Annotated in this window: 58 protein-coding genes and 1 pseudogene (1 of these 59 cut by a window edge); 33 read left to right on the top strand and 26 right to left on the bottom strand. The window is 73.9% G+C overall.

Annotation, left to right across the window (positions count from 1 at the left end):
* Window positions 1-239: 239 nt before the first annotated feature.
* Complete coding sequence (locus ACZ56L_RS12220) at window positions 240-731, bottom strand: FBP domain-containing protein (protein WP_345227410.1); 492 nt, start codon at window positions 729-731, stop codon at window positions 240-242.
* Between the two features lie 89 nt (window positions 732-820).
* Here ACZ56L_RS12220 and ACZ56L_RS12215 point away from each other — a divergent pair, with 89 nt between their 5' ends.
* The gene (locus ACZ56L_RS12215) at window positions 821-1,393 is read left to right on the top strand and encodes a TetR/AcrR family transcriptional regulator (protein ID WP_471063851.1); all 573 of its coding nucleotides are present in this window, start codon (window positions 821-823) and stop codon (window positions 1,391-1,393) included.
* 73 nt (window positions 1,394-1,466) lie between these two features.
* Here ACZ56L_RS12215 and ACZ56L_RS12210 read toward each other — a convergent pair whose 3' ends face one another.
* The 3 genes from ACZ56L_RS12210 to ACZ56L_RS12200 all read right to left on the bottom strand — a co-directional run bounded on the left by ACZ56L_RS12210 (window position 1,467) and on the right by ACZ56L_RS12200 (window position 4,985).
* Window positions 1,467-1,676, bottom strand: coding sequence for a DUF4287 domain-containing protein (locus tag ACZ56L_RS12210; protein ID WP_468689038.1), 210 nt, complete (start codon window positions 1,674-1,676; stop codon window positions 1,467-1,469).
* 34 nt (window positions 1,677-1,710) lie between these two features.
* The gene (locus ACZ56L_RS12205) at window positions 1,711-2,382 is read right to left on the bottom strand and encodes a DUF998 domain-containing protein (RefSeq protein WP_471063558.1); all 672 of its coding nucleotides are present in this window, start codon (window positions 2,380-2,382) and stop codon (window positions 1,711-1,713) included.
* 356 nt (window positions 2,383-2,738) lie between these two features.
* Window positions 2,739-4,985: a catalase gene (locus ACZ56L_RS12200; protein ID WP_471063556.1), complete on the bottom strand. Its 2,247-nt coding sequence runs from the start codon at window positions 4,983-4,985 to the stop codon at window positions 2,739-2,741.
* A 280-nt stretch (window positions 4,986-5,265) separates the two neighbouring features.
* On the opposite strand from ACZ56L_RS12200, the gene ACZ56L_RS12195 reads away from it, so the two are divergent.
* From ACZ56L_RS12195 to ACZ56L_RS12175, 5 genes are all read left to right on the top strand, one after another.
* Window positions 5,266-5,925, top strand: coding sequence for a DUF6328 family protein (locus ACZ56L_RS12195; protein WP_471063554.1), 660 nt, complete (start codon window positions 5,266-5,268; stop codon window positions 5,923-5,925).
* Window positions 5,922-6,491 carry a TspO/MBR family protein gene (locus ACZ56L_RS12190; protein ID WP_471063552.1) on the top strand — a complete coding sequence of 190 codons (570 nt, stop codon included), beginning with the start codon at window positions 5,922-5,924 and terminating at the stop codon, window positions 6,489-6,491. Before ACZ56L_RS12195 ends, ACZ56L_RS12190 begins: the two co-directional genes overlap by 4 nt.
* 56 nt (window positions 6,492-6,547) lie before the next feature.
* Window positions 6,548-7,546: an iron-containing redox enzyme family protein gene (locus ACZ56L_RS12185; protein WP_468687386.1), complete on the top strand. Its 999-nt coding sequence runs from the start codon at window positions 6,548-6,550 to the stop codon at window positions 7,544-7,546.
* A 98-nt stretch (window positions 7,547-7,644) separates the two neighbouring features.
* Window positions 7,645-8,298: a HemK2/MTQ2 family protein methyltransferase gene (locus tag ACZ56L_RS12180; protein WP_468687384.1), complete on the top strand. Its 654-nt coding sequence runs from the start codon at window positions 7,645-7,647 to the stop codon at window positions 8,296-8,298.
* A complete protein-coding gene (locus ACZ56L_RS12175; RefSeq protein WP_345227425.1) occupies window positions 8,279-8,512 on the top strand; it encodes a CDGSH iron-sulfur domain-containing protein in 234 nt (77 codons plus the stop codon). Before ACZ56L_RS12180 ends, ACZ56L_RS12175 begins: the two co-directional genes overlap by 20 nt.
* 22 nt (window positions 8,513-8,534) lie before the next feature.
* Here ACZ56L_RS12175 and gap read toward each other — a convergent pair whose 3' ends face one another.
* The gene (gap, locus tag ACZ56L_RS12170; RefSeq protein WP_471063549.1) at window positions 8,535-9,530 is read right to left on the bottom strand and encodes a type I glyceraldehyde-3-phosphate dehydrogenase; all 996 of its coding nucleotides are present in this window, start codon (window positions 9,528-9,530) and stop codon (window positions 8,535-8,537) included.
* 107 nt (window positions 9,531-9,637) lie between these two features.
* A complete protein-coding gene (locus ACZ56L_RS12165) occupies window positions 9,638-10,603 on the bottom strand; it encodes a GlxA family transcriptional regulator (RefSeq protein WP_401766150.1) in 966 nt (321 codons plus the stop codon).
* A 212-nt stretch (window positions 10,604-10,815) separates the two neighbouring features.
* Here ACZ56L_RS12165 and ACZ56L_RS12160 point away from each other — a divergent pair, with 212 nt between their 5' ends.
* Both ACZ56L_RS12160 and ACZ56L_RS12155 read left to right on the top strand, forming a co-directional pair.
* Window positions 10,816-11,277: an OsmC family protein gene (locus ACZ56L_RS12160; RefSeq protein WP_471063547.1), complete on the top strand. Its 462-nt coding sequence runs from the start codon at window positions 10,816-10,818 to the stop codon at window positions 11,275-11,277.
* A 340-nt stretch (window positions 11,278-11,617) separates the two neighbouring features.
* Window positions 11,618-12,712: a hypothetical protein gene (locus tag ACZ56L_RS12155; protein ID WP_471063545.1), complete on the top strand. Its 1,095-nt coding sequence runs from the start codon at window positions 11,618-11,620 to the stop codon at window positions 12,710-12,712.
* Window positions 12,713-12,864: 152 nt separating this feature from the next.
* Here ACZ56L_RS12155 and ACZ56L_RS12150 read toward each other — a convergent pair whose 3' ends face one another.
* The 3 genes from ACZ56L_RS12150 to ACZ56L_RS12140 form a co-directional block, all read right to left on the bottom strand.
* Entirely contained in the window at window positions 12,865-13,278 is a 414-nt protein-coding gene (locus ACZ56L_RS12150; protein WP_471063543.1) for a DUF4190 domain-containing protein, read from the bottom strand.
* A 187-nt stretch (window positions 13,279-13,465) separates the two neighbouring features.
* The gene (locus tag ACZ56L_RS12145; RefSeq protein ID WP_471063541.1) at window positions 13,466-14,365 is read right to left on the bottom strand and encodes an aminoglycoside phosphotransferase family protein; all 900 of its coding nucleotides are present in this window, start codon (window positions 14,363-14,365) and stop codon (window positions 13,466-13,468) included.
* A 142-nt stretch (window positions 14,366-14,507) separates the two neighbouring features.
* Window positions 14,508-14,681: a hypothetical protein gene (locus ACZ56L_RS12140; RefSeq protein WP_345227437.1), complete on the bottom strand. Its 174-nt coding sequence runs from the start codon at window positions 14,679-14,681 to the stop codon at window positions 14,508-14,510.
* A 190-nt stretch (window positions 14,682-14,871) separates the two neighbouring features.
* On the opposite strand from ACZ56L_RS12140, the gene ACZ56L_RS12135 reads away from it, so the two are divergent.
* Window positions 14,872-16,278, top strand: a complete 1,407-nt coding sequence (locus ACZ56L_RS12135; RefSeq protein WP_468687371.1) for a tetratricopeptide repeat protein — start codon at window positions 14,872-14,874, stop codon at window positions 16,276-16,278.
* On the top strand, window positions 16,272-17,324 hold the full coding sequence (locus tag ACZ56L_RS12130) for an aminoglycoside phosphotransferase family protein (RefSeq protein WP_471063539.1): 1,053 nt from the start codon (window positions 16,272-16,274) through the stop codon (window positions 17,322-17,324). Before ACZ56L_RS12135 ends, ACZ56L_RS12130 begins: the two co-directional genes overlap by 7 nt.
* A 44-nt stretch (window positions 17,325-17,368) precedes the next feature.
* Here the strand turns inward: ACZ56L_RS12130 and ACZ56L_RS12125 are convergent, their stop codons facing one another.
* Window positions 17,369-17,689, bottom strand: coding sequence for a hypothetical protein (locus ACZ56L_RS12125; protein ID WP_468687367.1), 321 nt, complete (start codon window positions 17,687-17,689; stop codon window positions 17,369-17,371).
* Window positions 17,690-17,846: 157 nt separating this feature from the next.
* Between ACZ56L_RS12125 and ACZ56L_RS12120 the strand changes: the two genes are divergently transcribed.
* The 7 genes from ACZ56L_RS12120 (at window position 17,847) to ACZ56L_RS12090 (ending at window position 24,174) form a co-directional block, all read left to right on the top strand.
* Entirely contained in the window at window positions 17,847-19,409 is a 1,563-nt protein-coding gene (locus ACZ56L_RS12120) for a N,N-dimethylformamidase beta subunit family domain-containing protein (RefSeq protein ID WP_471063537.1), read from the top strand.
* 80 nt (window positions 19,410-19,489) lie between these two features.
* Window positions 19,490-19,894 carry a gas vesicle protein GvpJ gene (gvpJ, locus tag ACZ56L_RS12115; protein WP_471063849.1) on the top strand — a complete coding sequence of 135 codons (405 nt, stop codon included), beginning with the start codon at window positions 19,490-19,492 and terminating at the stop codon, window positions 19,892-19,894.
* A 151-nt stretch (window positions 19,895-20,045) separates the two neighbouring features.
* Window positions 20,046-21,644, top strand: coding sequence for a hypothetical protein (locus ACZ56L_RS12110; RefSeq protein WP_471063535.1), 1,599 nt, complete (start codon window positions 20,046-20,048; stop codon window positions 21,642-21,644).
* Window positions 21,645-21,802: 158 nt separating this feature from the next.
* On the top strand, window positions 21,803-22,204 hold the full coding sequence (locus tag ACZ56L_RS12105) for a RidA family protein (protein WP_471063533.1): 402 nt from the start codon (window positions 21,803-21,805) through the stop codon (window positions 22,202-22,204).
* A 232-nt stretch (window positions 22,205-22,436) separates the two neighbouring features.
* A complete protein-coding gene (locus tag ACZ56L_RS12100) occupies window positions 22,437-23,210 on the top strand; it encodes a polysaccharide deacetylase family protein (RefSeq protein ID WP_471063531.1) in 774 nt (257 codons plus the stop codon).
* Window positions 23,211-23,254: 44 nt separating this feature from the next.
* On the top strand, window positions 23,255-23,782 hold the full coding sequence (locus tag ACZ56L_RS12095) for a GNAT family N-acetyltransferase (protein WP_471063529.1): 528 nt from the start codon (window positions 23,255-23,257) through the stop codon (window positions 23,780-23,782).
* Window positions 23,783-23,865: 83 nt separating this feature from the next.
* Window positions 23,866-24,174, top strand: a complete 309-nt coding sequence (locus tag ACZ56L_RS12090; RefSeq protein ID WP_471063527.1) for a hypothetical protein — start codon at window positions 23,866-23,868, stop codon at window positions 24,172-24,174.
* A 20-nt stretch (window positions 24,175-24,194) separates the two neighbouring features.
* Here the strand turns inward: ACZ56L_RS12090 and ACZ56L_RS12085 are convergent, their stop codons facing one another.
* The 3 genes from ACZ56L_RS12085 to ACZ56L_RS12075 all read right to left on the bottom strand — a co-directional run bounded on the left by ACZ56L_RS12085 (window position 24,195) and on the right by ACZ56L_RS12075 (window position 26,057).
* Complete coding sequence (locus tag ACZ56L_RS12085; RefSeq protein ID WP_471063525.1) at window positions 24,195-25,298, bottom strand: winged helix DNA-binding domain-containing protein; 1,104 nt, start codon at window positions 25,296-25,298, stop codon at window positions 24,195-24,197.
* A gap of 78 nt (window positions 25,299-25,376) precedes the next feature.
* Window positions 25,377-25,646, bottom strand: coding sequence for a hypothetical protein (locus tag ACZ56L_RS12080; RefSeq protein ID WP_380836853.1), 270 nt, complete (start codon window positions 25,644-25,646; stop codon window positions 25,377-25,379).
* Between the two features lie 102 nt (window positions 25,647-25,748).
* Window positions 25,749-26,057 (bottom strand): SCO0607 family lipoprotein, encoded by a 309-nt coding sequence (locus ACZ56L_RS12075; RefSeq protein WP_468687355.1) that lies wholly within the window; start codon window positions 26,055-26,057, stop codon window positions 25,749-25,751.
* Window positions 26,058-26,257: 200 nt separating this feature from the next.
* On the opposite strand from ACZ56L_RS12075, the gene ACZ56L_RS12070 reads away from it, so the two are divergent.
* Entirely contained in the window at window positions 26,258-26,755 is a 498-nt protein-coding gene (locus ACZ56L_RS12070) for an NUDIX hydrolase (RefSeq protein WP_345227469.1), read from the top strand.
* A gap of 19 nt (window positions 26,756-26,774) precedes the next feature.
* Window positions 26,775-27,335 carry a GNAT family N-acetyltransferase gene (locus ACZ56L_RS12065; protein WP_471063522.1) on the top strand — a complete coding sequence of 187 codons (561 nt, stop codon included), beginning with the start codon at window positions 26,775-26,777 and terminating at the stop codon, window positions 27,333-27,335.
* A gap of 32 nt (window positions 27,336-27,367) precedes the next feature.
* Here ACZ56L_RS12065 and ACZ56L_RS12060 read toward each other — a convergent pair whose 3' ends face one another.
* A complete protein-coding gene (locus tag ACZ56L_RS12060; protein WP_471063847.1) occupies window positions 27,368-27,940 on the bottom strand; it encodes a helix-turn-helix domain-containing protein in 573 nt (190 codons plus the stop codon).
* 225 nt (window positions 27,941-28,165) lie between these two features.
* Between ACZ56L_RS12060 and ACZ56L_RS12055 the strand changes: the two genes are divergently transcribed.
* Window positions 28,166-29,320 (top strand): aryl-sulfate sulfotransferase, encoded by a 1,155-nt coding sequence (locus ACZ56L_RS12055; protein WP_345227476.1) that lies wholly within the window; start codon window positions 28,166-28,168, stop codon window positions 29,318-29,320.
* The gene (locus ACZ56L_RS12050; RefSeq protein ID WP_471063520.1) at window positions 29,317-30,690 is read left to right on the top strand and encodes a uracil-xanthine permease family protein; all 1,374 of its coding nucleotides are present in this window, start codon (window positions 29,317-29,319) and stop codon (window positions 30,688-30,690) included. The genes ACZ56L_RS12055 and ACZ56L_RS12050 overlap by 4 nt, the downstream gene beginning before the upstream one ends.
* Before the next feature lie 115 nt (window positions 30,691-30,805).
* Here ACZ56L_RS12050 and ACZ56L_RS12045 read toward each other — a convergent pair whose 3' ends face one another.
* Window positions 30,806-31,387, bottom strand: coding sequence for a DoxX family protein (locus ACZ56L_RS12045; RefSeq protein ID WP_471063518.1), 582 nt, complete (start codon window positions 31,385-31,387; stop codon window positions 30,806-30,808).
* Window positions 31,388-31,569: 182 nt separating this feature from the next.
* Here ACZ56L_RS12045 and ACZ56L_RS12040 point away from each other — a divergent pair, with 182 nt between their 5' ends.
* Together ACZ56L_RS12040 and rph are read left to right on the top strand one after the other, a co-directional pair.
* Window positions 31,570-32,562: an NAD-dependent epimerase/dehydratase family protein gene (locus ACZ56L_RS12040; protein ID WP_345227483.1), complete on the top strand. Its 993-nt coding sequence runs from the start codon at window positions 31,570-31,572 to the stop codon at window positions 32,560-32,562.
* Between the two features lie 162 nt (window positions 32,563-32,724).
* On the top strand, window positions 32,725-35,400 hold the full coding sequence (gene rph, locus ACZ56L_RS12035; protein ID WP_471063516.1) for a rifamycin-inactivating phosphotransferase: 2,676 nt from the start codon (window positions 32,725-32,727) through the stop codon (window positions 35,398-35,400).
* A gap of 46 nt (window positions 35,401-35,446) precedes the next feature.
* Here the strand turns inward: rph and ACZ56L_RS12030 are convergent, their stop codons facing one another.
* Together ACZ56L_RS12030 and ACZ56L_RS12025 are read right to left on the bottom strand one after the other, a co-directional pair.
* The gene (locus ACZ56L_RS12030) at window positions 35,447-35,965 is read right to left on the bottom strand and encodes a dihydrofolate reductase (RefSeq protein ID WP_471063514.1); all 519 of its coding nucleotides are present in this window, start codon (window positions 35,963-35,965) and stop codon (window positions 35,447-35,449) included.
* Entirely contained in the window at window positions 35,962-36,759 is a 798-nt protein-coding gene (locus ACZ56L_RS12025) for a thymidylate synthase (RefSeq protein WP_345227491.1), read from the bottom strand. The genes ACZ56L_RS12030 and ACZ56L_RS12025 overlap by 4 nt, the downstream gene beginning before the upstream one ends.
* A gap of 277 nt (window positions 36,760-37,036) precedes the next feature.
* Between ACZ56L_RS12025 and ACZ56L_RS12020 the strand changes: the two genes are divergently transcribed.
* From ACZ56L_RS12020 to ACZ56L_RS12010, 3 genes are all read left to right on the top strand, one after another.
* Entirely contained in the window at window positions 37,037-38,086 is a 1,050-nt protein-coding gene (locus ACZ56L_RS12020) for an aldo/keto reductase (RefSeq protein ID WP_345227493.1), read from the top strand.
* A 101-nt stretch (window positions 38,087-38,187) separates the two neighbouring features.
* On the top strand, window positions 38,188-38,919 hold the full coding sequence (locus ACZ56L_RS12015) for a hypothetical protein (protein WP_468687336.1): 732 nt from the start codon (window positions 38,188-38,190) through the stop codon (window positions 38,917-38,919).
* Window positions 38,920-39,239: 320 nt separating this feature from the next.
* Window positions 39,240-39,926 (top strand): 2-phosphosulfolactate phosphatase, encoded by a 687-nt coding sequence (locus ACZ56L_RS12010; protein ID WP_471063511.1) that lies wholly within the window; start codon window positions 39,240-39,242, stop codon window positions 39,924-39,926.
* 12 nt (window positions 39,927-39,938) lie between these two features.
* Here the strand turns inward: ACZ56L_RS12010 and ACZ56L_RS12005 are convergent, their stop codons facing one another.
* Window positions 39,939-40,334, bottom strand: a complete 396-nt coding sequence (locus ACZ56L_RS12005) for an HAD-IA family hydrolase (RefSeq protein ID WP_471063509.1) — start codon at window positions 40,332-40,334, stop codon at window positions 39,939-39,941.
* A 6-nt stretch (window positions 40,335-40,340) separates the two neighbouring features.
* On the opposite strand from ACZ56L_RS12005, the gene ACZ56L_RS12000 reads away from it, so the two are divergent.
* On the top strand, window positions 40,341-40,658 hold the full coding sequence (locus ACZ56L_RS12000) for a hypothetical protein (protein WP_471063507.1): 318 nt from the start codon (window positions 40,341-40,343) through the stop codon (window positions 40,656-40,658).
* A 73-nt stretch (window positions 40,659-40,731) separates the two neighbouring features.
* Here the strand turns inward: ACZ56L_RS12000 and ACZ56L_RS11995 are convergent, their stop codons facing one another.
* Window positions 40,732-41,952: an MFS transporter gene (locus tag ACZ56L_RS11995; RefSeq protein WP_471063505.1), complete on the bottom strand. Its 1,221-nt coding sequence runs from the start codon at window positions 41,950-41,952 to the stop codon at window positions 40,732-40,734.
* 116 nt (window positions 41,953-42,068) lie between these two features.
* Here ACZ56L_RS11995 and ACZ56L_RS11990 point away from each other — a divergent pair, with 116 nt between their 5' ends.
* The gene (locus ACZ56L_RS11990; protein ID WP_471063503.1) at window positions 42,069-42,641 is read left to right on the top strand and encodes a MarR family winged helix-turn-helix transcriptional regulator; all 573 of its coding nucleotides are present in this window, start codon (window positions 42,069-42,071) and stop codon (window positions 42,639-42,641) included.
* Between the two features lie 39 nt (window positions 42,642-42,680).
* Here the strand turns inward: ACZ56L_RS11990 and ACZ56L_RS11985 are convergent.
* Together ACZ56L_RS11985 and ACZ56L_RS11980 are read right to left on the bottom strand one after the other, a co-directional pair.
* Window positions 42,681-42,773 (bottom strand): annotated as a pseudogene (locus tag ACZ56L_RS11985) (transcriptional regulator); the annotation flags it as partial.
* A gap of 345 nt (window positions 42,774-43,118) precedes the next feature.
* Window positions 43,119-43,832: a TetR/AcrR family transcriptional regulator gene (locus ACZ56L_RS11980; RefSeq protein WP_471063501.1), complete on the bottom strand. Its 714-nt coding sequence runs from the start codon at window positions 43,830-43,832 to the stop codon at window positions 43,119-43,121.
* Between the two features lie 123 nt (window positions 43,833-43,955).
* Here ACZ56L_RS11980 and ACZ56L_RS11975 point away from each other — a divergent pair, with 123 nt between their 5' ends.
* From ACZ56L_RS11975 to ACZ56L_RS11965, 3 genes are all read left to right on the top strand, one after another.
* On the top strand, window positions 43,956-44,945 hold the full coding sequence (locus ACZ56L_RS11975) for an alpha/beta fold hydrolase (RefSeq protein ID WP_471063499.1): 990 nt from the start codon (window positions 43,956-43,958) through the stop codon (window positions 44,943-44,945).
* A 57-nt stretch (window positions 44,946-45,002) separates the two neighbouring features.
* Window positions 45,003-46,100 carry an amidinotransferase gene (locus tag ACZ56L_RS11970; RefSeq protein WP_471063497.1) on the top strand — a complete coding sequence of 366 codons (1,098 nt, stop codon included), beginning with the start codon at window positions 45,003-45,005 and terminating at the stop codon, window positions 46,098-46,100.
* 90 nt (window positions 46,101-46,190) lie between these two features.
* On the top strand, window positions 46,191-47,183 hold the full coding sequence (locus tag ACZ56L_RS11965; RefSeq protein ID WP_471063495.1) for a DUF72 domain-containing protein: 993 nt from the start codon (window positions 46,191-46,193) through the stop codon (window positions 47,181-47,183).
* 142 nt (window positions 47,184-47,325) lie between these two features.
* On the opposite strand, the gene ACZ56L_RS11960 is transcribed toward ACZ56L_RS11965, so the two are convergent.
* Window positions 47,326-48,588 (bottom strand): FUSC family protein, encoded by a 1,263-nt coding sequence (locus tag ACZ56L_RS11960; RefSeq protein WP_471063492.1) that lies wholly within the window; start codon window positions 48,586-48,588, stop codon window positions 47,326-47,328.
* Window positions 48,589-48,847: 259 nt separating this feature from the next.
* Window positions 48,848-49,747 (bottom strand): LysR family transcriptional regulator, encoded by a 900-nt coding sequence (locus tag ACZ56L_RS11955; RefSeq protein WP_471063490.1) that lies wholly within the window; start codon window positions 49,745-49,747, stop codon window positions 48,848-48,850.
* A gap of 138 nt (window positions 49,748-49,885) precedes the next feature.
* On the opposite strand from ACZ56L_RS11955, the gene ACZ56L_RS11950 reads away from it, so the two are divergent.
* A complete protein-coding gene (locus ACZ56L_RS11950) occupies window positions 49,886-50,278 on the top strand; it encodes a VOC family protein (RefSeq protein ID WP_401766229.1) in 393 nt (130 codons plus the stop codon).
* A 6-nt stretch (window positions 50,279-50,284) separates the two neighbouring features.
* Here ACZ56L_RS11950 and ACZ56L_RS11945 read toward each other — a convergent pair whose 3' ends face one another.
* The 3 genes from ACZ56L_RS11945 to ACZ56L_RS11935 form a co-directional block, all read right to left on the bottom strand.
* On the bottom strand, window positions 50,285-50,836 hold the full coding sequence (locus ACZ56L_RS11945; protein ID WP_401766232.1) for a hemerythrin domain-containing protein: 552 nt from the start codon (window positions 50,834-50,836) through the stop codon (window positions 50,285-50,287).
* A 241-nt stretch (window positions 50,837-51,077) separates the two neighbouring features.
* Window positions 51,078-51,539 carry a peptidylprolyl isomerase gene (locus tag ACZ56L_RS11940; protein ID WP_345227987.1) on the bottom strand — a complete coding sequence of 154 codons (462 nt, stop codon included), beginning with the start codon at window positions 51,537-51,539 and terminating at the stop codon, window positions 51,078-51,080.
* Between the two features lie 980 nt (window positions 51,540-52,519).
* On the bottom strand, window positions 52,520-52,858 hold the full coding sequence (locus ACZ56L_RS11935; protein WP_401766234.1) for a hypothetical protein: 339 nt from the start codon (window positions 52,856-52,858) through the stop codon (window positions 52,520-52,522).
* Window positions 52,859-53,030: 172 nt separating this feature from the next.
* Between ACZ56L_RS11935 and ACZ56L_RS11930 the strand changes: the two genes are divergently transcribed.
* Window positions 53,031-53,663: the 5' portion of an agmatine deiminase family protein gene (locus ACZ56L_RS11930; protein ID WP_471063845.1), read on the top strand. It continues 444 nt past the right edge of the window; the window shows 633 of its 1,077 coding nt (coding positions 1-633); the start codon lies at window positions 53,031-53,033; the stop codon falls past the right edge of the window.

The following is a 53,663-nucleotide window of genomic DNA, read 5'->3' as shown; positions in this document are numbered from 1 at the left end:
CCACAGGGCAACAAAAAAGGCCCGGGTCGCGCACGCGGCGCGTCCCAGGCCTTGCCTCCCCTCAAGCGGTGAGCCACCGTCGCATCGCGCGGGGCGATGAACGGTCACGTCCTCGGGGAGTAACAATCCTGCGATCGAGATCGATCAGGGCGACTGTAGCACCTGCTCCGGGGTGCCCCCGCACCCTCCGCCCCGCCCGGCCGTGAACGGCCTCCCCGCCCCGGCCGCGGTGGACCGCGTCAGGAGGTCACCGTGGCGACGAACGCCGCGAGGTTGGCCATGGTGCGCTGGACCTTCTCCTCCAGGGTGAGGGACTCGTGCAGCCGGGAGCCGACGCCCGCGTCCTTCAGGCCGCGCAGGTAGAGGGAGCACGCGAGGTCGCTGCAGAGGTAGATGCCGGTGGAGTTGCCCTGCTGCCCGGCCTTGCCCGCCTTCGGCGCGACCATCAGCGAGACGCCGCCGGTGCGGCCGGTCATGCAGACGTGGCACATGCTGGGCCGGTTCTGCCAGGAACCCGCGCCGGGGGTGCGGAGCTGGACGCCGACCAGGCGGCCGTCGAGTTCGGCGACGAGGTAGGCCCGGTCCATGGCCTGGGGATCGCGCCAGCCGAAGTAGTCCAGCTTGTCCCAGGGGCGGTCCGCCAGGTCGTGGGGTACGTGCATCCGCTTGGCCTCGCCCTTCGTGCAGTTCACGAAGGCGGTGCGGATCTCTCGTTCGGTCAACTGCTTCATAACGGCAACGCTAATTTGCCTAATGACATTAGGCAAATGAATAATCGTCTCCGCAGGGACACGGTGTGGACGACGAGGCGGAGGTGGGCATGGCCCGGGCAGGACTGACCACGGAACGCCTGGTGCGGGCGGGCGCCGAGCTGGCGGACGAGATCGGCTTCGAGCGGACGACCCCGGCGGAGCTGGCCCGCAGGTTCGGGGTGAAGACGGCGAGCCTGTACTCGCACGTGCGGAACGCCCACGACCTCAAGACCCGCATCGCCCTGCTCGCCCTAGAGGAACTCGCCGACCGGGCGGCCCTCGCGGTGGCCGGACGGGCGGGCGAGGACGCCCTGACCGCCTTCGCCGACGCCTACCGCGACTACGCCCTGGCCCACCCGGGCCGCTTCACCGCCGCCCGCTACCCCCTCGACGACGAGACCGCCGCCGGCGGCGCGGGTGTGCGGCACGCGCAGATGTCGCGGGCGGTGCTGCGCGGGTACGGTCTGGCCGAACCGCACGAGACGCACGCGGTACGGCTGTTGGGGGCCGTCTTCAGCGGATACGTCACGCTGGAGTCGGCCGGGGGCTTCGCCCGGAGCGCGCCCGACGCGCAGGAGAGCTGGACGGAGATCGTCCGCGCCCTGGACACGTTGCTGCGCACCTGGCCGACGGCTCGCTGAGCCGGACCCGGCGGGCCGGTGCCGGCCCGCTCCAGGTCCTCCGCGCCTGTGGCCGCCCTTCGGGAAGCGGGTGCTACTTGGGCGTCTCGGCCAGGGTGTGGGCGACCAGGGCGTTGGCGTGACCGTGGCCCAGGCCGTGTTCGCTCTTGAGCCAGGAGACGAGTTCCATGTGCTTGGTGAGCGGGGAGGCCCGGATCAGGTCCTGCCACTCGGAGACGGGGCGGCCGTACTTCTTCTCGATCGAGGGGAAGTAGCTGGCCGGGCCCTTCACTGCGTCCGTCATGTCAAGTCCTCTGCTGTGGAGTGCGGTTGGTCGGTCAGTGCGGTACGGGGGTGGCGGTGAGCCGGAGCAGTACGGCGCTGAGCCACAGGAGTCCGAGCGCCGCACCCGCGGTGAAGGCCAGGACCGAGGCGGCCGAGGCCGCGAAGCCCGCGAGCACCACGGCCGGAACGACCCGCGACGCCGCGGCCCAGGTGCGGTGCCCCCGCTCGGCGAGCGGGCGGGCCAGTACAAAGAACGCGGCGCACAGCGCAAGGTAACCGATCATGCCCGCGGCCATGTGCGCGGCACCGGTACCGGTCATCGCGGTCGCCTCCGGCGCGCCCACGGGGAAGCCCGCGCCCGCGTCGGCGGGGAAGGCGGCGGCCGCCCAGAAGGACAGCCCGAAGACGGCGATCAGGACCGGGCCGCCTCTGCCCGCCGCTCGCGTCCGGCGCAGTCCGCTCGCGCCGACGAGCAACAGGGCTCCGGCGACGAGGAAGTTGAGGGTCTGGACCCAGCCCGCTCCGCCCAGCGCGAGCTGGCTCAGCGCGTTGCGGGTGAGGTCGAAGCCGTCCCGGGTGAGCGCCTGCGCCGCACCCGCTCCGAGAAAGAGCGGCCCCGCCGCGACGGCGCAGCGAAGGGCCCGACGGCCGCCGAGGCGGGAGGGGACCGCCGTGCGGGCGGGGGTGGCCGTGCGGGTGGCGGGGGAGGTGAGCGTAGGCGTCATGTCCGGTCCTTCTCCGTCGCTGCGGCGGTCTTGTCCATCGCCGTGTGGGTGATGGGTGGACCGGCGGCGGGGAAAGTCATCGCAGGTGGGGTGTGGGGCGGGTCACAACGCGGGGGTGCGCCGGGGCGGCGGCGCGGCTCGCGGCGGCGGTGTCCGCGACGGACGGCGGGCCGGACTCGCGACGGACGGCGGACTGGGCTCGCGGCGACGACACCCGCACCGGGCGACCGGGCCGGACTCGCGACAGTGACACCCGTACCGCACGGCCGGCCGGGCCCGTTCACGCGTACGGGTGTGGGCCGCCCCGGCAGCTGCCGGGGCGGCCCACACCCGTGTGGTTCAGAACCGCTTCGCGCTCAGACCTCCGTCGGGAAGCGCTCCCAGACGCGGTGCTTGGCCAGCAGTCCGGTGAGCTCGCCCAGCACCGCGGGACCCTCGTCGCCGAGCACCACACCCGGTGCCAGGTCCGGGACGCCGGCCGCCTCCAGGACGTGCAGGGCGCCGGACCAGCCGCCGATGGCTTTGCCGTGTCGGTAGGCCTCGGAGACCAGGAGCAGGACGCGGGGGTCGGTGACGTGGGCGCGGGATTCGTCGGCCTTGGCGTCGCGGGCGGCGTAGGCGTCCGCGCCTGCGGCGGGGGTTCCGGCCAGCAGGATCGCGTCGAACTCGATGGAGCGGGCGGTGGTGAAGGTGCGCTGGACGGTGACCGGCTCGCCCGTGCCGTCGTCGAGGGTGCCGCCGGTGGCCGCGACGACCAGCGGCACCATGCCCGCGTCCAGCACCGCCTGACGCACCTCGCGCAGACCGGTGAGGTCCTGGCCTGCGACGATTCCGATGATCCGCCCGTCGGCCGGCCATTCCCCGCCGACCTGCGAGAGCGCCGGGCTGGGATCGACGGATGCGTGCGGGACGGTCGCCTGGGGGGCGGGCAGGCCCAGCCCGGTGGCGACCTGGGCGCACAGGTCGGCATCGATGTTGGCGAGGACCTTCAGCGCCCGTTCCTTGATGCCCTGCTCGAAGCACTTGTTCAGCTCGAAGGTGTACGCGGCCACGATGTGCTCGCGCTCCACGGGGGTCATGCTCAGCCAGAACTGGCGCGGCTGGCTGAAGTGGTCGCTGAAGGAGGCCGGCGACTGGCGCACCTTGCGCCCGGCCACCGGCTGGGCGACCTCAATGTAGGCGGACATGTCCTCGCCCGCGAGGAAGGGACAGCCCCCGTCCAGGGAGTTGGGCTTGTACGGGGCGACCCCGGAGTGGACGGCGGTCTGGTGCATGCCGTCGCGGAGCATGTCGTTGACGGGGGCGTGCGGGCGGTTGATGGGAAGCTGCCCGAAGTTGGGGCCGCCCAGCCGGCTGATCTGGGTGTCCAGGTAGGAGAACAGCCGCCCCGCCAGCAGCGGGTCGTCGGTGATGTCGATGCCCGGCACGAGGTGGCCGGGGTGGAAGGCGACCTGCTCGGTCTCCGCGAAGTAGTTCGTCGGGTTCGCGTTCAAGGTCAGCAGCCCCAGAGGCTGCACAGGCGCCAGCTCCTCGGGGACGATCTTCGTGGGGTCCAGCAGGTCGATGCCCTCGAAGACCTGCTCGGGGTTGTCGGGGAAGACCTGGACACCCAGCTCCCACTGCGGGAACGCCCCCGCCTCGATCGCATCGGCGAGATCACGGCGGTGGAAGTCGGGATCCATGCCCGCGGTGAGCTGCGCCTCCTCCCACACCTGGGAGTGCACCCCCAGCTTCGGCTTCCAGTGGAACTTCGCCAGCGACGTCTTGCCCTGCGCGTTGACCAGGCGGAAGGTGTGGACGCCGAAGCCCTCCATCATCCGGTACGAACGCGGAATGCCCCGGTCCGACATGTTCCACATCGTGTGGTGCGTGGCCTCGGTGTGCAGGGTCACGAAGTCCCAGAACGTGTCATGGGCACTCTGCGCCTGCGGGATCTCCCGGTCCGGATGCGGCTTCCCGGCGTGGATGACGTCGGGGAACTTGACGGCGTCCTGGATGAAGAACACCGGAATGTTGTTGCCCACCAGGTCGAAGGTCCCCTCCCCGGTGTAGAACTTCGTCGCGAACCCCCGCGTGTCGCGCACCGTGTCCGCCGAACCCCGCGAACCCAGCACGGTGGAGAACCGCACGAACACCTCCGTCTCCACCCCCTCACCCAGGAACGCGGCCTTCGTCACCCCGGCAGCCGTCCCGTACGAGGTGAACGTGCCGTGCGCGGCCGCACCACGCGCATGCACCACACGCTCGGGGATGCGCTCGTGATCGAAGTGGGTGATCTTCTCCCGCAAGTGGTGGTCCTGCAACAGCACCGGACCCCGCTCACCCGCCTTCAGGGAATGATCGGTGTCGTAGAGCCGGGCGCCCTGCGCGGTCGTCAGATACGCCTCACGCTGCGCCACCACCTCCTGGTCGACCCCGGTCGCCTCACCCGTCGGGCTGACCGTCGCGGGACCCCGCTGGTCCGGCTTCGGCGGCAACGGCCCACGCACCTGCGTCGGCTCCTCCACCGGCACCGGCACCGGCACCGGACGACCCGGAACGTCGGGACCGCCGCCCGTTCCGGGCCGCAGCGCGTCGACGATCTTCTCTGCGGTTTCCTTCACCGGGTTGCCACGCGAGTGCTCACGGGGGCGGGACTCTTCCACTGCGATTCCTCCGGTCGTCTGGCTCCAGGTCCGGCGACGGGGCGGAACCGGAATCCGGAACCGCCGCTCCCGGCCGCCGTGCGTGTCGCAGAGCCGAGTGCCCCGGGAGCGATACATAAACCGGATAGGCCGGTACGAAACCTCGGCCGCCCGGCGCCGCCACCGCCCTGCCGCACCCCCCGACCTGCATGAAAGCGCCCGGTCAGGGCATCCGGTCCCCCTGGATCGGGAGGGAACCATGACCATCACGGAGCAGTCGGCGAAGCGCGCCCGGGAGGACGCCCGGACCCCCCGGGAGGACGCCCAGGACACTCAGCCGGACGCGGCACGGTGCGGGTGCCGACACCCGGCGGAGCCGCAGCTCGCACAGCCGGCCGCGGCAGCCGAAGCCGCCGAACCGCCCGAGCCCGCCCGCGAGCGGGTCAACCGGCGCTGGCACGAGATCCTCCAGGAGACCCGGGTGGCGCAGACCGGGGTGCAGATCCTGTTCGGGTTCCTGCTCAGCGTCGCGTTCACCCCGCTCTTCCGGGAGCTGGACACCTTCGACCGGGTCGTCTACGTCCTGACCGTGGTCCTCGGGGCGTCCGCCACCGGTTCCCTGATCGCGCCCGTGTCGATCCACCGCTTCCTGTCCGGCCAGCGTATGAAGGACGAAGTCGTCGAGGCGGCGGCCCGGTTGATGATCCTGGGCATGGTGCTGCTGGCTCTCACCATCGGCTGCACGCTCCTGCTGATACTGCGGCTCGTGGTCCCCGGCGTGCTCGCCGAGATCCTGGTCGGCGCGGTGATGCTCTGGTTCGGCTTCTGCTGGTTCGTGCTGCCGGTCCGGCTGCGCCGCAAGGCCGCCCGCCGCGTCCTGCGGGCCGAGAAGGCCCACCGTACGGAGGAAACCGGATGACCACACCTGATGAGAACGGACCGACCGCACCCACCGGGAGCGGAACGGCGCCGCCCGCCGGGACGCGCTCCCGCGCCTGGCCGGCCTACGCCATGACCGCGGCGGCGGTCACCGCGTGCGCCGTCGTCGGCGCGCGGGCGGTGGACGCCGACAGCGGCTGGTACCGGCGGCTCGACAAGCCGTCCTGGCAGCCGCCGTCCTGGACGTTCGGCGCCGTGTGGACGCCGCTGTACGCGTCGCTGGCCTGGGCGGGCGGCCGCGCCCTGCACCGGACGCAGGGTGCCGAACGCCGGCGCACCGCGCTGAGCCTGAGCGCGAACCTGATGCTGAACGCGGCCTGGAACCAGCTCTTCTTCCGCCGCCGCAGCCCCCGGGCCGGCCTGCTGGGCACGCTCGCCCTGGACCTGAGCAACGTGGAGCTGATCCGCCGCACCGCCAGCACGGACCCGGTCGCCGCCCGCGCCCTGCTGCCGTACGCGGCCTGGTGCGGTTTCGCGACCGCCCTGAACGCCTCGCTGGCCCGGCGCAATCCCGCCGGGGCCCGCCGGAATTCCGCCACGGACTGACCCGGACGCAGCAACCGCCGCGTTCCCCTCCGAGATCACGGGGTACTTCCACTCCCATGCCCATCGACTTCACCGGCCCCGCCCTTCCCCCGGCTCGGGGGCCGCTCTCCGAAACCGTCCTCGGCCTGCTCCGGGGGACGCCCCGGGCGCATCCGCCGGTCGAGGAGGCCGACCCGTACGGCGACGACCTGCAACTCGCCCTCTACCTCTGCTACGAGCTCCACTACCGCGGGTTCGCGGGCGTCGACAGCGCCCTGGAGTGGGACCCGGACCTGCTGCGCCTGCGCGCCCTGCTGGAGGACCGCTTCCTGACGGCGCTGCGTACGGACGCGACCCGCGTCCGCGGCGTCGACGAGGCGGTCGGGGAACTCCTCGTCGAGCCCGTCAACGGCACCGGCGTCTCCCACCGCCTCCGTGAGAAGGGCGAGTTGTGGCAGCTGCGGGAGTACGCGGCGCAGCGCTCGCTCTACCACCTCAAGGAGGCCGACCCGCACGCCTGGGTGCTGCCCCGGCTGTGGGGGCGGGCGAAGGCGGGCATGGCGGCGGTGGAGTTCGACGAGTTCGGCGGCGGACGCGGTGAGCGCGTGCACGCCAAGCTGTTCGCCGACCTGATGGCCGACCTCGGTCTGAACACCGAGTACGGCCACTACCTGGACGCCGGGTGCGCGCAGGTGCTCGCCACCGTCAACCTGATGTCCCTCTTCGGCCTGCACCGGGCCCTGCGGGGCGCGCTCGTCGGGCACTTCGCCGCCGTGGAGATCACCTCGTCGCCGGGCTCGCGCCGCCTCGCGGAGGCCATGGCGCGCACGGGGGCGGGACCCGCGGCCGAGCACTTCTACTCCGAGCACGTGGAGGCGGACGCGGTGCACGAGCAGGTGGTGCGGCACGACGTGATCGCGGGGCTGCTGGAGGAGGAGCCGCACCTCGCGCCGGACGTCGTCTTCGGGATCGACGCGACCGGGTTCCTGGAGGACCGGCTCGGGGAGCACCTGCTGGCGAGCTGGGAAGCGGGCAGGTCGTCGCTCCGGGTGCCGCTGGAAGAGGCGCGCGGATGAGGCGGGCCGGGGAGATCGGGGGAGCCGGGGGAATCGGGGGAATCGGGGAAACCAGGGAAACCAGGGCAACCGGGGAAACCAGAAACAGAGGACCGCGCGTGAAGCTGCTCGCGCTGCCCGGGGTGTACGCCCCGCAGGCGGACACCGCCCTGCTGGCCGCCGCGCTGCGCCGGGAGGCCCTGCCGACTGGGGCGCGGGTGCTCGACGTGTGCACCGGGACGGGCGCGTTGGCGCTGGCCGCGGCGCGGCTGGGGGCCGAGGTCACCGCCGTGGACGTGTCGCGGCGGGCGGCGTTCAACGCCCGGCTGAACGCCCGCCTGGCCGGGCTGCCGGTGCGGGTGCTGCGGGGCGACCTGCTGGCTCCGGCCGCCGACCGCACGTACGACCTGATCCTGAACAATCCGCCCTATGTTCCCGCGCCCCGGCCCGGGCTGCCCGCCCGCGGCAGGGCGCGGGCGTGGGACGCGGGCCTGGACGGGCGGCTGATCCTGGACCGCATGTGCCGGGAGGCTCCGACGCTGCTGAGGCCCGGCGGGGTGCTGCTGGTGGTGCAGAGCGCGCTCAGCGCCCCGGAGCGGACGCTCGGGATGCTGCGCGACGCCGGGCTGAAGGCGGCCACGGTGGAGCGGTCGTTCATCGGCTTCGGGCCCGTGCTGCGCGGCCGACGCGGGTACTTGACCGCCCAGGGGCTGGTCGGCCCCACGGACAACGAGGAAGAGCTGGTGGTCATCCGTGCCGAACGAACGCCCTGAGCCGAGCGGTGCCTCCTGCGGTACGGAGTCCTGCGCGGCCCGTGTCGCCGTCCAGCGGGTGGGCCCGCTGATGGTGGACGGGCCGGTGGAGGTCACCCTGGAGGACGGCAGCACGGTGCGCTCGGACCGCTTCCGGGTGGCGCTGTGCGTGTGCCACCGCAGCCGCCGCTATCCGTGGTGCGACACGAGCCACCGGCAGCGGACCCGGGAGTGAGCCCTGCCGCCGTTCCCCCGCGTCAGGCGGTGAGGAGTTCGAGCGTGTCGATGACGCGGTTCGAGAAGCCCCACTCGTTGTCGTACCAGGCGACCACCTTGACGTGCCGGCCGTCGACGCGGGTGAGGGCCGAGTCGAAGACGGACGAGGCGGGGTTGCCGGTGATGTCGGAGGAGACGAGCGGGTCCTCGGAGTACTCGAGCACCCCCGCCAACGGCCCCTGTGCGGCGGCGCGGTAGGCCTCCAGCACGTCGTCCCGCGTCACCTCGCGCGCCACCGTCGTGTTCAGCTCCACGATCGAGCCGACCGGCACGGGCACGCGGATGGAGTCCCCCGACAGCTTGCCGTCGAGGTTCGGCAGCACCAGGCCGATCGCCTTGGCGGCGCCGGTCGTGGTCGGCACGATGTTGACGCCGGCGGCGCGGGCGCGGCGGGCGTCGCGGTGCGGGCCGTCCTGGAGGTTCTGCTCCTGGGTGTAGGCGTGCACGGTGGTCATGAACCCGTGCTCGATACCGGCGAGCCGGTCCAGTACGGAGGCGAGCGGCGCGAGCGCGTTGGTGGTGCAGGACGCGCTGGAGACGACCGTGTGGCGGGCGGGATCGTACGCGTCGGTGTTGACGCCGAACGCGAGCGTGACGTCCGCCCCCTCGGAGGGCGCGCTGACCAGCACCTTCTTGGCTCCGGCTGTGAGGTGGGCACGGGCGGCCCCGGCGGAGGTGAACCGTCCGGTGGACTCCAGGACGACGTCCACACCGAGTTCGGCCCAGGGCAGCCGGGCCGGCTCGCGCTCGGCCAGCACCCTGATGCGCCGGCCGTCGACGACGAGGGTGTCGCCCTCGACGGTCACGGGCCGCCCGAGCCGCCCGGAGGTGCTGTCGAAGGCGAGCAGGCGGGCGAGGGCGGCGGGCTCGGTGAGGTCGTTGACGGCGACGATCTCCAGCGCGCTCTCCCGCTCCAGCAGGGCGCGCAGCACGTTGCGTCCGATGCGGCCGAATCCGTTGACGGCGATGCGGGTCATGGGTGAAGCCCCTTCTGGTCGCGGTTCTTTCGCCATCAGGTTCGCGCGCGGCGCGCGGGGCGGACAGTGGCGCGGGCGCCATGGTTCGCGAGGATCCCGCCAGGGGTTCAGGTGCCGTGGGTGAAGGTGCGGCGGTACTCGCTCGGGGTGGTGCCGAGGATGCGCTGGAAGTGGAGGCGGAGGTTGGCTCCGGTGCCGAGGCCGGTGTCGGCGGCGATCTGCTCGACGGCGAGCTGGGAGCGTTCCAGCAGTTCGCGGGCGAGGTCGACGCGGGCGCGCAGCACCCACTGCATGGGGGTGCAGCCGGTCTCCTCGACGAAGCGGCGGGAGAAGGTGCGGGCCGAGACGCCCGCCCGCCGGGCGAGCGCGTCGAGGGTGAGGGGCTCGCCGAGATGGCGCAGCGCCCACTCCCGGGTGGCGGCGAACCGCTCGCCCAGCGGCTCCGGAACACCGCGCGGTACGTACTGGGCCTGGCCGCCGCTGCGGTAGGGGGCGGCGACCAGGCGCCGGGCGGCGTGGTGGGAGGCGGCGACGCCGAGGTCGCCGCGCAGGACGTGCAGGCAGAGGTCGATGCCGGAGGCGGCGCCCGCCGACGTCAGCACGCTGCCCTCGTCCACGAACAGCACGTTCGGGTCGACCCGCACGAGGGGGTGCCGGGCGGCGAGGGCGCGGGTGTAGTGCCAGTGGGTGGTGGCGCGCCTGCCGTCCAGGAGGCCGGTGGCGGCGAGGGCGAAGGCGCCGGTGGAGATGGCGGCCAGCCGGGCCCCCCGCCCGTGGGCGGCGACCAGCGCGTCGACGACGTTCCCCGGCGGGTCCGCCCGGTCCGGCTGCCGGTACCCGGGAACGAAGACGAGATCGGCCCAGTCGAGCGCCTCCAGCCCGTGCGCGACGTGGTACGCGAGCCCGTCCCCGCCGGCCACGAGCCCCGGCGCGGCCCCGCAGACGCGCACCTCGTACGGCATGCTGGCACGGGTGGTGAAGACCTGGGCCGGAATGCCGACGTCGAGGGGCTTGGCCCCTTCGAGCACGAGGACGGCGACACGGTGCAGCACGGTCCGAGGGTACGGGGGCACGGGCGGGCCGCCGCCGAGGGGGGCACGACGCCCCGCCGCACGGGAATCCGCCGCCGCCCCTGCGGGGCGAAGGCGAACGGCGAACTGGGCACGCTGTAGCGGTAGTTGTCCCGCCCGCCCCGGGTGTGCCCGTGTGACGCAGTCCTCGGACACACCCGGGGCGGGCGCGGCCCGGCGGGGGCCGGGGGCGGGGTGGGGTTACCGTCAGCAGCATGACCGACAACGACAAGACCCTGCGTTCCGTCACCATCGAGCGCTCCGGCCCCGGCCGCTTCACCGTCACCAACGCGCGCGGCGGCAGCCTCAGCTTCGGCACCGGCGGGGACGCGGACTTCACACCCGTCGAGCTCTTCCTCGCCGCGCTCGGCGGCTGCACGGCCGTCGACGTGGAGTCCGCCACCGGGCGGCACACGGAGGCGACCGTCTTCTCCGTCGAGACCAGCGGCCACAAGGTCGCCGACGAGAGCGGCAACAGCATGCGGGACCTCCGGGTGGCCTTCGAGGTGGCGTTCCCGGAGGGGCCCGAGGGCGACCGCGCGCGGACGATCCTGCCCCGGGCGGTGAAGAGCTCGCACGACCGGCTCTGCACGGTCAGCCGCACCGTGGAGGCGGGCACCCCGGTCCGTACGAGCGTGAACGAGGACGGGGACGGGGGCGGGGGCGGGAACGCCTGAGGGCTGCCGCACGGCCGAGCCGACTTCCTTGCGCCTGGACCGACCTGACGTGTCGTCAGCCGACGGCGCGGTCCGTGGAGCGTTCCACCGATGCCCTCGCGGAGGCCGCGATGACCTCTGGACGTATCGCGGGACTTTCTTCCTGAATGTGACGTAAAGCACGGGTAATGGGCTGTACGCACTTTCCCAAAGGGGCGGGAAGGCGCAAGGAATTCGGCTCGGGACCTTTGGCTCAGGGCCTTCTTGCGGCGAATGCGCGCTTCGTTCCGGCCGGTGCACGATGAATTCCGGAAAGACCGTGCCGGGGAAAAGGCCCCGGCCGTGCAAGGAGGTTCCGCTCATGCGCAAGGCATTCACCGCTTCGGCCGTCACCGTCGTCACGGCTGCGGCACTCGCCGTGCCCGTGGCCGCGTTCGCCGACGCTCCGGCCCCGTCGCCCGCGCCGGCCGTCACGGTGTCCTCGTCGCCGGACGACAGCCGGTCGGGACGACAGCAGGACGGGGACCAGAACGCCGTCCAGGCCGACAAGGCGCAGGTGACCCTCCGGCTCTCCTCCCCCCGGGACCGTGCCGGATTCCGCGCCGGGGAGAGCGTCACCATCACGGCGACCACCTCCGCCAACGCCTCCCGCGGCGTCACCGTGTCCTCCCCCGCCTTCGGCACCGCCCACCTCGCCGCGACCGACGCCTCGGGCACGTCCTGGTCCGGCACCGCCGTCGTCTCCCGGGACGCCGGCACAGGCACCCTCCCCGTGAAGTCCGTCGCGGACTTCGGCGACACGGGCGCGCAGACCTCCGCCCGCATCCTGGTGAACACGGTCGCGGCCCCCGCCCCCCGCCGCGCCTCCCTGAGTCTGTCGACGGACGGGGCCGGGCCGGGCGACCGAGTCCGCGTCACCATCGACAGCGGCGACCTGAAGGGCTCCGCCCGCGTCCGGTCCGGCGCCTTCGGCGGCACGGTGAACCTCACCCGCGACGCGGACTCCTCCCTCTGGCACGGCACGGCCACCGTCGCCGCGAACGCCAAGCCGGGCTACGACCGGGTGGACGGGTACGTCGGCGACCGGAAGATCGACTCGGTGAAGTTCGGCATCGCCGATGCCCCGCACCCGCACACGACCCCGAACGAGCACCACGCCGTGGCCCCCGTGGACCACCGTGCCGGGACTCCTGTGCAGCACCGTGCCGGGACTCCCGGGCAGCACCACGCCGGGGCTCCCGTGCAGCGCCACGCCGTGGCCCCCGTGCACCGCTCCGCCGGAACGTCCGCCCGGGTCGAGGACCGCGCGGTCCCCCGGGGCGCCGTCAACGCGGGCGCCACGATCGCCCCCGCCCCGGGCGCCGACACAGGCCTCGTCGCGGGCGCGGCCGGCCTCTCCGCCGTCGTCCTGCTCGGCGGTACGGTCCTGTGGCGCCGGCGCGGCACCCAGAGCTGAGACCGGGCCGGGCCCACGACCGCCGGAGCCGGCCGTCCGCAGTCGAGCGGGACCGTCGCGCACCGCGGCCGCCGAAAAGGGCCCTGCGCCGAGTCCCCCTGTACGTCGAGGCGTTCAGGGGGTACGAAGCGCAGGGCCTCCGGCGGCCTGGGTCAGTTGCCCACGTCCTTGTTGAACTTGTCCGCGCACGCGTCCTTCTCGCTCTGCGTGTCCGCCTGCTGCACACAGTCATTGAGGTTCTTGAACTCCTCCGAGTTGAGGAGCGAGGCGCCGACCGCGATGATCACGCCGGAGGCGATGATGCCCAGGCCGCCGAGCACGGCGCCGATGATGGCCATCACGCCGTTCGGGGCGCGCCCGCCGCGTGCCTTCCGGGCGGCGATGATGCCGAAGATCACCGCGAGCAGACCCAGCAGGATTCCGCCGATGAGGGTGATGGAGGCGAAGAGGGACAGGATGCCGAGGACCAGGGCGGCGATGGCCAGCCCGTTCTTCTGCTGCGCCGGGGTGCCGTGGTGCGGCTGGCCGTAATCGTTGTTCTGCGGGGGGTGGTGGGGATAGGACATGCCGTCACTCGCTTCTGTTGTCAGGGAACATTTGTTATGTATGGCAACATTCCAGCAGAAAAGGGGCCTCCGAGGAAACCCGCCCGCCTTCGGCTCGCCTTCAGGACCGCACGTCTACCCCCGACGAGTACGGATAGACGCGAGCCGGCCCGTGGATTCCCCGGCGGGGGTCCCGCTCCGGGAGGAATCAGCGGGACAGGGCCAGGAGTTCGTCGAGTGCCGCCGGCGGGCCGCCGTGCGTGAGGTGGGCGACGGCCGCCATGGGTGCCACCACCCGGCTCCAGGCGTACAGCCGTTCACCGTCCAGGCCGCAGGCACTCGCCACCCGTCGGCAGCGGGCCTCGACGCCCTCGTCACCCGCCCCGGCGACCACGTAGTCGACGGCGTCGAAACAGGGGTCGCCCACACAGGCCTTGGGGTCGATCGCGACCAGGCCGCGCGAGGGGCCGCCGTCGAGCGCGTTGCCGAGGTGCAGGTCGCCGTGGAGCAGCACGGGCTCCTCCTGGCTGTCCAGCAGGGTTTCGCAGCGCCGTATCGCCCGCCGCCACGCGGTCCGGCCGACGCGGGCGCCGATCAGCGGCTCGGACAGCCGGCGTCCGATCCGGGCGAAGGACTCCTCGAACCGGCCCCGCAGGTCCAGCGGCCAGTGCGCGGGCGGCGCGACGGCGTGCAGATCGGCGAGCAACGCGGCCCACAGATCAGGGAGTTGATCCTGCGGCAGGTGTGCGGCCTCGGTGCCGGGCCGGACCTCCTCCAGCACCATGGCCCCGACGGCGGCGTCGACGGCCAGGACGCCGGGCACGCGGCCCGACGGGGCGAACAGGCGGAGCATGTCGGCCTGTCGGGTCAGCAGGACGCGGTCCGGGCTGAGTTTGAGGACGGCAGGTGTTCCGTCGGTCCAGCGGCAGCGCAGCACGACCGAGGAGGCCCCGGCGGCGAACACCTCCCCCGGCACGAGTCCCCACCGCGAGGCCAGCCGGGCGGTCAGGGCCGGGACCGCGCCGGCCCAGCCCTCGGCCCCGGGGCCGTACCGCCCGACCAGGAGGGCGTCCACCTCGGCCATGTCCACGTTCGCGTCCGGTCGCATCCCCGCAGCTTGCACCGGTGGGGGCCGTCCGTCACCTGCTTTACCGGGTGGTGGGCACAGCCGGCGCGGGCGCACGAAAGGGCGGGCCCCCGGGTGGTTGCCGGGGACCCGCCCTGCCCGTGGAAGGGGCGTACGCCGGGGGTCAGCGCGTGAAGGTGTCCTTGGCCTTCTCCTTGGCCTCCCGGGCCTCGCCCCGTGCCTCCAGAGCGGCGCCCTTGGCGGCCGTGGTGTTCTGGCCGGCCGCGTGGGCGGTCTTCTTGACGGCCTTGCCGACGACCTGTTCGGCCTTGGCCTTGGCCTTCTCTCCAGCGCTCATGATGTGGTCCTTCCTTCGTCGTTCGAACAACCGCCTGCCCTTCGCGTCCGGCGGGAAACGGGGCCCCGGCCGAAAAGAATTCCCCGGGCGAGCCGGCTCGCGGTGCCCACGGTCCGGGCGGACGAGCCGCCTTGGGCGGCGCCCGGTCCGGGCAGGATTACCCCGCAGACCCACCCCCCTGGGAGTTCCGATGACCCGCGACCGGCACCGCCACCGCCTCACCCACACCACCCCGGAGGCCGCCGAACACCTCGAACAGGCCCTGGACGCCCTCCTCTTCTTCCGCCCGGAGGTCGTCGGCCACACCGCCGACGCCCTCCGGGCGTCGCCCCGCTCCCCCGTCGCCCACGCCCTGAGCGCCTACCTCGCGGCCCTCGGCACCGAGGAGAAGGACGCCGCCGCGGCCCGCGGCCCGTACGCCCGGTTCCGTGCCGCCCTGGACGCGTCCGCCCTCACCCCGCGCGAGCGCCTGCACCTCGCCGCCGCCGGAGCCTGCCTCGACGGGGACCTGCACGGCGCCGCCCGCGTCCTGGACGAGTTGTCGGTCGGCTGGCCGTGCGACGCCCTGGCCCTGCTGGCGGGCCACCAGCTCGACTTCCTCACCGGCGACGCGGGCCGCCTGCGCGACCGGATCGGCGGGGCGCTGAGCGCCTGGGACGAGGAGGACCCCCACTACGGGCCCCTGCGCGGCATGTACGCCTTCGGCCTGGAGGAGTCCGGCCACTACGAACAGGCCGAGGAGGCCGGCCTGGACGCCCTCGCCCGCAACCCGCGGGACGTGTGGGGCGTGCACGGCGTGGCCCACACCTTCGAGATGCGCGGCAGGTTCGCCGAGGGCATCGGCTTCCTCGACGCGCGCGCCGCCGACTGGACGACCGGCAACTTCCTGACCGTGCACAACTGGTGGCATTACGCCCTGTTCGCGCTGGAGGCGGACGACACCGCCCGCGTCCTGGACGTCTACGACAGCTCCGTCCACCCGCCGGACGCCCCGCCCCTGGCCATGCAACTCCTGGACGCCTCCGCCCTGTTGTGGCGCCTGCTGCTCGCGGGGCACGACGTGTCGGCCCGCTGGGAGCGCCTCGCGGGGGACTGGGCGGGACGTGCGGACGGCCCGCACTACGCCTTCAACGACATGCACGTCGTGATGGCGTACGTGGGCGCGGGCCGCGTCGGCGACGCCGAGCGGCTGGTCGCCGACCGCCGCCGCTGGCTCGCCACCGCCCCCTCGTCCTCCAACCGCGCCATGACCGCCGCCGTCGGCCTCCCCGTGTGCGAGGCGCTCGTCGCGTACGGAACGGGCCGCGACGAGCGGGCGATCGACCTGCTCCTCCCCCTGCGCCACCGCCTGGCCTCCTTCGGCGGCAGCCACGCCCAGCGGGACGCCGTCCACAAGACCCTGCTGGAGGCGGCCCTGCGGGCCGGCCGCCACGACCTGGCCCGCACCCTGCTCAGCGAACGCATCGCGCTGCGTCCGTCCAGCCCGTACAACTGGCTCGCCCAGGCCCGCCTCGCCGACCGGCTCGGCCACCACGCGCAGGCGGCGACCGCCCGGCACCGGGCGCGGACGGGCTCTTGGGGCGTGCCGGGATGCTGAGCGACGAGGTCACCGAGGTCCTGCTCGCCGCCGTGGGCGCTCCCCGGCGGGCCGAGCTCCTGGACAGCAGCCCGCGTTCGCGCGTGTGGCGGGTGCGGCTGGCCGGCCGGCGGCTCGTGGTCGTCAAGCAGATCACCGACGGCGGGGACCCGGGCGCGGACGCGGACACGCGGTTCGCCCGGGAGGCCGCCGGGCTGCGCCTCGCGGGGCGGGCCGCCGCGCCCGCCGTGGCCCCGGCGGTGCTCGCGACGGACCCGGCCGCGCGCGTGCTGGTGCTGGAGCACGTGGCGGACCTCGGCAGGACCGACGACTGGCTGCCGGGGTACGCCGAGGCGCTGGCCCGGCTGCACGCCCTGACCGCTCCCGCCGACGCGGGCGCGCTCCCGGCCTGGTCGGGGCCCACGGCCGCCGACGCGGAGTCCTTCCTCGCGCTGGCCAGGGCGCTCGACGTGCCGGTGCCGGGCGCGGCGCCCGAGCAGCTCGCCGGTCTCCTGGACCGGCTGGACCCCGCTCCGTACCACGCGCTGCTGCACGGCGACCCCTGCCCCGGCAACGATCTGCGCACCGCCGAAGGGGTCTGCTTCGTGGACTTCGAGCGGGCCGCGCTCGGCAACGGCCTGACCGAACTCGCCTACTTCCGCATCGGGTTCCCCACCTGCTGGTGCGCCCTGTCGGTCACCGGGGCCCCGCTCGCGGAGGCGGAGGACGTCTACCGGTCCACCTGGCGCGACCGCACCGGGAAGGACGTGCCGGGGGACCTCGCCGACGCGTGCGCGGGCTGGCTGATCCAGGGCGACGCGCTCGTCGAGCGGGCTCAGCGCGGGACCGCCGACCAGCTCGCCCGGGTACCGGTCCAGGACTTCGCCTGGGGCTGCGTCTCCGCGCGTGAGCGACTCGTGCACCGGCTGGGCGCGGTCGCCGCCATGACCCGCGACCACGACCGCCTGCACGCCGTCGGCCGGCTCGGCTCCGCCCTGGCCGACCGGCTGCTGGAACTCCGGCCGCGCCCGCGTCCGCTTCCCGCCTGGGACGCCCGCCCCTGGTGAGGCGACGCGGTGTGCTCGCGGCGGCCCCGCCCGGCGGCGACGGCTCAGCCGTTCTCCCGTCCCGGCAGCGGCGCGCCGTCCAGGAAGGCGCGGTAGGCGTCGGCGGCGTCCGGTTCGATCCGCGTGGTGCGGGGGCCGTAGCGGGTGTCGGTGCGGTCGCGCTTCGGGCCGGACACCCAGAACTCCTCGCCGCTGACCGTGTCGTAGAAGTTCGCGCCGGACCTGCCTGCGGCCCGGCGCAGTGTCCTTCCGTGGAAGGAGGCCGTGCGCCAGGTCGTGGAGAAGTCGGCCCACCCGATCCAGGAGGGCCCGTGGTCGGTGTCATGACCCGTCTTCAGCTGTACGAACACGATCCGTCGAGGCATACGGTCAGGGTCGCAGGGGCCGCGGCACCGCGCATCCGGATATCCGCGCGCCTCCCGGGCGGAGCCCTCCCGCGCCTCCCGCATGTCACGGCGGCCCCCGGCGCCCCGGTGGGTTAGAACTTGCCCTACCAATACGGACATTCGGGACGGTGTGGCAGTGCGGCACAACACGGAGGACAGCGGCGGCGGGCCCGGGCGGCGGGCGGTACTGGGACTGGGCGCGGCAGCGCTCGCCGCCCTGCCGGGGACGGTGGCGCGCGCGGCGGCACGCGACGCACCGCCGCATCACCGGCAGGCGCTGGACGTGGCGGCCGAGAACGCCCTGCCGGGCGCGGCGGACTGGCGGATCACCCGGGCGGGGCCCGCGCGTGCCGTGGAGGGTTTCGCCGAGCGGGTCAGCGTGCTCGCGGGCGAGCCGCTGGGGCTGCGGGTCTCGACGACGGCGGCGGCGTACACCGTGTCCGCGTACCGGATGGGCTGGTACGGGGGACGGCGGGCCCGGCTCGTCCACCGCTCGGGGCCGCTGCCCGGCCTGCGCCAGCCCGCCGCGGCCACGGACGCCGCGACCCGCATGGCCCGCGCCCCCTGGCGGCGGACCGCCGAGCTCGACACCTCGGGCTGGCCCGAGGGCAGTTACCTGCTGCGCCTGGACACCACGGACGGACGGGCCCAGCGCTTCGTGCCCGTGACGGTCCGTTCGCCGGACGCGGCCGGCCGTACCGTGCTGGTGAGCGCGGTGGCGACCTGGCAGGCGTACAACCGGTGGGGCGGCGCGGACCTCTACCGGGGGAAGAGCGGCACGGCGGCGTCCCGGGCGCTGCAGGTGTCCTTCGACCGCCCGTACGCGAACGCGCGGGGGGCCGGCCAGTTCCTCGTCTACGAGGCTCCGCTCGTCGCCCTCGCCGAGGAGCTGGGCCTGCCCCTGGCGTACACGACGGGCGTCGACCTGGCCCGCGACCCGCACGCCCTCGACGGGGCGGCGGCGGTGGTCTCGCTCGGCCACGACGAGTACTGGAGCCCCGAGCAGCGCCTGCACGTCACCCGCGCCCGCGACTCCGGGACCAACCTCGCCGTGCTGGGGGCGAACTGCTGCTACCGGCGGACCCGCTTCGAGGGCTCGCCGGTCGGCCCCGACCGGGTGGCCGTCTGCTACAAGGAGGACTACGCGCGGGACCCCGGCTTCCGGCGCGGCCTCCCCGCCACGAACGACTTCCGGCGCCTCCCGGACCCCGATCCGGAGAGCACGCTGCTCGGGGTGATCTACGCGGGTTATCCGGTGGACGCCCCGTACGTGGTGACCCGCCCGGAGCACTGGCTGCTGGCGGGCACGGGGGCCCGGGCGGGCGACGCGTTCCCGCACCTCGTCGGGGTGGAGTTCGACCGGGTGAACCTGGCCCATCCGACCCCGCGGCCGCTGGAGATCCTGTCCCGCTCCCCCGTGGTGTGCAAGGGCCGCCCCTCGTACGCGGACACCGCCTATCTGACGCTGCCCGGCGGGGCGGCCGTCTTCGCGACCGGCACCATGCGCTGGGTCGAGGCCCTGGACGCCACCGGCCCCGCCGGCGGCCGCGCCAACCACGGCCTGGACGCCCGCGCCGGACATTTCACCCGCACGGTCACCGCCAACGTCCTGCGCGCCTTCGCCCGGGGCCCGGCGGGGCGGAACCGGCCCGCCGAGGACAACGTGGCCGACCCGGTCCCGGGCGGCCCGACCCCGTAGCGGGGCGGCGCGGGCGCGGTGAACGCGCGAACCGCGGGCACATGAACCCGTACGAGGTCGAGGAGCAGGAGGCACGGGTCATGACGACGGCGATGACACCGCGGCAGGGCGGCGGCGGGGGCACGAGCGGGCTGTACGACGTACTGGAACTGATCCTGGACCGGGGGGTGGTGATCGACGCGTTCATCCGGGTGTCGCTGGTCGGCATCGAGATCCTGAAGATCGACATCCGGATCGTCGTGGCCAGTGTGGACACCTATCTGCGGTTCGCCGAGGCGTGCAACCGCCTCGATCTGGAGACCGGCGCCAAGAAGCCCGCGGGGCTGACCGAGCTCCTGGGCGGCACGTCCGGGTCGGGCGGCGGCAAGGGCACGTCCGGGCCGCGCAGCGCGAAGGAGGGGGCCATGACGGGGGTCGCCAAGGGGTTCTCCGAGGTCCTCGGGCAGGTCCGGGAGAACCTGGAGAACGCCAGCCCCCGCCGCTGAGGCGGATTCCGCTCCCGGCGGGTTGACGCTGCGTGGTCGGTTCGTCGCACGGTGCGGTCGCGAATGTTGGATGATGTCCCTCAGCGGTTCCGGATCCGCGTCTTCCGGGTTCCGGTCCTTCGGTCAAGAAGCACGCAGGGAGGGGCAGTTCGTGGCGCAGGCCCATGTGGAGAGCGAGCGGGTGGCGGGACGGTCGTGGACCGTACGCCTGGATGCCGTGGGGCGTGACGTGGCGGCGGTGAAGGTGGCCTGCAGCCGTCCGGCCTGTGCGCCACGGCAGTTGCCCTCGGCGGCCGAGGGGCGCGCCTACGCGAACGCGCACCTCACCGCGCATCTGCGGGCGGCGGGCGGCCCGCGCGCCCGGGCGGCCTGCGCGTGCCGCGCCGAGGGGTGCCAGGCGCACGCCGAGACCGGGCGGAACGCGCCGGCTCCGCAGTGCGGCGGGGCGGTGGTGCTGGCGGTGGCGGTGGATCCGATGGGGCGCTGGTGGCGGGCCTGGGAGTGCTGCGCGCGTTGCGCGGCGGCCCGTCCGACGGCGCGGGTGGTGGCGTCGGCGCAGGAACAGGCGCAGGGACCGGGCCGGCAGCGGACCCAGGGACCGGGCGAGGCGCAGGCCGCCGCGCCCGGTGGCGCGGCGCCGACCGTGGGCGGGGTGGGCGCGCCGCTGTTCTCCGCCGCGGGGGCGTCCGTGCCGGGGGCGGGGCCGGCTCCGGGCGCGGGCCCCGGCGGGCCCGCGTACCGGGCGACCGCGCCGCGGCCGCGGCGGCCCCGGCGGCAGGGGAAGATCGCGCAGCGGCTGGTGCCGCACGACCTGCGGCCGGTGGCCCTGCGGGACGAACTCATCGAGCTGGGCGACGCGTTCCGCGCCTACCAGAAGTCCGGCGAGCCCGACCTCGCCGCCCTGGCCGGGCTGCACGAGCGCAAGGCGCTCGCCTTCGTCGCCTGGGCGGACAGCACGGGCGACGGGAGCCTGCGCGCCGAGGCGCGGCGCGCGGAGCAGGCCGCGGCCACCGCCCGCACCCAGCACGCGCACCGCACCGGCGAGGGCCTCTCGGACGGCGTCGAGCGCCTGCTGAGCAGCCCGAACCACTGGACCCACGCACGGACGGTGCTCGCCCACGTACGGGACCACGCGCCGGTGCCGGGCCCGGAGGCCCGCCTGCTGACGCTGCTGCTCACCCTGCGCTCGGCCCGCACCGGCCACGGCAACGTCACCGGCCAGGACGTGACCGGCTGGCCGCTGGGCGACCCCGCGCGGGCCCTCCAGGACCTCGTCGACGCCGGGTGGATGCGACTGCCCTCCACCGTGGAGGACTTGCTGACGTCCGCGCCGGAGAACCCCACCGGCATCCTGGTGCCGTCGCTGGTGCCCGCCGAGGGCGCGGCCGGGCCGTTCGGCTTCGGCAAGCTGGCGCGTACGAAGCTGTCCGGGTGGGCGCAGAAGGGCGTCGGCGACCGCAAGCTCCGCAAGAAGAAGACCCCGGCGGCGACGCGGCTGCTCGCGCTGGCCTGCGCGGCGCACAGCACCGCCGACGGGGGCCTGGGGGCGGGCGGGGAGGGGCTGGAGGCGGCGGAGCTCGCGTCGCTGTGCGGCGTGGACGCCGGGCAACTGGGCGAGTTCCTGGACCAGTTGACCGCGTACGACTGGCTGGCGGAGGCGTCCCTGACCGAGGACCGGGTCCTGGGCCGGCTGTCCGAGCGGGTGCTCCCGTTCGGCTGCCCGCTGCTCCGGGAGGACGACGGGCTGTAGCCGCCGCCTCGTTCCACGTCGGCCGGAATACCTGACCAAGGATGTCGTACATGGGTTGAGAGGGTCATGACCGCGACGTCGACGGACGTACGCACTCCCGTGTTCCCCGTGGGGGCTTCCGCGCGCCGGATGCCCGCACGCGTCGAAATGGAGCCGTCATGGCAATCGAGCGCACCCCCGTCAACCCGGTGGACTGGTCCCTGGAGCTGGGCTTCCACCAGGGCGAACTCGTCTCCGGCGAGACCCGCACCCTGTACGTGTCCGGGCAGACCGCGATGGACGCCGACGGCAGACCGCAGCACGAGGGCGACGTCGCGGCGCAGCTCGCCCTGAGCGTCGACAACCTGGAGGCGGTGCTCGCCGAGGCGGGCATGACCCTCGCGCATCTGGTCCGGCTGAACGTCTACAGCACCGACATCGACCGGCTCTTCCCGCACTACGGCGCGCTGGCGGGGCGGCTCGGGGCCGCCGGGGCGACCCCGACGACCACGATGCTGGAGGTACGCCGACTGGCGGTCCCCGGGCAGGTGGTGGAGCTGGAGGGCACGGCCGTCGCGTAGCGCACGCCCCCCGTCAGCCACGGCTTTCCCGTCAGCCACGGCCCTCGCGTCGTCCACGGCCGTCCCATTCAGCCACGGCCGCCCCTCGGGGACGGAACTCGTCCGCGGGTTGTCCCCGAACATCGGCGGAATTGTCCGTAATCCGTAACGGACGGATCCCTTCGCCGCCGCGCCTCGTCCTGCCCAGTGATCGCACGGCACGGACGAGGAACAGCGCGGACAAGGGGCGGACATGGGACGACACGACAGTGGACGGGGCTGGTACGGCAAGGCCGTCGGGGCGGCGCTCGGCGTGGCCCTGCTGGCGGGCGGCGCCTCGGTGTGGACGGCACAGGCCGGCACCGGGGCGCCGCCCACGGCGAAGGCGCCGGCCACCGCCGCTCCCCGCACCCCCGCCCGGCCGGTCGACGCGAGCATCGCGCACGCCTCCGACGCGGGCCCGCGCGGCCTCAACCTCACCATCGACGACGGCCCCGACCCCACCTGGACCCCGCAGGTCCTGGAGCTGCTGCGCGAGCACCGGGTGAAGGCCACGTTCTGCATGGTCGGACCGCAGGCGAAGGCGTACCCCGACCTCGTGAAGAAGGTCGTGGCGGCCGGGCACCGGCTGTGCGACCACTCGGTGTCGCACGACACGGCCATGGACAAGAAGTCCCCGGCGTACCAGAAGCAGCAGATCCTCGACGCGGAACACATGATCACCGAGGCGTCCGGCGGCGTGCGGCCGATGTACTACCGGGCGCCGGGCGGGGCGTTCACCCCGTACAGCCGGGGGCTGGCGGCCGACCGGGGCATGCGTCCCCTCGGCTGGAACGTGGACAGCAAGGACTTCCAGCGGCCGGGTGCGGCCACGATGGTGGAGACCGTCGGGCGCGAACTCCGCAACGGCCCGACGATCCTCTTCCACGACGCGGGCGGCGACCGCACCCAGACCGTCGCGGCACTGCGCAGGCTGCTGCCCCAACTCCTCTCCCAGGGTTACGAGTTCGGCTTCCCGGTCCGATGAGGCGGGTGCTCGCGCGCGCATGACCGAACGGTAGGTTGCCCGGCATGAACACACCGGACCCCTGGCCCCCCGAGCCCCTGCGGACCGAACGCCTGGTGCTCCGCGCGTCGCAGGCGCGGGACCGCGGAGCCTTCGTCGACCTGTTCTCCTCCCCCGAGGTGAACGCGTACGTCGGCGGCCCGCAGCCGCGCGAGGAGCTCGAACGCGCGATGCCCGAGGTGCCGGGCCGGCGCCCGGGCTGCTTCGTGATCGAGCGCGACGGGGTGATGATCGGCCGACTCACCCTCCAGCGGGACACGGGGCTCCTCCCGCAGGCCGCCGGGCGGACCGAACTCGGCTATCTGTTCCTGCCGCAGGCGTGGGGACACGGGTACGCCGCCGAGGCGTGCCGGGCCGCACTCGACCGGTTCACCGCGGCGCACCCCGGCGAACCGGTGGTACTCGCCACCCAAACCGCCAACGTCCCCTCGATGCGCCTCGCCCGGAAACTGGGCTTCGTCGAGGCGGAACGGTTCGAGGCGTGGGGCGCCGAGCAGTGGTTCGGCGTCCGCCCCGCCCCCGCGCCGCGCTGAGCCCCGGCCGCCGCCGGGGGCCCGGTGCGGGCGGATGTCCGCACCCGGGAACTTCCTTGCCCGCCCCGCCCGTTCAGCCTCACATGACGAACGCGGTGTGGCAGGCGGCCGTTCTCGCCGGGCTCGCCGCGGCGATCTTCCTGGCGGACCGTGCCCTGCTCTGGATGGAGGGCCGGGGCTGGGTCCACTGGCGCAGGCGCAGGGGCCTGTCCGCGATGGGCGCGGACCTGCTGCGGGACCTGTCCCCCGCCGCGCAGACGCAGCGGCGCGAGCTGGAGCAGGAGCGCGTCCGCAAGAACGTGCGTCCGGCGGAGGAGCCGCCGTTCCAGGTGGACCTGGACGCGAAGGTGGTCCGCATCCGCGCCCGAGGGCCCGAGCGGCCACGGCGCTGAGGAGCAGTCGTCCGCCCGCGTCAGGGCGGCGTGAGGCGTGCCCGGTCGCTCTGCCCGTCGGAGAGGAAGGCGGCCAGGCGCTGCCCCTCCTCGGTCAGCGCGGTGCGGTCGGTGCGGGAGAGCCGGGTGAGCGGGGTGACCGTCACCGTGCCGTCCGCGTCCGTGATCCACGTCGCGGCGACCCGCCCGTCGACCAGGGCGACCCGGGTGCCCGCCACCGAGAGCCCCCGGTGGGCGTCGTCGATGATCCGGCTGCGGTCGTGGTAGCCGAGGACGGCGTTGTCGAACGCGGGCAGGAACCGTACCGGGGCCGGGGTGTCCGGGTCGGGGCGGGGCGCGTCGGGCAGGTCGAGGAGTTCGCGGCCGCGTTCGTCCCGGAAGGCGACGAGCTCGCCGCGTACGGCGGCCACCGCCGCCGGCAGTCCCGCGACACCGCACCAGGCCCGCAGGTCCGCGGAGGCCGCGGGTCCGTACGCGGCGAGGTAGCGGCGTACCAGCGTCTGCCCGACCGGGTCGTCGGCAGCGGCCGGCAGCGGGTCCGGGGCGCGGCCCAGCCAGAGGGAGAGCGGGAGGTTGCGGACGCCGGCCCGGGTGCGCCAGAGGCCGCGCGGGGGCAGTTGGGCCATCGGGACCAGGGCGGAGACCAGCAGCTCGCCCAGGGGGCGCACACCCGGTTCGGGCCAGCGGTCGACGAGGGCGCGGGAGAGTTCGGCCAGGGTGCGGGGCCGGCCGTCGGCCATGACCTCGCGGCCCGCCGCGGCGAGCTCCGCGAGGTCGATCCCGGCGAGCTCCCGGCGGTAGGCGGCGAGCACCTTCTGCTGGAGCATCGCGTCGTGGCGGGAGCGCCAGGCGAGGGCGTCGTCGGCGGTGACGAGGTGGACGGTGCGCCGCATCAGATGCGTACGGACGACCTGACGTTCCGTCAGCAGGTCGTCCAGTCGCGCGGGTCGGAACCCTTCGAGCCGTGACCAGAGCCCGATGAAGGGTTCCTGCGGCTCCTGGGCCTGGAGGCCGCCGAGGTGCCGCACGGCGTCCAGGGGCGACAGGTCGGAACGGCCGAGGAGGAGCTGGCGGGCGAGGGTCGCGCGGTTGAGCGCCCGGGCGTCGAGGAGGGCGGCGGTCATCGGGGCGGACTCCGTTCCTGACGGCGGAGGGCGGCTCCGCGCAGGATATCCGGGTCCGGGCCGGCCCGGCCCGCCCCCTCAAGTGACGATCGCGAAGACCCACAGATGCGGGTCCGGGCCCGTCAGGATCACGTAGTGGACGATGGCGGCGGACGTCGTGATCACCCGCACCGTGTCGTCGAGCTCGTACTTGTCGGCCTGCGGCCACGACCACGGGTCGCCGCACGCCCGCAGCACGGCCGCGTGGATCTCCTCCTTGACCGGGGCCGGCAGGTCCCTGACGGTCCGTCCGACGTGCGCGGCAAACCGCGCCGGGATCGCCCTCACGTGCCGAAGTCCTCTGCTCATGTCCGTCGTTCCGGGTGCGGTGCGTCTCGTCGCTCCTGACCCTACGCGTGCCCCGGGACGCACGGCGCGGGGCCGGCGGGGCCGCCCGGCCGCTCCGCGCGGCTACTCCTGCGGGGCCGTGACGACACGGCCGTTCTCGTCGAGGGTGTGGGTCTGCCAGTACGTGTCCCACTCGTCGCCCACCCGCTCCGGCACCTTGCCCTCCGGGAAGCGGGCGTAGCCCTTCGGGGGTTCCTCGCCCTCGGGGGCGCAGGCCCGGCCGGTGGAGCCCACCGCCAGGACCGGGTACTCGTCGCCGCCGCAGATGGCGTCCTGCGCCGAGCAGCCGGAGAGGACGAGGACCGCCGCGGCGGAAGCCGTGACGAGGACGGCGCGGGCGGTACGGGAGTGCCTGGCGTGGCGGAGGTGCACGGTGGGCTCCTTGCGGGTCGGCGACGGAGGTAAGCCTGACCCGTTCGCGGGGTGTCAACCCTCTCGTCCGCTCCTCCGTACGGCGCTCGTCGGCACGGGCGGGGACGACGGTGGGGGCGTTCACCGTAAGGAGTGATCAATTGGCCCTCCCCCAGCGGAAGTTCGGGCCCGGTCCGGCGCCGTGGGGAATACTGCGCAGCATGGACACGGCCGTACAGCAACAGCCCACGCACGAGGAATGGCTGGCCTCCATGGTCCGCACGACCTCCGCCGCCTCCGTGGTCTTCCACGACCCCGACCTGCGCCTGCTGCTCCTGCACGCCACGTACGAGGACGTCTGGCAGTTCCCCGGCGGAACGGTCGAGCACGGGCAGGACCCGTGGGAGGCGGCGGTCCGCGAGGTGGACGAGGAGACCGCGCACCAGCTCACCTGCGGCCCCGCCCTGCTGGGCGTCGACTGGTGCCGCCCGCGGGGCCTGGCCCCGTACGCGCAGTTCCTCTTCCGCGGCCCCGCGATCACCCGCGCCTCGTTCACCCCGGTGCTGTCCCCGGAGCACGACGACTGGGGCCTGCGCACGGTGGAGGAGTGGGAACCCCTGGTCGGCCCGCGGCAGACGGCGCGCCTCGCACTCGTACGGGAGGCGCTGCGCACCGGCGGAAGCCTGTACTTGCAGGACGGCGGGCCGGTGCCGTCCTGAGCGCGGTTACCGTGGCCGCGTGATCATTTCGACGTATGCCCTGCCCGAAGGGGTCGACCTGCGCCTCGCCGCCCTCGAGGACGCCGAGGCGCTCGCCGCGGCCGTGCGGGAGAACCGGGAGCACCTGAGCCCCTGGGAACCCCGTTGGCCGGAGAGCTACTTCACCGCCGAGGGCCAGGCGGACCGGCTGCGGGACCGGCTCGCACAGTACGAGGAGGGGAGGCTCGTACCGTGGCTGATGGTGCGGGAGGGGCGGGTGGTGGGTGCGGTGACGCTGTCGGGGATCGTGCGGGGGCCGTTCTGCAGCGCTTCCCTCGGGTACTGGGTGGCCGCCGGGCACCTGGGGCGGGGACTGGCGAGCGCGGCGGTGCGGCACGTGTGCGAGGCGGCGGGCGAGGCGCTCGGGCTGCACCGGGTCGAGGCGTCGACGGTGGTGCGCAACGTGCGGTCCCAGCGGGTGCTGGAGAAGTGCGGCTTCGACCGGATCGGCACCGCGCCGCGCTATCTGCACATCGACGGGAGGTGGCAGGACAGCCATCTCTTCCAGCGCGTCCTGCACGACGAGCCGCCGGTGATGTAGAAGCCGTACGGTGAAAGGCTTCTGACGGTACGTCAGTACTGGTCGCCGTCCGCCACCGCCACCAGCAGCACGCGCGTGTCCGGGCTGGTGGCGCGCCAGCGGTGGCGCACGCCGCCCGCGAGGTACAGGGTGTCGCCGCGTTCCAGGACGAGGGTGCGGCCCTCGGCGTGGACCTCGGCGGTGCCGTCCGCGACGTACATCAACTCGTCGTTCTCGTGCAGGAATTCGCGGTCGGCCTGCTGCGGCCCGGTGAATTCGAGGGCGTGCAGCCGGCGGTTCCCGCGCACCAGGGGGCGCACTCCCGCGTTCCGGGCGAGGCCGGGATCGTCCTGGGCGCGGACGACGTGGAGCGGCGCGCGCGCGTCGTCGGCGGCGGCCATGAGCTGAACGGCGGTGCTCCGGAGGCCGTCCGCGATGCGTTGCAGGGAACGCATGCTGGGGCGGGCGCGCTCGTTCTCGACCTGGCTGAGGAAGGGCACGGAGAGGCCGCTGCGGTCGGCGAGGGCGGCCAGGGTCAGGTCCAGGGCGCGCCGCCGCCGGCGGACGGCCCTGCCGAGTCCACTGTGCGGCCCGCCGCCACGGCCCGGCGCGTCCGTCCCCGGCACACCCGCGTCCGGCTCCTCCCCCGCGCCCGTACCGCCCACATCCACGCTCCGTCCTGCCACGCCCCGCGCACCCGTTTCCGCCATGGTCGCCCGCCTTCCGCGGTCACCCTATGCGGGGTCGCGCGAGGCTTCGTGCTCCTGTCACACCGCTGACACACAACTCCCCTAGCGTCAAAGGAGTTCCACCTCGTCAAAGAAATTCTGACCCCATCGGAAGGGCCCGCCGTGACCACCGTCGACCAGAATCAGCGCCGCCGCCGCGGCACGGGGCTCATCGCTCTGGACCCCGACCGCGCCTTCCCCGGATACACCCTCTTCGCACCGCTGACCGACGGCGGGCGCGTCCACCTGATCGGCCTCGACGGCACCGAGGCGCACACCTGGAAGCTGCCGTACCGGGCCGGGCGGCACGCGCGGATCCTGCCCGGCGGGGACCTCGCCCACAACGGCGTACTCCCCGGCCGGCAGGCCCTCTTCCCCATGTGGCACAAGTACCGGGGCGGAGTCATGGGCGTCTACGCCCCCGACGGCACTCCGCTGCGCGAGCACGTCGACCCCCTCCAGCACCACGACGCCCACCACCTCGACGACGGCGGCGTCCTCTACACCGCCGTCGAGCCCCTGACGGGCACGGACGCGGAAGCCGTGCGCGGCGGAGTGCCCGGTTCCGAGGCCGGGGGCGGGACGGTCTGGGCCGACACGATCGTCCAGCTCGACGCCGACGGCTCCCCGGTGTGGTCCTGGCGCGCCGCCGACCACCTGGACCGCGAGGCGTACGCCCTGCACCCCGACTACGCCCGCGAGCACTGGCCGCTCATCAACTCCGTGACCCCGCTCGCCGACGGCAACGTCCTGGCCAGCCTGCGCAGTTCCTCCGCCGTGATCGTCATCAGCCGCGAGACCGGCGAGGTCGTGTGGCGCACGGACCCGGGCACGGTCTCCCAGCAGCACCACCCCACCGAGCTCCCCGACGGCAACTTCCTCGTCTTCGACAACGGCGTCTTCCGCCCGGGCCACGACGTGCCGTACTCGCGGGTCATCGAGATCGACCGGACGACGCGGGAAGTGGTGTGGGAGTACCACGACCCCGCCAGGGAGTCCTTCTTCGCGCCGTTCATGGGCTCGGCCCAGCGTCTCCCGAACGGCAACACGCTCGTCGCCGACTCCCCCGCCGGGCGTCTCTTCGAGGTCACGCCGGACGGGCTGGTCGTCTGGGAGTACGTCGTCCCGTACTTCGGCGGGTACGCGGAGTCCGAGGTGCGCGGGCTCTTCCCGGCCGAGCCGAACGCGGTCTTCCGCGCGTACCGCTACGCGGCGGAGGAGCTGCCGTGGCTGGAGACGGCGCGGCCGGCGACGGCACCGCTGGAGACGGGCCGATGAGCAAGCCGCTCACCGGGGCCGCGGAGGCCCCGGGGGCCGGGCAGGCCCCGGAAGTCGCGGCGGTCGACGAGCGGGTTCCCCTCGCCCGCCTGGCGCCGCTCGCCGTCCAGCACGTGCTCGCGATGGCCGCGGCCCCGATCTCCACCGTCTTCCTGACCTCCGCCGCCCTCCACCTCTCCCCCGCCCGCACGGCCTCCCTGCTCAGCGCCGTGCTCGTGCTCTGCGGGGCGGGCTCCCTGCTCCAGTCCCTCGGTGTGTGGAAGGTCGGCGCCCGGCTGCCCTTCGTGATGCTGCCCGGCGGGGCGGCGGCCGCGCTGTTCCTCCAGATCGCCGCCGACCACGGACCGGCGGTGGCCACGGGCTCGGTGTTCCTGGCGGCGCTGCTCCTGCTGGCGGTGGTGCCGCTGTACGCGCGGATCGTACGGCTCTTCCCGCCCCTCGTCATGGGCGTGACGGTGCTGCTGATCGGGATCGCGATGGTGCGGGTGGCGGCGCAACTGGTCACCGGGCCCACCGGCCGGGCGCTCCCGGCGTCCGTCGTGCTGGCCGCTCTGACGGTGGCCGTCACCCTCGCCGCGTACCTCCTGCTGCGCGGGGTGTGGCGCCAGAGTGCCGTCCTCATCGGCATGACGGCGGGCACGGCGATCGCGGTGACCACGGGGCTGGGGGCCTTCACCCCGGCGGCGGGCGCCGGCTTCGCGCTCCCCGCCCTCCTGCCGTACGGAGCGCCGCGGTTCGACCTCCTGGCCGCCCTCCCGCTCCTGATCTTCAGCCTCACCACGCTCGCCGAGATCACCGGCCAGACCGTCCTGAACAGCGAGGCCTCGGGCCGGGCGGCCGCACCGGGGCGGGACGTGCCGAAGGTGGCGCGGGCGGACGCGGTGATGTCGTTGCTCGGCGGTCTGTGGGGCACGTCCCTCATGGTCACGAGCTCCGAGAACATCGGCATCAGCCGCCTCACGGGCGTGCGCAGCCGTTACGTCACGGCCGCGGCCGGCGCGCTGCTGGTGGCCGTCGGTCTGCTGGCCCCGGTGTCACGGGCGGTGGCGGGCGTCCCGCCGGCGGTGGTGGGCGGCAGCGCCCTGGTCGTCTACGCCCTCATCGCGGTGATGGGCGTGCAGATGCTGGCCCGCGCGGACCTGGCGCGGCAGGGCCACTCGATGGTCGCGGCGTCGGCACTGGCGGCGGGCCTGCTGCCGGTGGTGGCTCCGCAGCTCTACGCGGGCTTTCCTTCCTGGGTACGGACCGTGCTGGGCTCGGGGGTGGTGGCGGGAACCCTGACGGCGGTCCTGCTCCACGGCCTCTTCACGCTGACCGCCCGCTCCGGACGCGCCGCCGGAGGCGTCGGCGCCGGGCGGCCCTCCGGCTGACCCGGGGAGGGGTACCCGGCGCGCCCGGCGGCACGCCGGGGCCGCCCCGCCGCACGCCCCGGCCGCACGCGTCGGCCGCACGCCCCAGGCCGGGCGCGCCCTGCCGTCCCGGGTGTTACGCGACCTTCTTGCGCACCGACCCCGCCGCCGCCTTCGCCCGCTTCTGCGCCGAGCCCGCCGCCGCCCGTGACCTGCCCTGCGCCGAGCGCAGCGAGCGGGCCCGCGCCGCGTCGGCCCGACGGACCGTCAGCTCGGCGCGCCGGCCCGCCCGTTCGGTAGCGCGCCGGCCCGCCGTGGCCGACCTGCGGGCCCGCCACGCCATCGACGGCTTGCCGTGCGTGTCGGCGGCGGTGATCAGCAGCGCGCCCGCCAGCGAGAGGTTCTTGAGGAAGTGGTTGCGCTGCTCCGCCTTCGCCTCCGGGTCCTTCTCCTCCCAGAAGCGGTGTCCGGCCAGCGTGGTCGGCACCAGCGTGCCCGCCAGGGCCAGCGAGGCGAGCCGCGGGAAGCGGCCCAGGGCGAGCAGGGCGCCCGCGCCCACCTGCACGGCGGCGTTGATCCGTACCAGCTTCTCCGGGTCCGTCGGCAGCTTCGGCACCTTCCGCGCCAGCGGAAGCGCCACGGGCTCGGCGGCGGCGGCCGCCTTCTCCGGGTTCCGGAGGGTGCCGATTCCACCGCTGATGAATGTCGAGGCCAGCATGGGCCTTGCGATCCTCCTGATGAGTGCCATGCGGCACGGGTTCCCCGCCCCGTCGCCCGCCATGCACGAAGCGGGCAGATGTACGACAAACGCGCGGCAGGTGCGCGCCGACGGGCGCACGGCCGGTCCGCCGTGAGCGAACCCCCTGGGCATCGCCGGGTGACGGGTGTTGGCTGAGCCGCATGGAGATCTTGGTTCTGGGCGGTACGGCATGGGTGGGCCGGGAGTTGTCCCGGCAGGCGATCGAGCGCGGGCACACGGTGACCTGCCTGGCGCGCGGCGAGAGCGGCGAGGCGGCGAAGGGGGCGCGGCTGGTGGCGGCCGACCGCTCGGCCCCGGACGCGTACGCGCCGCTGCTGGACCGTACGTGGGACGCGGTGATGGAGGTGTCCTGGCAGCCCGGTTTCGTACGGGACGCGCTCGACGCGCTGAAGGGGCGGGCCCGGCACTGGACGTACGTGTCCTCGTGCAGCGCGTACGCCACGCACGGCGAGCACGGCGCCGACGAGTCGGCGGCCCTCCTGGCTCCGACGGAGCCGGAGGTGCGCGAGACGGGGCGCGAGCAGTACGGCGAGGCGAAGGTGGCGTGCGAGCAGGCGGCCGTGGCGGCGGTGGGCGACCGGCTGCTGATCGCGCGGGCGGGGCTGATCGGCGGTCCCGGCGACCACAGCGACCGTTCCGGCTACTGGGCAGCCCGCGCGGCGCGCGACCCCCGGGACCCGTTGCTGGTCCCGGACGAGCCGTCCCTGCCGACCCAGGTGATCGACGTGCGCGACCTCTGCGGCTGGCTGCTGGACGCCGCCGAGAAGGGCACGACGGGAACGTACAACGCGGTGGGTCCCGTGCTGCCGCTGGAGGAGTGGATCGAGCTGTCGCGTGCGGCGGGCGGGCACACCGGTCCGGTCGTCCGGGCGTCGTCGGACTGGCTGCGCGAGCAGGGGGTCGCGGAGTACATGGGCCCCGAGTCGCTGGCGCTGTGGATCGTCGCGCCCGGCTGGCGGGCCTTCTCCGACCGCAGTGGGGCCGCGGCCGTCGCCGCCGGGCTGCGCCACCGCCCGCGCACGGAACTGATCGCCGACACCCTCCGCTGGGAGCGCGAGCGGGGCTTGGACCGGGAGCGGCGCACCGGGCTGAGCGCGACCCGCGAACGCGAGCTCATCGACGCGCTGGGCTGACCGGGAACCGGAACGCCCCGGCGGCGGACACACGAAAGGCAGGGAGACCGCTCTCCCCGCCACAACCAAGGTATACCCCACCGGGGGTCTTGCCACAAGGCCCCCGGAATGCCGCAGAATCACCCGCCGAGGCCACCACCTGCGGAAATGAGAGCGGCACAGATGAGCGAGCAGTATGCCGGGCAGTCAGCGGAGAAGCAGTACGACGGGCAGCAGGACGACGGGCAGCAGGACCACGACAAGTACGTGCGGGACCTGCGCGCGACCGACGGCGCGCGGCTCGGGTCCGTCGGCGGCAAGGGCGCGCACCTGGCCACGCTGTCCCGTATCGAGGGCGTCCGCGTGCCGGACGGCTTCTGTGTGACGACGGAGGCCTTCCGGGACGTCGTCGCGCAGGCCCCGACGGTCCTCGCCCCGCTGGACGAGCTGGCGGCCGCGGCCGCCGACGACCAGGAGGCGGTACGCGCCCTCAGTGCCCGGGTCCGCCGGGCGGTCGAGGAGATCGCCCTGCCCCCGGCCCTCGTGCGGGAGGTCACCGAGGCCCTCGCCCGGCACGGCGCGCACGACGCCTACGCGGTCCGCTCCAGCGCGACGGCGGAGGACCTGCCCACGGCGTCCTTCGCCGGGCAGCAGGACACGTATCTGAACGTCGTGGGAGCCGAGGAGGTGCTGCGGCACGTCAGCCGCTGCTGGGCGTCGCTCTTCACCGAGCGGGCCGTGGCGTACCGCGGGCACCAGGGCATCGACCACCGGACGGTGCACATGGCGGTGGTCGTGCAGCGGATGGTCTTCCCGCAGGCCTCCGGCATCCTGTTCACCGCCGACCCCGTGACCGGGGACCGCAGGACCGCGACCGTGGACGCCGGTTTCGGCCTGGGCGAGGCACTGGTGTCGGGCCTGGTGAACCCGGACGTGTTCGCGGTGCGGGACGGTGAGGTCACCGCCCGCACGATCGCCGCCAAGCAGCGGGCGATCGAGGCGCTGCCGGGCGGCGGCACCCGGGAGGTCGCGGTCGACGCCGGGCGGCAGGAGCAGCCCGCGCTCACCGACGCGCAGGCGGTGCGGCTGGTGGAGCTGGGCCGGCGCATCGAGGCGCACTTCGGACGCCCGCAGGACATCGAGTGGTGTCTGGTCGACGACGGCTTCCAGATCGTCCAGAGCCGTCCGATCACGACGCTCTTCCCGGTCCCCGAGGCCGCCGACCGGGGCAACCACGTGTACGTGTCCGTCGGCCACCAGCAGATGATGACCGACGCGATGAGGCCGCTGGGCTGGTCGATGTGGCAGCGCACGGCGATGGCGCCGATGCAGGAGGCGGGCGGGCGGCTGTTCGTCGACGTCACCGCGCGCCTGGGCATCCCCTCGGTCCGCGCCGGCCTCCTGGACCTGATGGGGAAGGGCGACCCGCTGGTCCGGGACGCGCTGGAGACCGTACTGGCACGGGAGGGCTTCGTACCGGAACTGCCCGAACCCGAGCCCGCTCCCGGCCCGGCCGCCGGGACGCACGCCGCCCCCGAGCCGCTCGGGAACGACCCGGCGGTCGTCACGGCCCTGATCGCGCGCAGTGAGGCGTCCGTCGCCGAGCTGGAGGCGGCCGCCGGGTCGAAGGCGGGACCCGCGCTCTTCGACTTCCTGGACGAGGCCTTCGAGGAGCACAAGCGGGTGCTCAGCGACCCCTTGAGCATGCGGGCGATCATGGCGAGCCACGAGGCCACCTGGTGGCTCAACGAGAAACTGGAGGAGTGGCTCGGCGAGAAGAACGCCGCCGACACGCTCACCCTGTCCGCCCCCGACAACATCACCTCCGAGATGGGCCTGGACCTCCTGGACGTCGCGGACGTGATCCGTCCGCACCCGGAGGCGCTGGCGTACCTGCGCGGCGTCGAGGGCGACGACTTCCTGGACGGGCTGGCGGAGGTCCCGGGCGGGGCCGCGGCGCGGGACGCGATCGAGAAGTACCTCGACCGGTACGGGATGCGCTGCGTCGGCGAGATCGACATCACCCGCCCGCGCTGGCGGGAGCGCCCGGGCACGCTGGTGCCGGCGATCCTCGACAACGTGCGCAACTTCGGTCCCGGCGCGGCCGCGAAGCGCTTCGAGGAGGGCCGGCTGCGCGCGGAGCGCAAGGCGGACGAGGTGCTGGCACGCCTGCGGGAGCTGCCCGACGGCGAGGCGAAGGCGGCCGAGGCACGGCACATGATCGAACGGGTCCGGACGTTCATCGGCTACCGGGAGTACCCCAAGTACGGCGTCATCTGCCGCCTCTTCGCCTACAAGCGGGCCCTGCTGGCGGAGGCGGAGCGCCTCGCGGCGGCGGGCGTGCTGGCGGAGGCGGAGGACGCCTTCTACCTGACGTACGAGGAGTTCCGGGAGGCCGCCCGCTCCCGGCGGGTGGACCGGGACCTGGTCCTGCGGCGCAGGGAGGACTTCCGTACGTACACCGCCCTCACCCCGCCCCGGGTGCTGACCTCGGACGGCGAGGCGCTGAACGGCTCCTACCGGCGCGACGACGTGCCCGAGGGCGCGCTGACGGGCCTCGCGGTGTCGGCCGGGACGGTGGAGGGGCGGGCCCGCGTCGTCCTGGACCTGGCGGACGCCGACCTGGCGGCGGGCGACATCCTGGTCACGTCCTTCACGGACCCGAGCTGGTCACCGCTGTTCGTCGGCATCGCGGGCCTGGTGACGGAGGTGGGCGGCCTGATGACGCACGGCGCGGTGATCGCGCGTGAGTACGGGCTGCCGGCGGTGGTGGGGGTGGCCGGGGCGACCCGGCTGATCAGGGACGGCCAGCGGATCCGCATCCACGGCACGGACGGCTACGTGGAGCTCCTGGACTGAACCGTCCCGGACCGGGCCGTCCGACAGCGGGACCGGGCCTCCCGCCTCAGGCGGTGGGGCGCGTGTACCTGCGGATGCGGTAGCGGAGCCCGGAGGTGGAGGTCTGCCAGTCCTGGTCCTCGGCGGCCCGCCACGCCGGGCCCGGCACGGGGGCGTAGGTGTCGCCGGCGACCGTGGCGTCGATCTCGGTCACCGAGAGCAGCGTGGCGTGCTCCAGGGCGGCCCGGTAGACCTCCCCGCCGCCGATCACCCACACCTCGGCCGCTTCCGGCTCCCGGGCCGCGAGTTCCAGGGCCTCGGCGACGGACCCGGCGCGCTCGGCGCCCTCGGCGGCCCAGTGCGGGTCGCGGGTGACGACGACATTGCGCCGGCCGGACAGCGGGCGGAAGCGCGGGGGCAGCGAGTCCCAGGTCCTGCGCCCCATCACCACGGGGTGGCCGAGGGTGGTCGCCTTGAAGTGGGCCATGTCCTCGGGCAGCCACCAGGGGATGGCGTTGTCCGCGCCGATGACGCCGTCGCGGGCCTGCGCCCAGATCAGTCCGACCCTGGTACCGGCGGCGCTCATACGGCGACCGGGGCCTTGATGGCCGGGTGGTGCCGGTAGCCGGCGACCTCCACGTCCGCGTAGGCGTAGTCGAAGAGCGAGTCGGCCTTGCGCAGCCGCAGCTCGGGGAAGTCGAAGGGGGTGCGCGAGAGCTGCTCGGTGACCTGCTCGACGTGGTTGTCGTAGATGTGGCAGTCGCCGCCGGTCCAGATGAAGTCCCCGGGCTCCAGGCCGACCTGCTGGGCCACCATGTGGGTGAGCAGGGCGTAGCTGGCGATGTTGAACGGGACGCCGAGGAAGAGGTCGGCGCTGCGCTGGTAGAGCTGGCAGGAGAGCCTGCCGTCGGCGACGTGGAACTGGAAGAAGGCGTGGCACGGGGCGAGCGCCATCTTGTCCAGCTCGGCGACGTTCCAGGCGGAGACGATCATCCGGCGGGAGTCGGGGTCGTTGCGCAGCGTGTCCAGGACACCGCTGATCTGGTCGATGTGGCTGCCGTCCGGGGTGGGCCAGGAGCGCCACTGGACGCCGTAGACCGGGCCGAGGTCGCCGTCGGCGTCGGCCCACTCGTCCCAGATGGTGACCTTGTTCTCCCGCAGCCAGCCGATGTTGGAGTCGCCGCGCAGGAACCACAGCAGCTCGTACACGATGGACCGCAGGTGCACCTTCTTGGTGGTGACCAGCGGGAACCCCTGCGAGAGGTCGTACCGCAACTGGTGCCCGAAGACACTCCGGGTACCGGTGCCCGTCCGGTCGGCCTTGGCCGTTCCGGAGGTGAGTGTCAGCCGCAAGAGGTCTTCGTACTGGTTGTCCGCCACAGTCCCGGAGTCTACTGATCCCTCCCGCGCACCCCGAAACCACGTCCGGCGGGGCACGCCGGACCGCACGGGTGGGGAGACCGTGCGGGCCCCCGGTGGAATCAGGCCCGGGTCCCGCTGCCCGGCGGCGCCGGGGCCGGGCTGCCGGGCTAAGGGCTTGCGCTGGAGCGCGCTCCAGCTCCTAGGGTTCGTTCCCACGACCGGCCGCACGCGAGCGCCGGGCCGCCTTGCCGAACTCGAACTCGAACCCGAACCCGCATCTGCGAAAGGCACCGCCATGCGCTACCGCACCCTCGGCCGGACCGGCATCGAGGTCAGCACGCACTGCCTCGGCACGATGATGTTCCAGGCCGGCTTCAACGGGGATCACGAGGAGTGCGTACGGATCGTCCACGCCGCCCTCGACCACGGCGTCAACTTCCTGGACACCGCCGACATGTACGGGCAGGGCGAGTCCGAGGAGATCGTGGGCAAGGCGCTGCGCGGCCGGCGGGACGACGTCGTACTCGCCACGAAGGTGCACTTCCCGATGGGGGAGGGCCCCAACAGGGGCGGAAACTCACGGCGTTGGATACTCCAGGCCGTGGAGGGCAGCCTCAGCCGCCTGGGCACCGACCGGATCGACCTCTACCAGGTCCACTTCCCCGACCACACCACCGACATCGAGGAAACGCTCTCCGTCCTCACCGACCTCGTCCGCGCGGGCAAGATCCGGGCCTTCGGCTGCTCGAACTTCCAGCCGGACGAGATCGTCGAGGCCCACCACGTCTCCGAGCGCCGCGCCCTCGGCCGTTTCCGTACCGCGCAGCCGCCGTACTCGATCCTGGCGCGGGGCGTCGAGAGGTCGCTGCTGCCGGTGGCGGAGCGGTACGGGATGGGGGTGCTGGTGTGGAGTCCGCTGGCCTTCGGCTTCCTCACCGGCAAGCACCGCAAGGGGCGGGCGGTGGACCTGGACGCGGGGCGGGCCGCGTTCCGCCCGGGCAACTTCGACCCGTCCGTCGCCGCGAACGCGGCCAAGTACGAGGCCGTGGAGCAGCTCTCGGAGCTGGCGGCGGATCTCGGCTGCACGCTGCCCCAGCTCGCGGTGGCCTTCACGGTGGCGCACCCGGGGGTGACGTCGGCGATCCTGGGCCCCCGGACGATGGAGCAGCTCAAGGGCCTGCTGGAGGGGGCCCCGGTCGTCCTGGACGACGCGGCGCTCGACCGCATCGACGCGATCGTCCCGCCCGGGGCCGACCTGTACGACCCGGCGGCCTACCTGCCCCCGCGCTCCCTGTCCGTCCCGGCCCTGCGCCGCCGCCCGCCGGGGGAACGCGCGGCGGGCTGACGGCCGGGGTCCCACATCCGCTTCCGCGTCCCGTGGCCGGGTTGACGGAGCAGACGCGGCGTGATCGGCTTCCACCGCCCGTACGCCCCCCGAGGAGCCTCATGCCGCACCGGTCGACCGTCGTCATACCCCCGTACGCATACGGCCTGCCCGGCGTCGGCTTCGGCGGCTACGCGGCGGGACTGCTCGCGCGCCGCTTCGACGGCGGCCCCGTGAAGGTGAGCTTCCGGCGGCCGCTGCCCCTCGGCACGCCGGTGGAGGTACGGGCCGGCGAGGAGGGAACGTACGAGATCGCCGACGGCGACGGCCCCTTCGCCCGCGCGCAGGCCGTCGCCGGCGTCCCCCTGCCGCCCCGCGTCCCGACCTGGGAGGAGGCCCGGCGCGCCGAGAAGGAGCACCCGCCGGCCGACACCCCCTACTACACGCCCGACTGCTACGGCTGCGGCATGGACCGCGAACCCGGGCTGGGCCTGCGGCAGAACGTCTCCGCGCTGCCCGGGCACGACATGGTCGCCACGACCTGGCGGCCCGACCCGGAGCTGAGCCCCGGCAGCGCGTTCCTCCCCGCCGAACACGTGTGGGGGGCGCTCGACTGCCCCGCCGGGTGGACCTGCCACCTGTTCTCCGCCGCCCCGCGCGGCACGGTCACCGCGTACCTGGCGGCCGAAGTGCGCCGGCCGGTCGTGCCCGGCGAGGAGTACGTGAGCTTCGCGTGGAAGGTCTCGCACGCAGGCCGCAAGTACGTGGCGGGCAGCGCCCTGGCCACCCGCGACGGCGAACTCTGCGCCCACGCGGAGTCCCTGTGGCTGAGCCCCGTCCCGCGCGCGGAATGACCGGCTCCCCACGACCGGGGGGAACCGGCCACGGACAGCCCGCGGGGGCGGTGCAGGAGGTGCCGGGGCGTCGCACACCGCGGACGCCGGGTGTGCGGGCGCTGCCGCGAGCATCCCGTCCGGGACGAGGTCGCCGACGAAGTCGTGGGAAGCGTGGTGGAGGGGGCCGTGGAGGGTGCCGTCCGGGCCGTCCTCCGCGCGATCTGGCACGGGGTGAAGGCCGTGCTCAGGGCGGTCTCCGACTGACGTGGGGCAGGCCCGCAGCACCACGCCTCCCCTGAACCGTCCCGGGCCGCGGACCCTCGGGGGAGAATGCCGCAATGGAACATCGGTTCGCAGGAATACCGGAACTGGCGGCTGCCCCCGTGCCCCGCGCCGCGGTGGTCGTCGACGTCATGCGCGCCTTCACCGTGGCCGCCTGGGCCTTCGAGCGGGGCGCCGAGAAGATCGTCCTCGCCGCTACCCCGGACGAGGCGCTGTCCCTCAGGAACGCCCACCCGGGCTGGCTCGCGCTGAAGGACGGGGCCCTGTCGGAGGGTTTCGACGCGGTCAACTCGCCCGCCCTGCTCCGGGAGCTGGACCTGGCCGGCCGCACCGTGGTCCAGAAGACGACGGCGGGAACCGTGGGCGCCCTGGCCGTGGCCGCGTCGCCGCTGGTCCTCTGCGCGGCCTTCGTGGTCGCGGAAGCGACGGCCCGGGTCCTGCGGGAACGCGGCGCGGACGAGGTGACCTACGTCGTCACCGGCGAGGACGGCCGCGCGGACGAGGACCTGGCGTGCGCCGAGTACATCGCCGCGCGTGCCGGGGGCGAAGAGGCAGAGGCGGGCCCGTACGTCCAGCGCGCCCGGGCCTCCCGAGCGGCCGACGAACTCACCACGGGCGTACGGAGCGGCTCGCACCCGCAGGACGTCGAGCTCTGCGTCCAGCCGGACCGCTTCCCCTTCGCGATGGAGGCCCGCCGGGAGGGCCCCCTCGTGGTCCTGCGCCCGGTCCTTCCGGGCGGGTGAGCGGACACCGCGTCAGCGGAGCAGCGGGGCGACCGCGTCCCGCAGTTGGCCGATGCCGCGGTAGTGGTGCCCGGTCAGGCCCGTCTCGCGCGCGGCCTCGACGTGGGCCGGGGTGTCGTCCACGAACAGGCAGCGCTGCGGGGGCACGCCCGCCCGGCGGGCCGCCTCCGCGAAGACGCGGGGGTCCGGCTTCGCGAAACCGAAGCGGGAGGTGTTGAGCACCGCGTCGAAGGAGCCGACCAGACCCCTCGCCGCCAGGCAGGCTCCTCCTGGATTCGCGCCCTGCACGACGGCCGCCCCGAGGCCTGGCGGACCTGGGAGCGCGCCCAGCGGGCGGCGTACGAGTCCGTGCTGGCACTGGTCTGGCCGCTGGTCCAGGACCTGCACCGCGCCGAGTTCGCCCGCCATGCCCTCATGCTCGCCGAGCAGGGCGCCGGGGCCGCGCTGACCGCCCTGGCACCGGGGTCCCGCCTGCGTGACGGCGTGTGGGAGTGGGACGGGAACGGCCCGGCCGAGGGGGTGCGGGACGTGCGGCTCGCCGGGCGCGGGCTGGTCCTGCTCCCGACGTTCCACTGGCGGCACGGCCCCCTCGTCCAAGACCTTCCCGACCGGCCCGAGCGGCCGGTCTCGCTCGCGTACCCGGCCGGTCCCGGCCTCCCGCTCCTCCCGGAGGCGGGTCTGCCGGACGAACCCCTCGCGGGCGTCCTGGGCCGCACCCGGCTGGCCTGCTGACGACCACCCGCACCGGCCTGTCGGTACGTCATGAGCGCACCTCACTCGGCGAGTTGCTGCTCGGCGGGACGCCCTAGCCGAGGACGAGCACGGCGGCGAGGGCCGGGCCGAGCGCGCCGCCGAGCTGGTAGCAGAGGACGAAGAGGCCGATGGCGGAGGGCCGTTGGGCCTCGGCGGCGTGCTGGGCGACGCGGACGGAGAGGACGGCGTTGCTGCCGGTGGCGACGAAGACCGCCGCGGCCGCGGCCAGGAGCAGGGCGGGCCCCCAGGTGACGAAGGCCGCCGTGAGGGGTGCGGCCGTGCCGAGGACGAGGAGGACCGCGAGGACCTTGCGGTGCCCGAGCCGGCTCGCGGCGGCGGCGAGCACCCAGGAGAGCAGCGAACCGGCGAGGAGGGCGACGAGCTGCCCCGTCCCGATGGCGGCGGCGCTCCAGCCGGTCCGGCCGCGGGCGATCGCCGGGAGCGCGAAGAGCAGGACGAAGTACGAGGTCGAGAAGACGAACGCGAGCAGCGCCGAGCCGATGAAGACCCGGGACCGCAGCACGGCGGCCGGGGCGAAGCCGTCGGGGCGGCGCCGGACGTGCAGGGCCAGGGGGACGACGACCAGGGCGGCGGCGACCAGGCCGGGCAGGGGAGCCGTGGGCAGCAGCACGAGGGCGGAGACGAGTGCCACGACGAGCCCGGCTCCGACGGCGTCGAACGCCGCAGCGCCGCGTGCGGCGGCCGCGGCCTTCCCGGTGTGCCGCCACACGGCGGGCACGGCGAGCAGCGCCGCTGCCGAAAGGGCGAGCGGGGCACGCCAGTTGACGGCCTGCGCGAGCAGCGACCCGAGCAGCGGTCCCGCCGCTCCCAGCACGCCGAACCCGGCGGTGATGACGCCCATGCGCCGGGTCGACCCGGCCAGGTTCATGGCCACGGCCACCAGCCCGGCCCCCGCGGCGGCCTGAGCGGCACGGCCGAGCAGCACGAGCGGGAACCAGGGGGCGAGGACGACCAGGGCGGTGCCGCCGATCGCGGCGGCGCTGCTCGTGAGCAGGGTGACCCGCAGCCCCCGGTGCCGGACGAGGGCTCCGAGGAGGGGCGTGCCGACGGTCATGGCCCAGGCGAAGACGGTGACGATCCAGGCGACGTGCGCGGTCTCGGCGCTCAACGACCGAGCGATGTCCGGAAGGATCAGCACGGGTGCGTTGGCCCCGGTGGCAACGGGCGCGGCGAGAAGGGCGAGCCAGAGCGGGGAGGGGCGAGCGGGGCGGGTCTCGGTGCTGGAGTGGCGGGCGGGGGCGGTGGTGACCACGGGGACTCCCTGAGCATCCGTTCAAGGTTGATAATCTCAACGTTGAGATAAAAACACCGCCACTGGTTCAACGTCAAGTGTTTCAACGTTGAGATAATTCGGGATAGCCTGAAGCCATGGACAACGCGACCGCCGACCCCACCGACACCGCCACCGATAACGCCGATGCCACCGATGACGCCACCACCGACTCCATCGACAGCATCATCGACCTCTGGACCCACGAGCGTCCCGACCTCACCGACGCCCTCTGGCCCGTCGAGGTCCTCGGCCGCCTCCAGCGCCTCGGTGTCGCCCTGGAGAAGGAGTTCCGCGCGTTCGCAGCCGAACGGGGCCTGGAACTCGGCGAGTTCGACGTCCTGAGCACCCTCCAGCGCTCCGGCCCCCCGTACGAACTGACCGCCGGCGCGTTCCGCAAGGCCGCCATGGTCACCTCGGGGGCGATCACGAACCGCATCGACCGCATGGAGGCCAAGGGCCTGGTCGAACGGGTCCGGGGCACCGAGGACCGCCGTTCGGTGAAGATCCGCCTGACCGAGAAGGGCCACCGGATCACCCGCGACTACCTGACGGCCCACCTCGCCAATGAGGCCCGCATGCTCGCCCCCTTCGACCGCGAGGAGTGCGCGGACCTCGCCGACAAGCTGCGCCGCCTGCTGGTCTCCCTCGGCGACACCAGCATCACGTAGCACTCCGGGCGGGAACCCGCGCAGGCCCCGACCGGGGACTCAGGCCGCGACCCCCACATTCGTCACGTACTCGCAACTCCCCCACTCCGATCCGAGGTCGACCACCGTGTCGCCCCAGGCCGCCTCAAGACCCCCGGGAAGGCACGGCCGCGGGGTGTGGCGGCAGGCCGACCCCCGGCCGTCGCACGGGCGACCGCCCGGGGCACGGGGGCCGGTGCCTCGGCCGGCTCGGCGTCCGCGCTCCCGCACTCGGCCGGGTCCAAGTGCTGGGCAAAGCCGTTGATGCGCCGGCCGGCGGGGCGGCCGCACAGCATGCACGGCTCGGGCACGGCAAGGGCCTCGACGCCGTCCTCCACGGCCTCCGCGGGCTCCGGTTCCGACGCCTCCTCGGGCTCGGGCTCGGTGACGAGCTTCGCGCAGAGCCCGTCGAGCAGGTGCGCGTACCGCTTGCGCGTCTCCCCGACGGGATCGCCCCCCTCACTCCAACGGCCGAACCCGCGACGCCCCGTCGCAGGCGAAGCCCGGAGCGAGGAGTCCGGTGAGGAGACGGCGCACCGCCTCCGTGAACAGCGCGGCGGGCTCCGCCTCCGGCGCGGACGAGAGCGCGTCCCGGAGGTGCGGACGCCCCTCCGCCGCCCGTGCCAGGTACGCCGCCTGCGCCGCGGCCCGCCCCGACGGCGCCTCCCCCGCCCGCAGCTCCGCCCGCGCGAACTGCGCGACCAGCGCGTGCAGCAGGGCGACGACCTGGAGCCTCGCCGGCCCGGGCAGCCCGGCCGGGGCCAGCGCCGCCAGCGCGTGCTCCAGGTGCGCCACCCCGTGGGGGCCCAGCCGCAGGGGCTCGGGGGGCAGGTCCGCGAGCCACGGGTGCCGCAGGTGGAGCGCCTTGACCCGAGCGGCGAGCGCGGCGAGGTCCGCCACCGCGTCGCCGGTCAGGGGGTCGTGCCCGAGGTCCGCGACGACCGCGTCCGCCATGAGGTCGAGCAGGTCGTCGCGCCCGGCGACGTACCGGTAGAGGGAGGCCTGCCCGGTCCCCAGCGCCTGGGCGACCTGCCGCATGGAGACCGCCGCGAGCCCCTCCCGGTCCGCGAGGCCGACCGCCGCCACCGCGAGTTCGGCGCGGCTGCGCACGGCGGCGGGGCCGCGGGCGCCCCGTTCGGGGCGGTCCCAGACCGTGGTCGGCTCCTGCGTCACTGGCACTCCTCCTGGCGACTCCGGCCCTTCCGGAGGGGGCCCGGATGCCCTAGTCTAAAACTGCGAACGCCGATCGCAGTTAATGGCCGGATCGTCGTCGACCCCCGAGAAAGCAGGCCCGCCATGACTCCACCGCCCGCCTCCCCCTGGGGCCCCCCGCGCCGGGCCGTCAACGGGCCCGTCCGCATCGCCTTCGACGAGTGGACCGAGCCGACCGCCCGCCCCGCCACCGAACCCCTCCTCCTCGCCACCGGCCTCGGCGCCAACCGCTTCTGGGTGCCCGACGGACTCTGCCGCCTCCTCGCCGCCCACGGCTTCACCGTCGTCCGCTACGACCAGCGCGACGGCGGCGAGTCCACCCACCTGCCGCCCACCGCGGCCCGCAACCCGATCGCGGCCCTGTTCGCCAAGCGGCAGACCGCGTACACGGCGGAGGACATGGCCGACGACGCCGTCGCCGTCCTCGACGAACTGGGCTGGAAGTCCGCCCACCTGTTCGGCGTCTCGCTCGGCGGCGCGATCGTGCAGCGCGTGGCCCTGCGCCACCCCGAACGGGTGCGCACGCTCACCACCCTGGGCTCCGTCCCCGGTGACGTCGCGGGGCTCAGGGCCCTTCCGTACCTCAGGCTCCGCACTCTCGCGAAGTTCGCCCGGCTGAGGTTCCCGGACACCCGGGAGGGGGCGGTCGCGGCCGGCATTGAGATGTCGCGCCTGCTCGCCTCGCCCCGCCGCCCCTTCGACGCGGCGGCCACCCGCAGGAGCGTCGAGGCCAACCCCGACGGGGGCGTGTACGACCAGCAGGCGCAGAGCCGCCAGATCGGGGCGCAGTGGCACGGCCCGTCGATCGACCGGATCGTCCGCCCGCTGCTCGTCCTGCACGGCGAGGACGATCCCCTGATCAAACCCCGTGCCGCCACGGCCATCGCCTCCCGGGTGCCGGGGGCGCGCCTGGTGCCGCTGCCCCGGGTCGGGCACGAGGTTCCGGAGCCCGCGTGGGAACGCGTCGTGACGGAGATCCGGGAGCTGGCGGCCCCGCACCGCCCCGAGGGCCCGCCGGGCGCCGCAGGGCAGCCCGGGCCCCCTTCCCCGGGTGCCGTGGTTCACAAGGGATGACAGCTTCGCTACATTCGGTGATCCGCTTGCACGCTCCACGTCCGAAGGCGGTCGCCCGTGACGCAGCTCCCGAGCCCCGGTTCCCCGGTGAGTTCACACAACGAATGGGACCCCCTGGAGGAGATCGTCGTCGGCCGGCTCGACGGCGCGACGATCCCCTCGGACCACCCCGTGGTGCTCTGCAACATCCCGCCGTGGGCGGGCCGCATGCAGGCCAAGGCCGCCGGGTTCCGCTATCCGAAGCTGCTCGTCGAGCGCGCGCAGCAGGAACTCGACGGCTTCGTCGCCCTGCTGGAGTCCCTCGACGTCACGGTCCGACGCCCTGACGCCGTCGACCACAAGAAACGCTTCACCACCCCCGACTGGTCGTCGCGCGGCTTCTGCAACACCTGCCCGCGCGACAGCATGCTCGTCGTCGGCGACGAGATCATCGAGACGCCGATGGCCTGGCCCTGCCGGTACTTCGAGACGCACTCCTACCGGACCGTCCTCAAGGACTACTTCCGCCGCGGCGCCCGCTGGACCTCCGCCCCCAGGCCCCAGCTCACCGACGAGCTCTTCGACCCGGACTTCACCGTGCCGAAGCCGGGCGAGCCGATGCGCTACCTGCTCACCGAGTTCGAACCGGTCTTCGACGCGGCGGACTTCGTGCGGGCGGGCCGGGACCTGTTCGTGACGCGCAGCAACGTCACCAACGCCATGGGCATCGAGTGGCTGCGCCGCCACCTCGGCCCCGGCTACCGCATCCACGAGATCGAGAGCCGCTGCCGCACCCCCATGCACATCGACACCACGTTCTGCCTGCTCGGCCCCGGAAAGGTGCTGGTCAACCCGGAGTACATCGACGTGGACAAGCTGCCGGACGTGCTGCGCAACTGGGACGTCCTGATCGCCCCCGAGCCCGAGCCGATCCGGGACCCGCTGCTCAGGCTCACCTCGATGTGCGGGAAGTGGCTGAGCATGAACGTCCTGATGATCGACGAGAAGCGGGTGATCGCGGAACGCCATCACACGGGCATGCTGCGCGCGCTGGAGAGCTGGGGCCTGGAGCCCATCCCGTCCGACCTGCTGCACTACGCGCCCTTCGGCGGCTCCTTCCACTGCGCCACGCTCGACATCCGCCGGCGCGGCACCCTGGAGTCGTACGTCGACTGACGTGCTCGGTGCGGGGGGGGGGGACTGCTCGCGGCGGCGACTCCGTTTCGCCCGGGGCCGTACGAGGTACCCGTTGTCCCACACGGACCCGTGGAACCCCGTCCGGCCCCGGGAGGCGACATCAGCACTGCGAACGTCCATGTCGGAGCCTGTTCATGGACCGACCCCGCACTCGTCGCCAGCGGCTGGTACCCCCAGGGAGCCCGCGACGCCGAGGGGCGACTGCGTCACTACGCCTCGCGGTTCCCGCTGGTCGAGGTGGACAGCACCTTCTACGCGCTGCCCACCGAACGCGTGGCGAAGCTGTGGGTGGAGCGCACGCCGGACGACTTCGTCCTCGACGTGAAGGCGTTCGCCCTGTTCACGGGCCACAGCGCGCGCAGTTCGGCGCTGCCGCGCGAGCTGCGGCCGGCGGCCGGGGACCGCTCCCGGGTGCGCAGGCGGGACCTCGCGCCGGAGGTGCTGGACGAGCTGTGGCGGCTGTTCCACGCGGGGATCGCCCCGCTGCGGGAAGCCGGGCGGCTGGGGAGCGTGCTGTTCCAGTTCTCGCCGTGGTTGGCGCCGGACGCGCGGGCGCGGGCGCTGGTGGAGGAGTGCCGGGAGCGGGCGGGAGCGCCGCTGAGCGTGGAGTTCCGGCATCCCGGCTGGTTCGCGCCGCACCAGCTCCCGTGCACCATCGACTTCCTGCGGGAACGGCAGATACCCCTGGTGGCCGTCGACACCGCGCAGGGACTGCCCTCGTCGCTGCCGCCGGTGGCGGAGGCCACCTCGGAGGAACTCGCGGTCGTACGGTTCCACGGCCGCAGCCCGCAGTGGGGCACCGGCAACAAGGAGGAGAGCTACCGGCACCGCTACACGCGGGAGGAGCTGAGCGCGTGGGTGCCGCGCGTGCAGGCGCTCGCGAAACGGGCGCAGCGGGTGCACGTGCTGTTCAACAACTGCTGCGCGACGGCCTCGGTGGAGGCGGCGGAGACGATGCGGGATCTGCTGGGCCAGGGGGCGGAGGCGGGGCCGGGGCCGGAACTGGGCGGGACCTCGCCGGACGACGGGACGGGCGGGGGCGACGCCGGGTTCCTGTGGTGACCGGGAGGACGCCGGGTTCCTGTGGTGACTGGGGGGACGCCGGGTTCCTGTGGTGACTGGGGGGACGCCGGGTTCCTGTGGTGACCCGGGGGGTGACGCCGAGGGCGGGACGGGGCCGGGGGCCCGGGCCCCCGGCGGGGGTTCATTCCTCCCGTGCCCAGCCCTGGAGCACGTCGCAGCAGTTCTGGCACTCCTCCATGAGCCGGGTCGCCTCCACCACCAGCACCCCGTACGGATGCGCGGGATCGGCGAGCGGAAGGCCCTGCCGGGAGGCCTCCTCGCTCAGGGCGCGCCGGCACTCCTGGGCCTTCTCGGCCAGGCCGCACAGTTGTTCGGCCTGCTCAGGCAGCCGGTCCTCGTCCAGTTCGCCCAGCACGTCGGTGAGCGCGGCGAGGGCGTCCAGGAAGTCCGCGTACCGGCGCAGGAAGGGCCGGTCGTCGCCCTCCACGACGCCGCCCTCGCTGTCGCCGTACCACTGGTCGAGGCTGCGGGTGAGCGAGGCGACCTGGTAGAGCGTGCGGACCAGGGCTTCGAGCACGGCGCTGTAACCGTCGAAGGAGACGTGCCGGCGGTGCCCGCGCAGCCGTCCGCGCGGGTTGAGGTGGACGCTCTCCTGCGCGGTGCGCAGCCCGGCGCGCGCCTCGTCGATCAGCCGGTCGGTACGTGCGGCACGCCGCCGCCACTGCGCGGCGCTCTCCCGCTGCGGCGCGCCTTCGCGCAGTTCGGGGACCATGTCGCTGAGCAGGGCGCGCAGCGTGTGGGCCAGGGTGTGGATGCTGTCCTCGGCGCTGCGGTGGCGCAACGGCGGTACGAGCACGATGTGCACGAGGGTGCCGACCACGCAGCCGATCGCCACGAGCGCGACGATCTGCGCGAGCTGGCCGATCCGGTCCGCGCTGTCGGCGGCGGCGACGTACGTGGAGAACGCGAAGAAGGCGGCCGTGGGCACCTGCGAGCCCTGCGAGCCCAGCACCGGCCAGCGGGCGATGGCGAGCGCGATGATCGCGACGAGGACGAAGGTCAGCAGGTCGGGGCCCGCGATGAAGCCGAGCGCGGCCTGCACGGCGACGCCCACGACGACCGCGCCGACGTACCGCAGCGACTGCACGACGGACTGGTAGACGGTCGTCTGCATGACCAGCACGGCGGAGAAGGGTGCGAAGGCCGGGGAGCGCGCGCCCATGACGTCGTACGCGATGAACCAGGCGAGGGTCGCCGCGACGACGCTCTTGGCGGCGAGCAGTAGGGTGTGCCGCTCGTGCCCGGAGTGGTGGAAGGCACGGCGCAGCCAGCGCAGGGCGCGCGGAAGCACGCCCTCGCCGCCGCTGCCCGTTTCCTTCTCCTTCGCCGTGTTCGTCGTGCCGCGCCTGCCGCCGACCCGGCCGGCGGGCTCTTCGTCGTGCATCGTGTTCCTCTCGGGAGGTTCCGCCCGGGTTCTGCTCAGGCGTGCGGGGACGGTCGTCGACCCTGCCCACTGTCCTGATGTGTCGCGTACGCCCGTTTGTGCTTGCCCTATGCACCTTTCAGGTGCCCAGGGGCGGCCGGGCCAGTCACACGGCCGGAGGCGTGCGACGAGCGTCACGCGAGGGCCCGTCACCGGGCGGTCCGGACCGGTCCGGCCGGGTCCGGTCTGGTCCGGTCCTTGTCCGCCGCGCCGGAGCGCCCTACGCCCGCTCTGCGCCCTGCCGGGCGACGTCGGACGCGGCCCGGACGAACTCGCGGACGCTCGGCGTGGTGTTGTCCGCCCGCCAGACCGGCCCCCGTTCGATCGGCGGGGCGTCGTGCAGGGGGATGTAGGCCACGTCCGGGCGGGGGTAGTAGCGCCGGGAGTGCTCGCCGACGGGCAGGACGCCGCGGCCCATCGCGACCAGGGTGAGCATTTCGGAGAAGGAACCTCCGGCCGGGCCCTTCGGCACGGGCCGGCCCGAGGGGGTGGCGTCCGGAGTACGGTCCCGCTTGAAGCCGGTCGAGGTCACCGCAGGGAACTGCACCACGGGGTGGTCGGCGAGCACTTCGAGCGACACCGATTCCTCGCGGGCGAGGGGGTGCCCGGCGGCGACGGCCAGCACGCGCCGCTCAGTGAGCAGGACCGGGCCGCGGGCCATGCCGTCGAAGGGGTACGAGGCGATCAGGACGTCGATCGAACCGTCGACCAGACTGGCACGGGAGTTGGCCAGTTGGACCTCGCGCACGTCCACCCGGCAGTCGGGGTGGCGCTCGCCGAAGAGCGCGACCACCTTCAGGAGCACGGGCGCGGTCCACTCGCCGAGAAAGGCGACACACAACTCACCGGAGACCCGGCGGCTCGCCCGGGCGGCCCGGCCGAGGGCCTCCTCCATCGCGGCGACCAGCGGCGTCAGGTCCTCGGCCAGCCGCTGTCCGACCGGGGTGAGCCGGACCGTACGGCTGGTCCGCTCGAACAGCGGGCCGCCGACCCGCCGCTCCAGCTTCTTGATCACCTGGCTGACCCGGCCGGTCGTGACGCACAGACGCTCGGCGGTGCGGCCGAAGTGCAACTGCTCGGCGAGCGTCAGGAACGTCTCGATCTCCACGCGCTCCAGCACGGGCCCTCCCCCGTTCGTTGAATCCTGCTCAACGGTCGTATGGCGATCCCGCCTTGATGGCGGGTGCTCCCGGGCGGATCGTAAGGGGTGTCACTCGCACACACGACGCACTCACTCACTCACCCACTGGGGGACCCCATGGACCTGCGCATCAAGGCCTTCGACCACCTCGTCCTCAACGTCTCGGACGTCGAGAAGTCCCTGGACTTCTACGCCGGGCTGCTCGGCCTGGAGCCGGTGCGGGTCGAGGAGTGGCGCGCGGGCAAGGTCCCGTTCCCTTCGCTGCGCGTCACCGCCGAGACCATCATCGACCTCATGAGCCGTCCCCGCGGCGAGTCCAACGTGGACCACATCTGCCTGACCGTGGAACCCCTGGACTGGGCGGAGTTCATCGCCTCGGGGGCCTTCACCGTCCTCGAAGGCCCCGTCGACCGGTTCGGCGCGCGCGGCACCGCCACGTCCGTGTACGTCCGGGACCCGGACGGCAACACGGTGGAGCTGCGCTGGTACCCCGAGGACGCGGCGGCCTGACCGCGCTCATTCGGCGAAGGGCCCCAGCACCTCCCCCGGGGTCGCCGACAGCTCAAGGGTTTCGAGCACGGTGAGCAACTGCCGCTCCTCGTACCGGAAGTGGTTCTCCATGATCGCACCGATGCCTTCGAGGTGCTGGTCGAGCTCCTCGGGCGGCGCGGCACGCTCGACCGCGGCCTGGAGGCCACCGATCAGGTGGGCGATCAACGAGTGGTCCTGCTCCAGGGCGCGGAGCACCGGGCGCAGATCGGGGTACGCGGCGGCGATGGCCGGGAAGAGGGTGCGGTCCTCGCCCCGGTGATGTCGGTCGAGCGCGGAGCAGAAGCCGTGGCAGTACAGCAGGAGTTCCCGGGTGGCGGCCTCGCCGGGGGTGCCGTCCGCGAGGGAGGCGCGGGTCACCGCCAGTGCTTCGCGCAGTCGGTGGTGCACGCGGCGGAGTTCCTGGCTCCAGGCGGTGAGCCGGGCGGACTCGCGTTCCGCCGCCGCGCGCCCAGCCTTGTCGCTTGCGATCGCGTCGCTTGCGGTCACGTCGTAGTCGGTCACGTCGAATTCAGTCATGCTCGATCACGCTCAATTGCGCGAGAGCGAAGGGCGCGATGCGTACATCGGCGGTCTCCTTCGGTTCGGCGCCTCCATGCCTGACACGGTCTGCCACCGGCACGCGACGCTGGCCCGGACACTACCGTGCCGTCCGCCCCGATGGCCACCCCCCCTTTTTCTCCCGCAGCAGTGGCCGGGAAGTGGCGGGGCCTCCCGTGCCGGCGGCCCCGCCTCGTACCGCGTCTCGTACCGCGTCCGCTCAGACGACCCCGGAGCTCGTGATGGTGACCGGGGCCTTGGTGGTGCCTTCCGGCGAGCCCTGGGCCTCGGCCTTGCGGACGACGTCCATGCCTTTGACGACCTTGCCGAAGACGACGTGCTTGCCGTCGAGCCACGGGGTGGCCGCGGTGGTCACGAAGAACTGCGAACCATTGGTGTCGGGCCCGCTGTTGGCCATGGAGAGCGTGCCGGGGTCGGTGTGCTTCAGGGAGAAGTCCTCGTCCTTGAAGGTGTCCCCGTAGATGCTGCGCCCGCCGGTGCCGTCGCCCGCGGTGAAGTCGCCGCCCTGGAGCATGAACTGGGGGATGATCCGGTGGAAGGTCGAGCCCTTGTAGCCGTAGCCCTTCTCGCCGGTGGCCAGGGCGCGGAAGTTGGCGGCGGTCTTCGGGGCGACGTCGTCACGCAGGGCGAATTCGATGCGCCCGGCGGGCTTGCCGTCGATGGCGACGTCGAAGAAGACGTTCTTGCCGGGGGCGGCGGGCTTGCCGGACGTGGATTCGTCGGCGGCGGGCGCGTCAGCGCTGGTGCAGCCGGTGAGGAGCGAGGTCGCCAGAGCGGCGGAGGCGAGGAGTACCGAGCGACGGCGCACGTGTGCGGGCCTTCCATCTGGAGGGAGTAGGAGCGGTACATGTTCTCCCGGACCCGGGCAGTGTCCGAAATGACACCACATCGGCCACCCGGACGGGTACGGGGCTCCAGACCGCCCGGACGGGTACGGGGCCCCAGGCCGCCCGGACGGGTACGGGACCCGCCCCGGACGGGTACGGGAGCCCGACCGCCCGAACGGGCCCAGGAACCTCCAGCCCACCCGGCCGGGACGGACCAACAGGCCACCGGACGGACATGGGCTCCGGGCCCCGGACGGATACGAGGCCCCGGGCCCCCGGACGGGCCCAGGGACCTCCGGCCCACTCGGCCGGAACTGGATCAACAGGCCGTCGGACGGACACGGGCTCCGCCTCCTCGGACGGGCACCAAGGCCCGAGACAGCCGAACAGATTCAGGGGCCTCCAGCCTGCCCGGCCGGAACCGGACCAATAGGCCCCCAGACGGACCCGGGGCCCCGGACCCCCGGACGGGTACGGAGGCCCGGACACCCGGACGGTCCCGGGACCCCCAGGCCACCCCGACGGGCACGGGCCCCGGGGCACCCGGCCGGGCCCCGATCTCCAAGCTCCCCGACATACACAGGGCTTCAGAGCCACCCGGACGAGCAAGGGCCCCTAGCGTCCACGGACGACCCCGGGCTCCCACACTCCCCCACACACACGATCCTCCGACCCCAACGATGAGACCGAGCCACGCACCACGGCCCGCCCACGCAGAGCCGAAGCCTCCGACCGCACCGCAACGGCCCCAGCCGCAGGCCGCTCACCGGAAGCCGGCCCCGGTCACCGAAGGGAGACCCGGCAGGACCCCCGCTCAGCCCCGCCCTCCCCCGTATTCGGCCTTCAGCGCCAGTTGCCGCAGCAGGTCACCGGACGAGGTGTCGGTGCGCCCCGCGTCATGCACCTCCGCCAACTGGTGGAAGACGAAGGCGAACACGCTCACCAGCCGCGCGGTGGACCTGCGCAACTCCCGCTCCTCCTCCTCGGACAGCCCGGACGGCAGCGCCCCCTCCAGGAGTTCGGCCACCAACTCGCCGACCACACGCCCGTCGGCGGGCTCGTGCCCGTGCGGATCGCGGTGGATGTCCCGGAACCACTCGCCGCTCTGCGTCAGCACGCCGATCACCCTGGAGAGCATCTCTTGTTCCCTCATGGTCCGGAGCGTACGGCGATGTCGCGCGTGCCGTCGTCCTCCGCGCGATCTCGCGGGATAGCCTTGCCCGCCCACGATCGGAGCCCCTGTGTCCCACCACGTCCCTGATACGGGTCCGACTTCCCACCGCACGCCTCTGCGCCCGTTCGCCGCGCCCGAAAACGGCAGCGGCATCGACCGCACCCCCAGCGCCTCCGCCCGCGACGCCACGGCCGCCGAGCCCTCCCCGCGGACCGGGCGACGCCGTTACGGCGCGGAATGGGAAAGTCACGCCCGCACGTTCATGTCCTGGCCCGCGCTCGCATCCGTCTGGGAGGGCGACCTCCCCCGCGCCCGCGAGGACATCGCCCGTGTCGCGCGGGCGGTCGGCGAGTACGAGCCGGTGGTCGTGCTGGCCCGCCCCGACCAGCAGGCGGCGGCCCAGAAGGCATGCGGCCGGCAGGTCGAGGTCGTCCCGCTGCCGGTCGACGACCTCTGGGCGCGCGACACGGTCCCGGTCTTCGTGGAGGAGGACGGCAGGGTCACCGGCGTCGACCTCAACTTCAACGGCTGGGGCGACAAGCAGGAGCACACCAACGACGCCGAGGTGGGCCGTACCCTCCTCGCCACGTACGGCGCCCCACGCGTCCAGGCCCCCTTCGTCGCCGAGGGCGGTTCCTTCGAGACCGACGGCGAAGGCACCCTCCTCGTCACCGAGAGCTCCCTCGTCAACGACAACCGCAACCGCGGCAAGGACCGGGACCAGATCGAGAGCGAGCTGATCGCGACCCTCGGCGTCGAGAAGGTCGTCTGGCTGGCGGGCGTG

The organism is Streptomyces sp. NPDC039736, from assembly GCF_055596485.1.
The sequence above is the reverse complement of the archived record's forward strand: the minus strand, read 5'-3'. Positions and strand labels throughout refer to the sequence as shown.

Excerpts from the sequence above, each read along its gene's own strand:
- ACZ56L_RS12220 (WP_345227410.1), bottom strand. The coding sequence starts at position 731 with ATGAAGCAGTTGACCGAACGAGAGATCCGCACCGCCTTCGTGAACTGC.
- ACZ56L_RS12215 (WP_471063851.1), top strand. The coding sequence starts at position 821 with ATGGCCCGGGCAGGACTGACCACGGAACGCCTGGTGCGGGCGGGCGCC.
- ACZ56L_RS12210 (WP_468689038.1), bottom strand. The coding sequence starts at position 1,676 with ATGACGGACGCAGTGAAGGGCCCGGCCAGCTACTTCCCCTCGATCGAG.
- ACZ56L_RS12205 (WP_471063558.1), bottom strand. The coding sequence starts at position 2,382 with ATGACGCCTACGCTCACCTCCCCCGCCACCCGCACGGCCACCCCCGCC.
- ACZ56L_RS12195 (WP_471063554.1), top strand. The coding sequence starts at position 5,266 with ATGACCATCACGGAGCAGTCGGCGAAGCGCGCCCGGGAGGACGCCCGG.
- ACZ56L_RS12190 (WP_471063552.1), top strand. The coding sequence starts at position 5,922 with ATGACCACACCTGATGAGAACGGACCGACCGCACCCACCGGGAGCGGA.
- ACZ56L_RS12185 (WP_468687386.1), top strand. The coding sequence starts at position 6,548 with ATGCCCATCGACTTCACCGGCCCCGCCCTTCCCCCGGCTCGGGGGCCG.
- gap (WP_471063549.1), bottom strand. The coding sequence starts at position 9,530 with ATGACCCGCATCGCCGTCAACGGATTCGGCCGCATCGGACGCAACGTG.
- ACZ56L_RS12160 (WP_471063547.1), top strand. The coding sequence starts at position 10,816 with ATGACCGACAACGACAAGACCCTGCGTTCCGTCACCATCGAGCGCTCC.
- ACZ56L_RS12155 (WP_471063545.1), top strand. The coding sequence starts at position 11,618 with ATGCGCAAGGCATTCACCGCTTCGGCCGTCACCGTCGTCACGGCTGCG.
- ACZ56L_RS12150 (WP_471063543.1), bottom strand. The coding sequence starts at position 13,278 with ATGTCCTATCCCCACCACCCCCCGCAGAACAACGATTACGGCCAGCCG.
- ACZ56L_RS12145 (WP_471063541.1), bottom strand. The coding sequence starts at position 14,365 with ATGCGACCGGACGCGAACGTGGACATGGCCGAGGTGGACGCCCTCCTG.
- ACZ56L_RS12140 (WP_345227437.1), bottom strand. The coding sequence starts at position 14,681 with ATGAGCGCTGGAGAGAAGGCCAAGGCCAAGGCCGAACAGGTCGTCGGC.
- ACZ56L_RS12135 (WP_468687371.1), top strand. The coding sequence starts at position 14,872 with ATGACCCGCGACCGGCACCGCCACCGCCTCACCCACACCACCCCGGAG.
- ACZ56L_RS12130 (WP_471063539.1), top strand. The coding sequence starts at position 16,272 with ATGCTGAGCGACGAGGTCACCGAGGTCCTGCTCGCCGCCGTGGGCGCT.
- ACZ56L_RS12125 (WP_468687367.1), bottom strand. The coding sequence starts at position 17,689 with ATGCCTCGACGGATCGTGTTCGTACAGCTGAAGACGGGTCATGACACC.
- gvpJ (WP_471063849.1), top strand. The coding sequence starts at position 19,490 with ATGACGACGGCGATGACACCGCGGCAGGGCGGCGGCGGGGGCACGAGC.
- ACZ56L_RS12105 (WP_471063533.1), top strand. The coding sequence starts at position 21,803 with ATGGCAATCGAGCGCACCCCCGTCAACCCGGTGGACTGGTCCCTGGAG.
- ACZ56L_RS12100 (WP_471063531.1), top strand. The coding sequence starts at position 22,437 with ATGGGACGACACGACAGTGGACGGGGCTGGTACGGCAAGGCCGTCGGG.
- ACZ56L_RS12095 (WP_471063529.1), top strand. The coding sequence starts at position 23,255 with ATGAACACACCGGACCCCTGGCCCCCCGAGCCCCTGCGGACCGAACGC.
- ACZ56L_RS12090 (WP_471063527.1), top strand. The coding sequence starts at position 23,866 with ATGACGAACGCGGTGTGGCAGGCGGCCGTTCTCGCCGGGCTCGCCGCG.
- ACZ56L_RS12085 (WP_471063525.1), bottom strand. The coding sequence starts at position 25,298 with ATGACCGCCGCCCTCCTCGACGCCCGGGCGCTCAACCGCGCGACCCTC.
- ACZ56L_RS12080 (WP_380836853.1), bottom strand. The coding sequence starts at position 25,646 with ATGAGCAGAGGACTTCGGCACGTGAGGGCGATCCCGGCGCGGTTTGCC.
- ACZ56L_RS12070 (WP_345227469.1), top strand. The coding sequence starts at position 26,258 with ATGGACACGGCCGTACAGCAACAGCCCACGCACGAGGAATGGCTGGCC.
- ACZ56L_RS12050 (WP_471063520.1), top strand. The coding sequence starts at position 29,317 with ATGAGCAAGCCGCTCACCGGGGCCGCGGAGGCCCCGGGGGCCGGGCAG.
- ACZ56L_RS12045 (WP_471063518.1), bottom strand. The coding sequence starts at position 31,387 with ATGCTGGCCTCGACATTCATCAGCGGTGGAATCGGCACCCTCCGGAAC.
- ACZ56L_RS12040 (WP_345227483.1), top strand. The coding sequence starts at position 31,570 with ATGGAGATCTTGGTTCTGGGCGGTACGGCATGGGTGGGCCGGGAGTTG.
- rph (WP_471063516.1), top strand. The coding sequence starts at position 32,725 with ATGAGCGAGCAGTATGCCGGGCAGTCAGCGGAGAAGCAGTACGACGGG.
- ACZ56L_RS12030 (WP_471063514.1), bottom strand. The coding sequence starts at position 35,965 with ATGAGCGCCGCCGGTACCAGGGTCGGACTGATCTGGGCGCAGGCCCGC.
- ACZ56L_RS12020 (WP_345227493.1), top strand. The coding sequence starts at position 37,037 with ATGCGCTACCGCACCCTCGGCCGGACCGGCATCGAGGTCAGCACGCAC.
- ACZ56L_RS12015 (WP_468687336.1), top strand. The coding sequence starts at position 38,188 with ATGCCGCACCGGTCGACCGTCGTCATACCCCCGTACGCATACGGCCTG.
- ACZ56L_RS12010 (WP_471063511.1), top strand. The coding sequence starts at position 39,240 with ATGGAACATCGGTTCGCAGGAATACCGGAACTGGCGGCTGCCCCCGTG.
- ACZ56L_RS12005 (WP_471063509.1), bottom strand. The coding sequence starts at position 40,334 with ATGGCGGGCGAACTCGGCGCGGTGCAGGTCCTGGACCAGCGGCCAGAC.
- ACZ56L_RS12000 (WP_471063507.1), top strand. The coding sequence starts at position 40,341 with ATGCTCGCCGAGCAGGGCGCCGGGGCCGCGCTGACCGCCCTGGCACCG.
- ACZ56L_RS11990 (WP_471063503.1), top strand. The coding sequence starts at position 42,069 with ATGGACAACGCGACCGCCGACCCCACCGACACCGCCACCGATAACGCC.
- ACZ56L_RS11975 (WP_471063499.1), top strand. The coding sequence starts at position 43,956 with ATGACTCCACCGCCCGCCTCCCCCTGGGGCCCCCCGCGCCGGGCCGTC.
- ACZ56L_RS11960 (WP_471063492.1), bottom strand. The coding sequence starts at position 48,588 with ATGCACGACGAAGAGCCCGCCGGCCGGGTCGGCGGCAGGCGCGGCACG.
- ACZ56L_RS11950 (WP_401766229.1), top strand. The coding sequence starts at position 49,886 with ATGGACCTGCGCATCAAGGCCTTCGACCACCTCGTCCTCAACGTCTCG.
- ACZ56L_RS11945 (WP_401766232.1), bottom strand. The coding sequence starts at position 50,836 with ATGACTGAATTCGACGTGACCGACTACGACGTGACCGCAAGCGACGCG.
- ACZ56L_RS11935 (WP_401766234.1), bottom strand. The coding sequence starts at position 52,858 with ATGAGGGAACAAGAGATGCTCTCCAGGGTGATCGGCGTGCTGACGCAG.